The 57,671-nt window shown below is 50.6% G+C and carries 50 protein-coding genes and 1 tRNA gene (2 of these 51 only partly in view); 33 read left to right on the top strand and 18 right to left on the bottom strand.

The annotated features are described in order from the left end of the window. On the top strand, positions 1 to 672 hold the 3' portion of the coding sequence (gene gcvT, locus P8J86_01135) for a glycine cleavage system aminomethyltransferase GcvT (protein MDG2053290.1). The gene continues 504 nt to the left of window position 1, outside the view; only the last 672 of its 1,176 coding nucleotides appear in the window; its start codon lies off the left edge, out of view; the stop codon is at positions 670 to 672. 33 nt (positions 673 to 705) lie between these two features. Here the strand turns inward: gcvT and P8J86_01140 are convergent, their stop codons facing one another. Both P8J86_01140 and P8J86_01145 read right to left on the bottom strand, forming a co-directional pair. Then, on the bottom strand, positions 706 to 1,608 hold the full coding sequence (locus P8J86_01140) for a sigma-70 family RNA polymerase sigma factor (GenBank protein ID MDG2053291.1): 903 nt from the start codon (positions 1,606 to 1,608) through the stop codon (positions 706 to 708). A gap of 3 nt (positions 1,609 to 1,611) precedes the next feature. Continuing rightward, positions 1,612 to 1,770, bottom strand: coding sequence for a hypothetical protein (locus P8J86_01145; protein MDG2053292.1), 159 nt, complete (start codon positions 1,768 to 1,770; stop codon positions 1,612 to 1,614). A 239-nt stretch (positions 1,771 to 2,009) separates the two neighbouring features. On the opposite strand from P8J86_01145, the gene P8J86_01150 reads away from it, so the two are divergent. Then, positions 2,010 to 2,753 carry a UvrB/UvrC motif-containing protein gene (locus tag P8J86_01150; GenBank protein ID MDG2053293.1) on the top strand — a complete coding sequence of 248 codons (744 nt, stop codon included), beginning with the start codon at positions 2,010 to 2,012 and terminating at the stop codon, positions 2,751 to 2,753. Between the two features lie 47 nt (positions 2,754 to 2,800). Here the strand turns inward: P8J86_01150 and P8J86_01155 are convergent, their stop codons facing one another. The 6 genes from P8J86_01155 to P8J86_01180 form a co-directional block, all read right to left on the bottom strand. After that, positions 2,801 to 5,296: a hypothetical protein gene (locus P8J86_01155; GenBank protein MDG2053294.1), complete on the bottom strand. Its 2,496-nt coding sequence runs from the start codon at positions 5,294 to 5,296 to the stop codon at positions 2,801 to 2,803. After that, positions 5,293 to 5,775 carry a biopolymer transporter ExbD gene (locus tag P8J86_01160; GenBank protein ID MDG2053295.1) on the bottom strand — a complete coding sequence of 161 codons (483 nt, stop codon included), beginning with the start codon at positions 5,773 to 5,775 and terminating at the stop codon, positions 5,293 to 5,295. Before P8J86_01160 ends, P8J86_01155 begins: the two co-directional genes overlap by 4 nt. After that, a complete protein-coding gene (locus P8J86_01165) occupies positions 5,772 to 6,227 on the bottom strand; it encodes a biopolymer transporter ExbD (protein MDG2053296.1) in 456 nt (151 codons plus the stop codon). Before P8J86_01165 ends, P8J86_01160 begins: the two co-directional genes overlap by 4 nt. A gap of 46 nt (positions 6,228 to 6,273) precedes the next feature. Then, on the bottom strand, positions 6,274 to 7,095 hold the full coding sequence (locus P8J86_01170; protein MDG2053297.1) for a MotA/TolQ/ExbB proton channel family protein: 822 nt from the start codon (positions 7,093 to 7,095) through the stop codon (positions 6,274 to 6,276). Next, positions 7,095 to 8,150, bottom strand: coding sequence for a hypothetical protein (locus P8J86_01175; protein ID MDG2053298.1), 1,056 nt, complete (start codon positions 8,148 to 8,150; stop codon positions 7,095 to 7,097). The genes P8J86_01170 and P8J86_01175 overlap by 1 nt, the downstream gene beginning before the upstream one ends. A 119-nt stretch (positions 8,151 to 8,269) precedes the next feature. Beyond that, entirely contained in the window at positions 8,270 to 9,028 is a 759-nt protein-coding gene (locus P8J86_01180) for a DoxX family protein (GenBank protein MDG2053299.1), read from the bottom strand. A gap of 105 nt (positions 9,029 to 9,133) precedes the next feature. Between P8J86_01180 and P8J86_01185 the strand changes: the two genes are divergently transcribed. Beyond that, positions 9,134 to 9,215 (top strand) — tRNA-Leu (locus P8J86_01185). Between the two features lie 92 nt (positions 9,216 to 9,307). Further along, a complete protein-coding gene (locus P8J86_01190) occupies positions 9,308 to 10,663 on the top strand; it encodes a 3-deoxy-7-phosphoheptulonate synthase class II (GenBank protein MDG2053300.1) in 1,356 nt (451 codons plus the stop codon). Here P8J86_01190 and P8J86_01195 read toward each other — a convergent pair. Continuing rightward, the gene (locus P8J86_01195; GenBank protein ID MDG2053301.1) at positions 10,660 to 11,463 is read right to left on the bottom strand and encodes a hypothetical protein; all 804 of its coding nucleotides are present in this window, start codon (positions 11,461 to 11,463) and stop codon (positions 10,660 to 10,662) included. The genes P8J86_01190 and P8J86_01195 overlap by 4 nt on opposite strands. A 96-nt stretch (positions 11,464 to 11,559) precedes the next feature. Between P8J86_01195 and P8J86_01200 the strand changes: the two genes are divergently transcribed. The 9 genes from P8J86_01200 (at position 11,560) to P8J86_01240 (ending at position 22,436) form a co-directional block, all read left to right on the top strand. Beyond that, a complete protein-coding gene (locus tag P8J86_01200; protein MDG2053302.1) occupies positions 11,560 to 12,891 on the top strand; it encodes a beta-ketoacyl synthase N-terminal-like domain-containing protein in 1,332 nt (443 codons plus the stop codon). Between the two features lie 3 nt (positions 12,892 to 12,894). After that, complete coding sequence (locus P8J86_01205) at positions 12,895 to 14,214, top strand: beta-ketoacyl-[acyl-carrier-protein] synthase family protein (protein MDG2053303.1); 1,320 nt, start codon at positions 12,895 to 12,897, stop codon at positions 14,212 to 14,214. A gap of 89 nt (positions 14,215 to 14,303) precedes the next feature. Then, entirely contained in the window at positions 14,304 to 15,137 is an 834-nt protein-coding gene (gene panC, locus P8J86_01210) for a pantoate--beta-alanine ligase (GenBank protein ID MDG2053304.1), read from the top strand. A 26-nt stretch (positions 15,138 to 15,163) separates the two neighbouring features. After that, positions 15,164 to 16,537 (top strand): hypothetical protein, encoded by a 1,374-nt coding sequence (locus tag P8J86_01215; protein ID MDG2053305.1) that lies wholly within the window; start codon positions 15,164 to 15,166, stop codon positions 16,535 to 16,537. Then, positions 16,534 to 17,157: a nicotinate (nicotinamide) nucleotide adenylyltransferase gene (nadD, locus tag P8J86_01220; protein MDG2053306.1), complete on the top strand. Its 624-nt coding sequence runs from the start codon at positions 16,534 to 16,536 to the stop codon at positions 17,155 to 17,157. The genes P8J86_01215 and nadD overlap by 4 nt, the downstream gene beginning before the upstream one ends. 74 nt (positions 17,158 to 17,231) lie before the next feature. Then, positions 17,232 to 18,794 (top strand): 30S ribosomal protein S12 methylthiotransferase RimO, encoded by a 1,563-nt coding sequence (gene rimO, locus P8J86_01225; protein MDG2053307.1) that lies wholly within the window; start codon positions 17,232 to 17,234, stop codon positions 18,792 to 18,794. Positions 18,795 to 18,884: 90 nt separating this feature from the next. Next, positions 18,885 to 19,565, top strand: coding sequence for a hypothetical protein (locus P8J86_01230; GenBank protein ID MDG2053308.1), 681 nt, complete (start codon positions 18,885 to 18,887; stop codon positions 19,563 to 19,565). 295 nt (positions 19,566 to 19,860) lie between these two features. Further along, positions 19,861 to 21,666, top strand: a complete 1,806-nt coding sequence (gene lepA, locus P8J86_01235) for a translation elongation factor 4 (protein ID MDG2053309.1) — start codon at positions 19,861 to 19,863, stop codon at positions 21,664 to 21,666. A gap of 2 nt (positions 21,667 to 21,668) precedes the next feature. Then, complete coding sequence (locus P8J86_01240) at positions 21,669 to 22,436, top strand: OmpH family outer membrane protein (protein ID MDG2053310.1); 768 nt, start codon at positions 21,669 to 21,671, stop codon at positions 22,434 to 22,436. 28 nt (positions 22,437 to 22,464) lie between these two features. Here P8J86_01240 and lipB read toward each other — a convergent pair whose 3' ends face one another. After that, positions 22,465 to 23,196 carry a lipoyl(octanoyl) transferase LipB gene (gene lipB / locus P8J86_01245; protein MDG2053311.1) on the bottom strand — a complete coding sequence of 244 codons (732 nt, stop codon included), beginning with the start codon at positions 23,194 to 23,196 and terminating at the stop codon, positions 22,465 to 22,467. Between the two features lie 132 nt (positions 23,197 to 23,328). Here lipB and lpxA point away from each other — a divergent pair, with 132 nt between their 5' ends. Both lpxA and P8J86_01255 read left to right on the top strand, forming a co-directional pair. Further along, entirely contained in the window at positions 23,329 to 24,153 is an 825-nt protein-coding gene (lpxA, locus tag P8J86_01250) for an acyl-ACP--UDP-N-acetylglucosamine O-acyltransferase (protein ID MDG2053312.1), read from the top strand. 27 nt (positions 24,154 to 24,180) lie between these two features. After that, entirely contained in the window at positions 24,181 to 25,011 is an 831-nt protein-coding gene (locus tag P8J86_01255; protein ID MDG2053313.1) for an MBL fold metallo-hydrolase, read from the top strand. On the opposite strand, the gene P8J86_01260 is transcribed toward P8J86_01255, so the two are convergent. Then, positions 25,008 to 25,805 (bottom strand): hypothetical protein, encoded by a 798-nt coding sequence (locus tag P8J86_01260; protein MDG2053314.1) that lies wholly within the window; start codon positions 25,803 to 25,805, stop codon positions 25,008 to 25,010. The genes P8J86_01255 and P8J86_01260 overlap by 4 nt on opposite strands. Before the next feature lie 133 nt (positions 25,806 to 25,938). Between P8J86_01260 and P8J86_01265 the strand changes: the two genes are divergently transcribed. The 3 genes from P8J86_01265 to P8J86_01275 all read left to right on the top strand — a co-directional run bounded on the left by P8J86_01265 (position 25,939) and on the right by P8J86_01275 (position 31,605). Next, positions 25,939 to 28,635, top strand: coding sequence for a DNA translocase FtsK (locus P8J86_01265; protein MDG2053315.1), 2,697 nt, complete (start codon positions 25,939 to 25,941; stop codon positions 28,633 to 28,635). 475 nt (positions 28,636 to 29,110) lie between these two features. Continuing rightward, positions 29,111 to 30,781: an acyl-CoA carboxylase subunit beta gene (locus tag P8J86_01270; GenBank protein MDG2053316.1), complete on the top strand. Its 1,671-nt coding sequence runs from the start codon at positions 29,111 to 29,113 to the stop codon at positions 30,779 to 30,781. A gap of 8 nt (positions 30,782 to 30,789) precedes the next feature. Then, positions 30,790 to 31,605: an SDR family NAD(P)-dependent oxidoreductase gene (locus P8J86_01275; GenBank protein MDG2053317.1), complete on the top strand. Its 816-nt coding sequence runs from the start codon at positions 30,790 to 30,792 to the stop codon at positions 31,603 to 31,605. A 75-nt stretch (positions 31,606 to 31,680) separates the two neighbouring features. On the opposite strand, the gene P8J86_01280 is transcribed toward P8J86_01275, so the two are convergent. From P8J86_01280 to ispF, 3 genes are all read right to left on the bottom strand, one after another. Continuing rightward, complete coding sequence (locus P8J86_01280) at positions 31,681 to 34,395, bottom strand: tetratricopeptide repeat protein (GenBank protein ID MDG2053318.1); 2,715 nt, start codon at positions 34,393 to 34,395, stop codon at positions 31,681 to 31,683. After that, positions 34,392 to 35,270: an outer membrane lipoprotein carrier protein LolA gene (locus P8J86_01285; protein MDG2053319.1), complete on the bottom strand. Its 879-nt coding sequence runs from the start codon at positions 35,268 to 35,270 to the stop codon at positions 34,392 to 34,394. Before P8J86_01285 ends, P8J86_01280 begins: the two co-directional genes overlap by 4 nt. A gap of 113 nt (positions 35,271 to 35,383) precedes the next feature. Continuing rightward, positions 35,384 to 35,905, bottom strand: coding sequence for a 2-C-methyl-D-erythritol 2,4-cyclodiphosphate synthase (ispF, locus tag P8J86_01290; GenBank protein ID MDG2053320.1), 522 nt, complete (start codon positions 35,903 to 35,905; stop codon positions 35,384 to 35,386). 176 nt (positions 35,906 to 36,081) lie between these two features. On the opposite strand from ispF, the gene P8J86_01295 reads away from it, so the two are divergent. The 12 genes from P8J86_01295 (at position 36,082) to P8J86_01350 (ending at position 48,990) form a co-directional block, all read left to right on the top strand. After that, positions 36,082 to 36,603: a hypothetical protein gene (locus P8J86_01295; protein ID MDG2053321.1), complete on the top strand. Its 522-nt coding sequence runs from the start codon at positions 36,082 to 36,084 to the stop codon at positions 36,601 to 36,603. A gap of 101 nt (positions 36,604 to 36,704) precedes the next feature. Beyond that, positions 36,705 to 38,384, top strand: a complete 1,680-nt coding sequence (locus tag P8J86_01300; protein MDG2053322.1) for a methylmalonyl-CoA mutase family protein — start codon at positions 36,705 to 36,707, stop codon at positions 38,382 to 38,384. Between the two features lie 130 nt (positions 38,385 to 38,514). Continuing rightward, positions 38,515 to 38,673 carry a hypothetical protein gene (locus P8J86_01305; GenBank protein MDG2053323.1) on the top strand — a complete coding sequence of 53 codons (159 nt, stop codon included), beginning with the start codon at positions 38,515 to 38,517 and terminating at the stop codon, positions 38,671 to 38,673. A gap of 140 nt (positions 38,674 to 38,813) precedes the next feature. Beyond that, positions 38,814 to 39,389: a hypothetical protein gene (locus P8J86_01310; protein MDG2053324.1), complete on the top strand. Its 576-nt coding sequence runs from the start codon at positions 38,814 to 38,816 to the stop codon at positions 39,387 to 39,389. Between the two features lie 14 nt (positions 39,390 to 39,403). Further along, complete coding sequence (locus tag P8J86_01315) at positions 39,404 to 41,077, top strand: SPFH domain-containing protein (GenBank protein ID MDG2053325.1); 1,674 nt, start codon at positions 39,404 to 39,406, stop codon at positions 41,075 to 41,077. 128 nt (positions 41,078 to 41,205) lie between these two features. Next, positions 41,206 to 42,531, top strand: coding sequence for a histidine--tRNA ligase (gene hisS, locus P8J86_01320; protein ID MDG2053326.1), 1,326 nt, complete (start codon positions 41,206 to 41,208; stop codon positions 42,529 to 42,531). Between the two features lie 20 nt (positions 42,532 to 42,551). Continuing rightward, entirely contained in the window at positions 42,552 to 43,184 is a 633-nt protein-coding gene (mqnB, locus tag P8J86_01325) for a futalosine hydrolase (protein MDG2053327.1), read from the top strand. Between the two features lie 286 nt (positions 43,185 to 43,470). Beyond that, positions 43,471 to 44,715: a pilus assembly protein PilM gene (pilM, locus tag P8J86_01330; GenBank protein MDG2053328.1), complete on the top strand. Its 1,245-nt coding sequence runs from the start codon at positions 43,471 to 43,473 to the stop codon at positions 44,713 to 44,715. An 11-nt stretch (positions 44,716 to 44,726) separates the two neighbouring features. Next, positions 44,727 to 45,512 (top strand): PilN domain-containing protein, encoded by a 786-nt coding sequence (locus P8J86_01335; protein ID MDG2053329.1) that lies wholly within the window; start codon positions 44,727 to 44,729, stop codon positions 45,510 to 45,512. A gap of 2 nt (positions 45,513 to 45,514) precedes the next feature. Continuing rightward, positions 45,515 to 46,075, top strand: a complete 561-nt coding sequence (gene pilO, locus P8J86_01340; protein MDG2053330.1) for a type 4a pilus biogenesis protein PilO — start codon at positions 45,515 to 45,517, stop codon at positions 46,073 to 46,075. Positions 46,076 to 46,105: 30 nt separating this feature from the next. Continuing rightward, positions 46,106 to 46,855, top strand: a complete 750-nt coding sequence (locus P8J86_01345) for a hypothetical protein (GenBank protein ID MDG2053331.1) — start codon at positions 46,106 to 46,108, stop codon at positions 46,853 to 46,855. Between the two features lie 47 nt (positions 46,856 to 46,902). Then, a complete protein-coding gene (locus P8J86_01350; protein ID MDG2053332.1) occupies positions 46,903 to 48,990 on the top strand; it encodes a GspE/PulE family protein in 2,088 nt (695 codons plus the stop codon). Positions 48,991 to 48,997: 7 nt separating this feature from the next. Here P8J86_01350 and P8J86_01355 read toward each other — a convergent pair whose 3' ends face one another. After that, a complete protein-coding gene (locus P8J86_01355) occupies positions 48,998 to 49,576 on the bottom strand; it encodes a DUF456 domain-containing protein (protein MDG2053333.1) in 579 nt (192 codons plus the stop codon). On the opposite strand from P8J86_01355, the gene P8J86_01360 reads away from it, so the two are divergent. Beyond that, entirely contained in the window at positions 49,567 to 51,501 is a 1,935-nt protein-coding gene (locus P8J86_01360) for an SIMPL domain-containing protein (GenBank protein MDG2053334.1), read from the top strand. The two genes, P8J86_01355 and P8J86_01360, sit on opposite strands and share 10 nt — an antisense overlap. Here the strand turns inward: P8J86_01360 and P8J86_01365 are convergent. From P8J86_01365 to der, 3 genes are all read right to left on the bottom strand, one after another. Beyond that, positions 51,491 to 53,227 carry a S26 family signal peptidase gene (locus P8J86_01365; GenBank protein ID MDG2053335.1) on the bottom strand — a complete coding sequence of 579 codons (1,737 nt, stop codon included), beginning with the start codon at positions 53,225 to 53,227 and terminating at the stop codon, positions 51,491 to 51,493. The two genes, P8J86_01360 and P8J86_01365, sit on opposite strands and share 11 nt — an antisense overlap. Positions 53,228 to 53,303: 76 nt before the next feature. Next, positions 53,304 to 54,578 carry a regulatory iron-sulfur-containing complex subunit RicT gene (gene ricT, locus P8J86_01370; protein ID MDG2053336.1) on the bottom strand — a complete coding sequence of 425 codons (1,275 nt, stop codon included), beginning with the start codon at positions 54,576 to 54,578 and terminating at the stop codon, positions 53,304 to 53,306. Between the two features lie 274 nt (positions 54,579 to 54,852). Further along, entirely contained in the window at positions 54,853 to 56,292 is a 1,440-nt protein-coding gene (gene der, locus P8J86_01375) for a ribosome biogenesis GTPase Der (GenBank protein MDG2053337.1), read from the bottom strand. Positions 56,293 to 56,405: 113 nt separating this feature from the next. On the opposite strand from der, the gene gmk reads away from it, so the two are divergent. After that, positions 56,406 to 57,008: a guanylate kinase gene (gene gmk / locus P8J86_01380; GenBank protein MDG2053338.1), complete on the top strand. Its 603-nt coding sequence runs from the start codon at positions 56,406 to 56,408 to the stop codon at positions 57,006 to 57,008. Between the two features lie 5 nt (positions 57,009 to 57,013). Further along, a protein-coding gene (locus tag P8J86_01385; protein MDG2053339.1) for a hypothetical protein crosses the window boundary here: on the top strand, positions 57,014 to 57,671 show its 5' end (the start). Its footprint extends 1,085 nt past the window's final position; only the first 658 of its 1,743 coding nucleotides appear in the window; its start codon is at positions 57,014 to 57,016; its stop codon lies beyond the right edge, outside the window.

Genomic DNA, 57,671 nt, shown 5'->3' on the forward strand with positions numbered 1-57,671 from the left:
GGGCCAAAGGTTATGGATGTGATTGGACAGTTCTCACGAGAAGTGCCCACACTCAAGAGGTATCACTTCACACAAAAGCAGTTGCTCTTGTTCAAGATGCTCTTTTCTCGCACAGGCTACACGGGTGAAGATGGTGTTGAAGTCATTATGCCCGCCAAGATGGCAAGTAAAGCCGTTGATCTGTTGATGATGAAGCTTGGTGGAAAATACGACATTGTGCGGCCCACCGGACTCGGTGCGCGCGACTCTCTTCGACTTGAAGCAGGCATGGCTCTCTATGGCCACGAAATCACTGAGGATATTGATCCTCTCTCGGCAGGACTAAACTTCGCTGTCAAGTTAGATAAGGGTGAGTCTGCTCCAGAAGCGGGTCGTTTCATCGGACAAGACGCTCTTCAGCGTATTGCCGCCGAAGGCCCTTCCCGAAAACTCAAAGGCCTTGTGCTTGAGGGCCGACGCAGTGCTCGCCAAGGCATGAGTGTTCTGCATGATGGGAAAGCTGTCGGAGAAGTCACCAGCGGATGCTTGAGCCCCACACTCGATCAATCCATCGCGATGGCTTACATCCCCGCCAACATCGCCGTCGCAGGCACACACGTTGCTGTTGATTTAGGCCGAGCAACAGTCAACGCCGAAGTCGTCGACCTACCGTTCTATAAGCGACCCAGCTAAGATCCAAGGTGACCTGGGCGACCCGATTTTGCTTTAACCAGCCTTTGAGCGAACGTTAACCATTGCCTCAGCTGCAGGATCAATGAGCTTGCGGAAAAAGCGGCTGGGGCGATCGTCCTGAAGCCGTACTTGCAGTTTCTTCAACGCGTCAACCTCAATCTGGCGAACACGTTCCCGTGTCAGGCCAACCCTCTTGCCGATCTCCTTAAGAGTGAGCGGCTGCTGGCCTTCCAGACCGAAACGCAGTCGTAAGACACGAGCGTCTCGCTCATCAATGCTGTCAATGAGCCTGCGGAGCGTCTCATACTCTTCGGTGCGAGCAATACGCTCATCAGGTGCAATAGAACCACTATCTGGAACAAGTTCTGCAAAGTCCAAGACCTCGCCATTCTCATTGCGCGGCGCCTGACCCTTCGATTGGAATGCCTTCATGGCTCTACAGATGATTTTCGCCTTCTTGAGAGGCAAGTCCATTGCGATGGCCATTTCATTGGTACTCGGCACACGATTAATCTCATCACGAAGTCGAGCAGCCATCATTTTCCACTTTGAGATCAACTCAACCATGTAGGCTGGAATATGAATTGGTTGCACAGCATTAATCAACGTGCGTTTAATTGATTGCTTAATCCACCAAGAACCATACGTGGAGAAGCGAGCACCTTGAGCAGGATCGAAACCCTCAACAGCTCGAATCAAACCAATATTGCCTTCTTCAATAAGATCGGCCAATGGCAAGCCGCGATTTGTGTAGTGCTTTCCAATTGACACAACCAACCTTAGATTCGCCTTGATCATCTGGTCTTTCGCAGCATGGTCATTGTCGTTGATAATTCGCCAGCCAAGGTCCTTCTCTTCTTGTGCCGTGAGCAAATCAACTTCGTTGATCTGCCGCAGGTAGAGTTGTAAATCACTATGCAAAACAGCCTCTCTCATTTTTTAACCTTCCTGTTGGCGGTCGATGACTTGAACGGTCTGAGCATGTGGATTCATGATGGCTAGATCGTTAATCGACCCCATCCCCTTCGCCGGCTCGCATCCATTAGTTGTGTCCGCCGTAATGAACCCTCTGGATCCATCAAAACCTCGGTTATTCATTGAATATCCTTTCGCCAGCCAAGATGGCCAGAAAACCTGACCCTGCATGAACCAGCCCCACCTAGAATCTAGGGCCTAAAATCGCCCTCTCTGCCCCTTCAATCGACGACCACAGGGTGGCTCTTGACCGTGTTTAGGACTTCAGGAACTGCATCAAGGCCGCACTATCGTTGCGATTGGATAAATTCAACTTCCTGAACATCCAATAACAACCGATATCTGATTCTGGAGATCCTGCCATGGCCAATGCTGATATCAGCCATCTCTTAAAAGAATGGATTTTTGAATCCGGGGGCATTAACGCGAGGATTATTTCTGGCAAAAACGGCCTTTCTAAACTTCAGATTCGATTAGAGCTAGGCGTATTACAGTTGGAAATGGAGGGGCGACCCGATGGCAAGACCCCCTCTGGTGCGAGCACCCTTCTTGAACATCACCAGCGTCGGCTCACAAAGGATCCAGATGGCTCAGCCCCACGACTCACCGCGGAGGAGTGTCGCGAACTCAGGGAGGAGGCGGTTCAATTCCACCATCGTTATGTCGCTTTATTCGCCCTTGGTGAGTTTGTGTCCGTGGTAAGAGACACATCCCACAACCTGATGATCTTTGATCTCTGCCTCAAACGAGGTTCCAGTGAACAAGATCGCAGCATGCTCGAGGGCTACCGACCCAATGTTATTACCGTTCGCGCTCGTGCCGCAGCAGAGCTGTGCATGCAGGCCGGCAGTTCTAAAGATGCAATGAGTGCCATCAATGCGGGGCTTCAAGAACTTGCAGAGACCTTTGAACAACAAGGGAGAACAGAGGCCTTCGACCAATCAAACGAAGTGCAACTCTTATTAGGAATGCGAGATCTACTCACTCCAAAGCTACCCGCCAGTCAACGCATTGAGTTGGAGGATAGACTTCAGACGGCATTGGCTAACGAAAACTACGAGCTTGCCGCCATTTTGCGTGATGAAATACGCCAGATGAAGAACTAAGGCGCACAGCGAAAGGCGCTGTTAACGATGAGACCGTGTGTGCCTGATTAGGGTGATGGTGGATACTTGTTGACCAAACGCACAAAAGCCTCCTCGAAAACAAGCGCACCCAATCCGCCATCAATGAGCCGGAGCTGATTGACGCGTGGCGCGATTTGCCCAGTATTTCGACCCGCTCGATCTAGTATTTGCAACGTTCGAAGTTGGCCTAGCCAGAAAAGATCTTCTTGAGATGGTGTCGGAGGACTATTGATCGAAGCACTAATTTGCTTGTAGTACGCCAGTGATGCTGTCAGTTCTTTGACCTGATCTTGACTTAAGTGACTTCCACTAAGTCGCCACAAACTCTCAGCCAGCCCGAACACCAAATCGCGATCCTTTGGAGACGCTTTAACGAGTTCTTGATAGGCCAACACAGCTTGATCAAAGCGGCCTGCGACAAGCAATAGTCTTGCAAGCTGACGTCGCCCCGCTTCTGATAATTCAATGTCCTGCCCAGCCACCTCATACACCGTTTCAACGAGATCTTGATAGGGCACGAGCGGCAGTTCTTCTTCAACAAGTTGCCTAGCATTGAGCCGCTGCCCCTCAGCAGCACTCGATTTCATCTCTCTCAATTGCTCAAGCAAAGCCATCGCAGCGTAAAGATCACCTGCTACCAGCAGCTGCATTGCCTCGTTTGCTTTTGCATGGTCCCCAAGATCGAGATTACCCAAAACAATAAAAGACAACGCCGCACTATCAATTGGCTCAATTTGATGTACCTGATGAAGCGCCTCTTTGGTTCGACCCAGGGCCAGAAGTCGCTCCGCATTGCCGAGCGTCAGCCGACGGCGCCATACGCTCATATCACTCTGATCTGACTCTAGCTGCTCAAGTTCAGCCAGTGCTTCTTCAAGCACTTGATCAACTTGTTCGGCATTAAGAACTCCATTACCAGAACTCGCCAGAATGGCCGAAGCTCGAAGATATGACTGTTCCACCGCATAGTCCTGGCCTGTCATACTTGCTGTGTGCGCCAAAACATCTTCGTTTCTGCCTTCCACGAGTGCCAAACGAGCAGCCTCAACCCGCCAGCGGTTCACTTGAGGAAGCTCCTGATCTTTGATCGCCAGAGAGAGCGCCTTGCGAAAAAGCAGCTGCGCCTGATTGTCCTCTGGCCGCGATGCTGCGTATGTCAGTGCCGATTCCAACGCAAGAGAGAATGCCTGGAGACGAGCCTGATTCCTCGGTTCTTGTTGCGTTCGCTGAAGTAACAGCTCAATCCCCTGCTCAGTCCGATCTTGCGCTAACGCTAAACGACCCAAAATCTCAAGGGCACGAGCATGATCTTCTACGGTCAAATCATCACGTGTCAGCAGTGCTTCCAAATCCAACCTTGCCCCAGTGAATGAAGTTGGATCTTGAGACCGACTGAGCCCTCTTGCTAAAAGAGCCGTCGGGAGCATTGACGCTCTGCCTTGCTCCTTGATGGCCAGCGACTGTTTCATCACTAATCGATTCAAGGCCTGCTCAGCGAGTTCCAAGTGCCCGATGTCAAAAGCTTGATGACGCAACTTTACGTATGCGAGATCAGGATCTCTTCTCTCCGCAACCAAAACACGGTAGATCAGATCAGCCGCCAACAAAGATTCTGCATTGGTTTTCGCTGTTTCAACTGCCTTTACAGCAGATGCACGAGCTTGCGTTAGTTCACCGAGTTCCAGTTGTGCGAGACCCTCAATTAAGAGGCCTCTCAATTGATACTGAATATCTTCTCGCTGCGGCGCCTGACCAAATCTAAGGCCAAGCACCTCCAACGCTTCTCGTGGCCGATCAAGCTCAAGGAGCGCTTGTGCAAGATAGATTCGAGCTTCATCCGCCCAATCTGAGGCAAGAACATCCAGCAGCTCTTCGAGCAAGAGAACTGCCTCCTGAAGAAGTGATTGGCGGTCAGCGGGCTGATTAACAATTGCATGGGCAATTGCAGAAAAACTCCAGATCAACTGAGCCCTTTGATCTCGATGTAATTGGGCGAGCGAACGCCTAAGACGTCGCATGTCAACATCGGAAGCAAATTGGCGATCGCCCTCTAGTTTGATAATGGCGTCATCAATCGCTTGCTTGGCTTGGACCGCAGCGATGTACATCTTGGCTGCGGTTTTTTCTGCTGCTTTTTGCTGAAGCTCTGTTGGCCAGCCAAGCAGCACCGTGTCGCCTGACCTACCAAGATTCCATTCATAGATAAACATATCAAGAGCATGGTCAATTTTCATAACCGCTCGTTTTGATTGCAGCTGCCATTGGTTTTGAGTTGATGGCTGAACCGCATTCTCAATCACAGCTTGCCTAAACGCCATCATCTCTCGGTAGGCTGAGATGCGTTCATCAGCAGATCGATTTGGATCATCAAGTACTTGCTTTGATTCTTTGATGTGCTGGGTGAGCTCATCCCATTGATCAGATTGTGCGTCAACAGACTGCCAAAGACTTAACAGCACCAATAACATGATTGCCGCTAAGACTGGACGAACGCTCCAACATACAATCAACCGTGTGCTCATGAATCGGAACCCTGAAAGCTAATGTTCGTGTATCCAGCAAGCGCTGGCGCGTTAAACACTTCAATAACATGGCCCCACCGCGCTTGCGGTAATGGATCAATGAGAATTGGATGATCAGCCTTGAATAGCCCATAAGGGTTCGCAACGCTAATCTTGCGTTTCTTTAGCATCTCCGCCAGTTCATGCGGATTGACAATCTCTGGGTATGGGCCTTTCAGTTGTATCACCAGATCTTGAGGCTCAGTACCAATAGATCGTACGGTCACAATCAAGGGCATTTCATCTAACTCAAATGGGTCCGGTGCAACAGCACCCTCACGCACTGGCAAATCCAGCTTGTAGATTTCTTCTCCCTCTGTGAAATCCGTTGCCACCATAAAGTAGACCAATAAAAGAAAAACAACATCAATCATTGAGGTCAGGTTTAACCCAAGACGAGCTTTACTTCGATGTTTTCGTCTGGCAGGAGGAATGCTCATGGTGCTTCCTCATTAATGATCACAAGATTTAATCGAACCGGTGCCTCAAGATCATTGCGTTCCATTGCTTCTAAAGCGGACAACAACACTGACACGTATCGATATCGTGTCGATCGATCTGCCCGTAAGCTAATCGCTGCAATTGGTTGGCGAATGAGCTGGCCTCGCACGATTTCGACAAGTTCTCTGGCACCTTGAGGAGATGCATCCACAAACGATGCTTGCATTTTGTAACCAATAGCTGAACCATCGGGACCAGGCACAACATTAATCACAAGCCGAGCTTCATCTTCTGGACGTTCTGTTGCAGCATCTGCAGGACGTGGCAACTCCATTGCCACTGAATCAAAATCAACCAACCGTGACACCAATACAAAAAACACGATCAAGAGAAAGACCACGTCAATCATTGGTGTAAGGTTGGCGTTGATTTCAGCGGGACGACGCCTCATGCCCACGCTCCTGTTATCGAGAAAATAATGTTACCCAGGCCGAACCTCAATCGACTGCTTCCTTACCTGTCTCAGAATTCGTCTCACCGCCAGAACGCAAGACATTGGACTTTCGCGTGCGGGGTCGGAATGTATTAATGACTTCCTCTGCGCGCAGTGTGGCATCGACGGTCAGTTCATCAATACGGTTACGGAGAAATGCATAGCCTGCTAACGCGGGAATCGCGACGACAAGTCCCCAAAACGTTGTGGTGAGGGCGGTGCCAATGCCACCTGCAAGAAGTACTGGATCAGCACTCCCTCCACCGATGACGATGGCCTGGAATGCCAGGATCATTCCATACACAGTTCCGAACAAACCAATCATGGGACTCACCTGGCCAAGCACATTGAGAAATTCCACACGCCTCATTCGTACCGTGGTTAACTCATCTGCCGTCTGTTCAAGACTTCGAATCATCGCAGAAAAGCCACCTGGTGCTTCGCGAAGACCTGCATGTAGTGTTTGGCAGAAAAAGGGCTCTTGTCCACTGAGCTCATTAAGCAGTGATTGATAATCATGATTCTCCACAAGACGACGCGATTGCTTCAGCCACTTGTCTGGAATCAAGAGAGCCCGTCGATTGGCCAGTCCCAAGACAATGATCAAACCAATACTTACGATCGATAGACATAAAAGAAACCAGATAATGACGCTCCCCAATAACTCTATTGAGCCATCAGCATTACGCGATATAAAAAACGCAGCACCAAAGCTCTCAGAAGAAACGTCAATGACTGTGGCATCCTCACCAAACACTGATGATGATCCAATCAGTCCGATTCCGAAACACATCAATACCGAATAGTTCAATAGAAATTTTGTCATCACTGACGGCCCTCCAATTCAGCGGCATCAAGAAATTTGAAGGCACCTGGCCCACCGTGAATATCCGCAATATGTTCGAGCGTATTCAATGGATCTGGGTGCAAGAACTGAATACACATGATCTTTGTGACTCTTTGGTCAGAACCTGGACGGATCGGATTTGCCTCTTCAAGCATTTTCAATAGCACATCACGGTCAACTTCATAAATACTCTCGCCTGTAATATTGTCACTCAGCAAGAAAATCACATCGGGATTTAATGAAATTGCTTTCTGAAGCGCGTCCATTGGATTTGATGATTTACCAGGAAAAACATGAGCATCGATCCATTCAAGTGCCCGTTGTTTATTTTCTGGTGTTGCCGGCACAAGACTATTTCTTGGAGGGACCATGACAGCAGTATCTTCTTGAAAAAAAATGATTCCGAAATTCTGCTCGAAGTCGAGACCCTTAAGCGAACGAGCCAACTCATCAATAACAAGTGAAAAAAGTGAGAGCATTGAGCCTGATGCATCAATCACAAAGGTGACCCGTTTTACATTGGTGCCTCTCAGTCCACCAAAGGAAGCATCCAACTCCGTGGCCTGCTCTATAAAGTCCATTGCGGGCTTTCCGTCAACCGGTACCAAGTCCGTGGTCCTTTCAGGTGACAGTTCCGCAATTGCTTGCTGCTGCAACTGAGCTTTAGATAACCGCTCTTGGTTTGACTGGGGCAGACTTGCGTCCTCTTGTGGCGGCACCCGATCATCTGCCGGCGCTTCGATGAGCGGTATATAGGCTGGCATATCGAATGTGGCATTGATAACGGGTCGAGGCACCTCATCTGGCGTAGCCACCACCGCCCAAGTCACAAAAAATGCGATCAAAATGAGGCCGAGGTGTATCGCAATCGAGATCGTCCAGCCAAACATCGGCGAGTGGGTCTGTTTCGATAGCAACTGATCACTGTCAACGTGCTGTGAACCCACACGATCGGCGTATTCTTGATCGAATTTCGACTGTGAGCCAGATGCTCCGTCTTTGCCCATGCGGTTGCCTTCCATAGCAAGTGCCACGCTGCGGCTTCGTGCCAATGGCAGTCTATCAGCCAATCAACGACACTCTTGCCAACATGGGCCAAGCACTGAATGTGGCAATTCGCCAATAATGCCGCGCTTTACCTAGAGCGATGCAATTATTCGGCTTCTGGCGGTTGGGCCTCAGGTTTGGGTCGGTCCTTTGCAAACAACACTGAGTCCAGGCTCACTGGACCGGCGCCAGTGAAGAAAACACCAATTGCCAGAACGAACAAAGCAGCTTGAGCAAACATTGCGTTGTAGGCATCCATGGCATCAGCCCATTGAAATGGATTACTTAAAAACAGTCCGTTATCGTGAATCGAGACCACATAAAAGGTACCACCAATAATGACCGCCAAACAAAGCGCCCAAAGCCTTGTAATCAACCCCAACAAAATTAACGCACCGCCAACAAGCTCAACCCAGGCCACCACTTTGGCGAGCCAGATTGAAGTCTCGCCCCAACCCGCATCAATCATCTGCAGAGAAAGCAGGTAATAACCCGTTGTCTGATAGTGAGTGCCATCATGCGTCGGTGCTGCAACTGAAATCGTTGGTGGCACTGCTGGCGTACTCTGTGTAGCTGGTGTTTCAGAGGGCGTCACTGGGGGCTTCGCTGGGGGGTCAGCGGCAGGTTCGGTAGTCTCCTGCCAGAATGCCGTTTGATGGATCATTGGCTGCAAAGTCGAAGAAACCTGCTTTGCCTGGCCTGTCTCCACAGGTACGCCATATTGCTCAAGAGCGTCCCGTTGCTCCTGAGTGATATGAATAGTCCCGAAGACATAACCCCATCCAGCACTGAAAAAAGCGCCAAAAAGGACGATTCGGGCAAGTATTGGTAGTAATTTGGTTCCGGCACAAGCACTAAGCGACATAGGAATTCTCCATCCTGGGTTAAGCTCGAATATAAAGATATACCCGATCTTGATTGCCCCGAGCAGTGTACCAGCTGATAATCTTCCCCTCTCGCTTAGACCCCTGCGGGCGTGGCGGAATTGGCAGACGCGCTGGATTTAGGTTCCAGTGGGGAAACCCGTGGAGGTTCGAGTCCTCTCGCCCGCATTTTTCTGGTCATTTTCTTTGGCTCCAAACCTAAAAATTTTCCTTCTTTCTCACTGTGCCCCAATATTTCTCCGGATAGGACGAAAATTCATATGACTGGCTGGAGCCCCAAATCATGGCAGCACAAGCGTGCCCTACAGCAACCAACTTATCCAGACAAGAATCATCTTGATCAGGTCGTTGGACAATTAGCTGAGCTGCCACCACTGGTGAGCTCCTGGGAAATCGAAACGCTTAAAACACAACTGGCCGAAGCAGCCGCCGGTGATCGCTTCCTCCTTCAGGGAGGGGATTGCGCTGAACGTTTTAGAGATTGCCAACCAGAAGTCATTGCTGCAAAATTAAAAGTGCTGCTTCAAATGAGCCTGGTGCTTGTTCACGGAACCAAGCGTCGTGTTATTCGTGTTGGGCGATTTGCCGGACAATATGCAAAACCACGATCAAGCGATACCGAAACAAAAGATGGAATCACGCTCCCAGCCTATCGCGGCGACATCATCAATGAGCATGCATTTGAACAAAACGCGCGTACTCCAAATCCAGATCTTCTCTTGCGTGGTTTCGAGCGAGCAGCGCTGACATTGAACTTTATTCGTGCGCTGATTGATGGTGGTTTTGCGAGCTTGCATCACCCCGAATACTGGGACCTTGACTTTGTCGAGCACTCATCCCAAGGAACTGAATACCAACATGTGGTTGAGTCGATTGGCGAATCACTTCGCTTTATGGAAACACTTTGCGGCGTCCCAATCAGTGACATGAACCGTGTTGATTTCTTTACAAGCCACGAAGCCCTCCACCTTTCATACGAAGAGGCGCTGACTCGAACTGTGCCACGTCGAGAGGGCTGGTACGACCTATCGACCCATTTTCCTTGGCTTGGACTAAGAACATCACAGCTTGATGGCGCTCATATTGAATTTCTACGCGGCATCCGAAACCCACTGGCGATCAAAGTGGGGCCGAATATGGCCCTGGATGAGATTCATCCTTATATCGAAGCACTTTTCAATGTTCTTCACCCAGACAATGAACCTGGCCGAATCACCATTATCCATCGCTACGGTATCGACCAGGTCTCTGAATATTTACCTGTTCTGATTGATGCGGTCCAAAAAACAGGCAAGAGTGTCCTCTACTGCTGTGATCCAATGCATGGCAACACACAAATCTCAAGTGGCGGACTCAAGACACGCCGGTTTGACCACATCCTTGAAGAAGTAGACCGCGCCTTCGAACTGCATAGTGCTGGCGGCTCTCGACTTGGCGGTGTTCATGTTGAATTGACCGGCGACAACGTGACTGAGTGCACTGGTGGCGCAAGAGGCCTTCAAGATGCTGATCTCACACAAGCCTATAAAACACAAGTTGATCCAAGACTTAACTATGAACAAGCGTTCGAATTAGCGCTGCTTGTTGCCCGTCGGGCTTCCCAAGACAACGTCTAATCTCTTGCCTCTATTTGATTATGAGGTGCAGGCCCATTGTTTTTGCTGAGTTCACTCTCATCAAACGGAGGCCTAATCATCATGTCGATCACAATAATGAGAAGAAAGCCCGCAAAGAACATGACCGTTGCTCGTTTTGTATCAGGAACGCTGTGCGCACGAACCAGTAGCTCTTCAGTGACCAAGTAAAGAAGTGCCGCTACTCCGAATGAGGCAACGGCAACAAGCCATCCGCCTGAGAGTCCTGATAAAAACCAGGCGCCCAGAACCGCTGAGCAAACCATGCATAAACCGAGGCCTGCCACAATCAAAATGGTCCGCCGAGAACTCGTACCTGAGGACCGCAAGGCCGTTGCACAGGAGAGCCCAAGGAAGAGAATCTCTAGGGTCAGTGCAATGCTCAGGAGAATGCCAGTGGTGACATTGGCAGAGAATCCGACCCCGATCAGGAACCCATCAACGATCAGGTCTAAAGCGACGGTGGCCAAGAGTGATGTCGTGCTTCCTGAAGACCCTTCTTGATCTCCCTCAATTTTGTCCAAAACCCATTCCAGGGCAAACATGAGGCTGACGCCGAGTCCAAAACCAATGATTACGGGCATGTAATCAGAGCCCTGGATCATGTCTGGGACAAGATCGATCGAAACAGCTGCAATCACGAGGCCGGCTGCTAAGTGCTGAATAGCGCTGGTGGTGACCTGCCCAAACTTCACGGTCGCAGCCAGGATGGCTCCCAATATCACTGAAATAAAGGGTGCTGCCGTGACAATCAGAACCAGTAGTACCGCCTTATCACCCATAAATCTTCTGCCATAACGAAGTCCAGCAGCAGCCTTAAATCGAGCTGAGCCAGTAGTTCAAACTGAGTGGGATCGTCATGGGTACACTATCGGATCATGTCACGTCGCGTGGTCATTACAGGCACCGGTCCCATCTCTGCATGCGGTCTGGGAATTGAACCTCTTTGGGAAGCACTTCTCAAGGGTGATTCTCAGATTCGCCCCATCAGCACTTTTGATGCCTCTGGGTTTTCCAGCAATGCCGCCGCGGCCATCCAACCTGACGCCTTCAATATTCGTGATGTGGTACCCAAGACCTATCGTAAAGCGCTGAAGGTCATGTGCCGTGATGTTGAGTTAGCGATTGGTGCCGCTGCTGCAGCGGTCTCACATGCTGGCATGATTACCAAAGCAGTGGATGCCAATGCAACACCAACCATTGAACCGACGCGACTGGGATGCCAAATTGGCGCCGGTCTGATTGCCGCTGACCTTGATGAGCTCACCGCTGCATTATCCACCAGTCGCAATGAAGATGACCAGTTCGATCTCTCAACCTGGGGGCAACCGGGAATGGGTAATCTGACACCCTTGTGGTTGCTTAAGTACCTGCCCAACATGCTTGCATGCCATGTCACCATCGTCCACGACTGCCGTGGACCCAGTAACACGATCACTTGCTGCGAGGCCAGTGGGCTCCTTTCGATTGGTGAATCACTGCGCGTCATCGAGCGCAACTCTGCAGAAGCATGCCTCACTGGTGGCGTAGAATCGAAACTTAATCCCATGGCTCTCTTACGACAGCACTTCGCAAAGCGCGTTGCACCAACGCCTGCGGACGAAGATCCAAAAACTATTTTAGCGCCCTTCGCCCCTGATGCTAGTGGAACGATTCTTGGCGAAGGTGGCGCACTTATTGTTGTGGAAGCGCTTGACTCAGCTCTTGCACGACAAGCAACAGTCCGAGCGGAAATCAGTGGTTTTGCTGCCACCCAATCACATGCCGCCGAACGCATTGGCCTCGGCACCAACCCATCACATCAGGAAGTTGCCGATGCAATGGCCGCAGCATTAACTTCCGCAGGGCGAAAGCCCGATGAGATTGATGCAGTGTTTCCACTGGGTTCTGGTATTCGTGGTGTCGATGAAGCAGAAGCGGCTTCAATCGAAACAATTTTTGGTGCACGAAGTAAGACGCTGCCAGTTATTCCATTGACAACCGTGACCGGCAACTGCGGTGCTGGACACAGCGCGCTTGTCGTGGCAGTTGCAACTGCGGCATTAGAATCACAAAAACTTCCAGCTCGCATCAACACTGTAGATTCAGATGGCATCAACGCCAAGATTGCTCCAGCTTGCGACCATAAACTCAACCATGTTCTTGTTACGACGTGTAGCCAGGGCGGGCAAAACGCCGCCATTGTGCTTTCTCGTCCGGAGATAGCCTAGATCATGTCAACATCCTCTCGCGTTGTCATTACTGGGATGGGTTGGATTACGCCATTGGGCCACGACCTCAATACTGTCTGGTCGAATCTCACCAAAGGGGTATCAGGCGTCAGACCAATCGAGCGATTTGATGCAAAGACTTTTAGCACCAATTTTGCCGCCCAAGTTCAAGACTACGACTTCAGCAAGTATGTCACTGATGCGAAGCGACACGAACACGCTGGCACACACACGCGATTTGCTCTTGGTGCTGCCCGACAAGCATGGTCACATGCCAAACTTGATGAAGCATCACTTGATATGCGCCGCGTTGGGACCTATCTAGGTGCGGGTGAGGGTGTACTCGATTTCAATAACTATGCTTTTGCCAACCTGACCGCTTGGAATGAAGAAAAGAATGCTATTGATGGAAAAGTCTGGGCCCAAGCCGCCCAAGATCGAATGCACCGCTTCGACGAGATTGAACAAGAACCAATCATGCCGGCAGCCCATCTTGCAATGGAATTTGGTGTTCGAGGTCCAGTCTATAACTGCTTGACAGCCTGCGCAGCGAGCACGCAGGCGATCGGCGAAGCAGTCAATATTCTCCAACGCGGTGATGCAGACATCATGATTTCAGGTGGCGCTCACACCATGATTCATGAGCTTGGGCTCACTGGTTTTATCCGACTCACCGCACTCAGCAGCCGAACCGACAATATTGAAGGCGCGTCGAGACCATTTAGTCGATCACGTGACGGCTTTGTGATGGGCGAGGGTGCAGGCATCGTCATCTTAGAAACGCTTGAACATGCGCGGAAACGTGGCGTGACACCAATCGTAGAAGTGATTGGTTATGGCTCAAGTGCAGATGCTTACCGAATTACAGACATTCAACCTGAAGGCAATGGCCCCGCCGCATCGATGGGCGAGGCACTGAATCAAGCGGGACTTGATCCCAACGGTGTTGATTCTGATGGCCGCCCCTTGGTGCACTACATTTCAGCCCATGGCACTGGCACCAAAGAAAATGACTCCATCGAAACAAGGGCTGTTAAAAAAGTGTTTGGGGAAAATGCTCCAGCAATTCCTATGAGTTCAATCAAGTCCATGATGGGACATCTCATCGCTGCCGCTGGTGCTGTCGAACTTATTACATGTGCGATGGCAATTCAGCATCAGACCCTACCACCAACCATTAATTTGACTGACCCTGACCCTGATCTGGATCTCGATTATGTACCCAATGAGGCACGCTCCACCAAGGTTGAGACCTGCTTATCCAATTCATTCGGTTTTGGTGGGCAAAACGACACGCTGATTATTCAGCGATTTACTGAATAAGCGATCTGCATTGAGGCGTTCGTAAATCAACGCGACTCAACAAGCAGACTCTGCATGACCGAATAGTGGAAACGTGTGGAAAGTTTTCTATGCAGATTGTGCAAGATTCTGGCCAACTTTCGAATTGGAAGGGGTGCGCCCTGATCCCAACAATGGGAGCGCTCCATGAAGGACACTTGTCGCTTGTGCGAGCTGCTGCCCGTGAATGGTCGGGCCCGATCGTTGTCACTATCTTTGTGAATCCCACCCAGTTCGGCAATCAAAACGATCTTCTCAATTATCCCCGGACGCTTGAACACGACCTTGAACAGCTAAGACCACTCGGGATTGCTGCTGCCTTTACCCCCTCCGTCGAGATGGTCTACCCCACAGATCATCAAATCTGGCAGCCACCGCTCCCGCCAGTTGCCATGACACCGCAACTTGAAGATCTTCACAGACCAGAACACTTTGCTGGTGTTGCCCAAGTGGTCGCCCGCCTGGTTGACCTCTGTCAACCTCAGCGCCTGCTGTTGGGCGAGAAAGACTATCAACAACTACGCGTGATCACCGAGATGGTTGAACGAGAATCAAAACGCTGGCCGGGTTTAGTCGTTGAAGGCCACCCAACCATTCGAGAGCCTGACGGTCTCGCCATGAGTAGCCGCAACCAACTACTAACTACATCAGAACGTCCCCGTGCACTTGGGCTCGTGACTGCACTTCAAGCTGCAAGTGCTGCTGAGACGGCTGCAGAAGCTGAATCGCGAATGACTCAAATCCTCCTAGAACATGCACTCCATATCGATTACGCCGTGGTTCGCGATGCAACCACGCTACAACCAATCACCAGCCACCAACAACCAAGTCGTGCGCTCGTCGCAGCTCATCTTGGACATGTACGACTCATCGACAATCTGGCGACAGACTTCGGTTCGGCCTGATAATTTGATCCCCACTTAGGAGTCATATGTTGAACCTTCTTCGAGCTCACTCCCATCCATTGGCCTTCATGATTTTGGGCACGCTCACCTTCGCCATGGCTGGCTGCATGACCCATCGCGTGGCCTCTGAACAACGCCTGACGAATGCGCCTGGGAAGTACGAGCCTAATGAAACAATCTGGCCCACGCGCTATACCGCTATGAATCGGCAGATTGCTGATGCCATGAACCGTTCTGCTGTTATCAAAATTAAGCCAAATGACGCCCTCACCACCATACTGCTCGGTGAAACACACGATGCACTAGAACATGACCATGCTTTGGAATACAGCAACGCCGTTCCTGCTGGACAAGGCGTGATTCGGATGACGACTTGGACACCAAGCGACATCGTCAACGGCACGCGAATGGAATTTCATGAATGGTTAGGCGAAGCTGATGCACAAGCCTCACTTCAAATATGGCAAGACTTTGCAGATGGAAAAATTGAGGCAATCGATACTGACGAAATACTGGTGCCCTCGCTTTACTTACTCGATCCGCCACCAGACAAACCGAGTCTTGGCTTAGCTATCTTTCTTAATGGCTATGGTGCCACGCGACACTTTATTGGTGGCGCTGAGGCGCTAAGAGAACGTGGATGGCACGTCTTGATCGTCCCAAGTATCAGCCTGGGCATCGCACTGGCAAATATGCCTACACCAGTTGTTGAGAGATATGATTTTGAAGACGGCCCAGCTTGGTTTGCAACTGAGTTTGAAAATAAAAACAGATCGACATACCGCCAGATTCAGCTCGACGAAATTGGGGCGCTCGTTGCACGCGCCCATGATGACCGCCTCGCTGTCACGGCTTATGCGGTCGAAGCTGCGCTCGCGTATCTGGCAGAGTACAGGCCGGATGTACCGCAGCATCCACGCATCTTGCTGGCCATTAGCCTCGGCGCACTCATGGCCCCACCTATGGTCGCTAGAATTGGTGGCGTTGATGCCGCGGTCATCGTTACGGGGGGCGCCAATTTGTTTGGTTTGATTAAAGAGAGTCAATATGAACTCGCCACTCTATTAATGGGCAATATCACCCGCATTGAGTATCCAGATTCTGTTGAAAATGACTACCTCATTGAATCCCATCTCGATCCATGGAGGACTTCCCAAGTTCTCCGAGAGACGCCCTTGCTCGTCATCCAGTCTTCAAACGATGATGCGGTCCCCTCAGAATACGGCGAGCTTCTATGGGAACTACTCGGCCGCCCCGATCGATTAGAGAGTAATCTCAACCATGTCGGCGTACTGGCTTCTCTTGGTTGGCATATCGATTGGATTGTTGACTGGATAGAGACCCAGGTCCCTTTATCAAGCCGAAGCCCTAAACAATCCATGGACTCAAATTTCCAATGAAGCGAACAGTTATTGTCTTTGGTGGTACGTTCGACCCGCCTCACCGTGCCCACACACAGTTGCCGCCCTTGATTGCAGAGTCAGTTGAGGCCGAGACTATCTTGTACGTTATTGCAGCGTTGAGTCCATTCAAAAGCGAAACGCCCCCGACACCGGCCCACCATCGATTAGCGATGCTTCGTTTAGCAACTGCGGATATTCCAAAAGCTGAGATTTGTGAAATTGAACTTTCCCGCGAGGGCCCAAGCTTCACGATCAACACGCTTGAAGCACTTCGTCATCACTACGCAGGTGATGTTGATCTGAGGCTTCTGATTGGTGCCGATCAAGCCATGGCTTTTAATCACTGGCGTGACTGGCGGCAGATCTTAGAAATTGCCCCACCGCTCATCATGCTTCGCCCTCCACACTCAAGGGATGCCTTACTCGACGCGATTTCCAAATTTTCCACTCCAGAGGAGCTCTCAACATGGCGTTCCTGGATTATCCCCCTGGATCTCATTGACCTCAGTGCCACTGAACTTCGTGATGAGCATGAGAGGGCCACACTTCCCCCAGATTCGCTTACCCCAGAGGTTCGCCAATACATCGATGCACACGGCCTCTATGCTGATAAATAGGGCCTGATTAGGGCCTCCAAAGCCCAAATGAAATCAAGCCAACGGTAGCGGGCGGTGTATGATGCATGGTCCTCATGACCATGCCCACACTAAAACCGCGCTCGATTGCCTTTGTGAGCCTTGGCTGCCCAAAGAATACGATCGACTCTGAGCAGATGCTCGGCACGCTGACTGAAGCTGGCTTTGAGCTCGTCGATGCAGAAGCAAATGCTGATGCGGTCATCATCAACACGTGTGGATTTCTTGAAGCTTCCAAGCAAGAATCGCTTGACGTCATTAACCAGGCCATCGAACGAAAAAAAGAAGGCAAGATCCAGCGCGTGGTCGTAACAGGCTGCCTGGTACAACGACATCGAGCTCGGTTACTGGAGTGGGCGCCAGACATTGATGCGTTGCTCGGTGTGTTCGATCGAGATCACATTCTAGAAGCTGTCACAGCACCGGACACGGAGAGAGAAACGCTCACTGAACAAGAGCCGCCCTACTGGATTGCAGGCAACGCATTACAAGCCGCAAAGGCACGCGGAATGTCCACTGTCGGCCTCACTGTGCACGGCAAAGATGGAAAAGGCATTGGCTATTTCGAAGATGAATCTCAACGCCGTCGACTCACACCACGCCACTGGGCCTATCTTCGAATTAGCGAAGGCTGCAACCAAGGCTGCGCGTTTTGTACGATTCCATCGATCCGTGGCAAAATGAGATCGAAACCACTTAACAGAATTGCCGATGAAGCTCGCCGTCTCATGCAAGATGGCGCCTTTGAGCTCAATCTAATTGGCCAAGATACCACCAGCTATGGCATGGATATTGGATACGACAACCTCGATCACCCCCAAGCTGAGGGCCTGATTGGTCTTCTTCGCACGCTTGACGAAGTGGCAACTGAATTTGGCGGCGGCTGGATGCGCCTGATGTATGCGTACCCCAGTTTCTTTACCGATAGCATGATTGATGCAATCGCGCACTTCCCAAACATTGTTAAGTACATTGATATACCTCTCCAACATTCAACTGATTCAATGCTGACTGCGATGCGGAGGCGTATTTCTGCCGATGATCAACTGACATTGATGAACAAGCTGCGCGAACGCATTGATGGCTTAGCTATTCGCACGACACTAATCACTGGCTTCCCCGGTGAAACAGAAGCCGACCATGAATCGCTCTGTGATTTCGTGCGTGAGTTCCAGTTCGATATGCTCGGCGTTTTTAAGTACTCGCGTGAACCAGGAACGCCTGCAGGGACCATGGATCTTGATCCAAAGCTCCATGTGCCTGATGAAATCAAAGAGGCGCGAGAAGCAGAGTTAATGCTCATTCAGCAAGAGATTGCATTTGAAAATGCTGAATTTCTGGCACAGGAAGAATGCCAGTTTGATGTACTCATTGATACGCCAAGCCAAGCAATTGAACTCGATGGACAAAAAGCGGCGGCCGACCCTCAGTTCATGAGCACTGGGCGATGCTATCACCAAGCTCCACAGGTTGATTCTTCCACTTGCGTCCTCTCCCGAGAAGAATTACCCGCCGGGTCACTCGTACGAGCGACAATTGTCGGCTCAGATGGGTACGATCTCATCGCACGGCCTACTGATGATCTCAGCCCGGACATTGCACTGCCGCTTCTCAGCTGAAAGATCAATCCATCAGCAAGCTCCAGACATATTCAGAATCATTTTGCACCTTATATTCGTCTTAACCACTATTCGTGGGTTAAATAGATCATGCAAAACTTTCCATTAAGCTGCTGTCTCTTGCTTGCGGGATCTCTCTTCGCATTTTCACTGATTGGTTGTCAGACAACACCACCCACTGACTACGCACCGGAACTGACACTCGATCCAACCCATGAAGTGCCATTAATTGGCTGGTGGTATAACGGCACTCAAGTACTTCGACTCGAAGACAATTCTCAATATCAATTGTTTGCTGACACAAATAGATACGCGAGACCACTGTCTAATGGCCGTTGGTCGCAAAAGACATACGCAACGCTTTTTCTTTCTCCCTACAACACCCCGACAAGCATGCGACAGCGAATTACCATTGCTCGTGACGGAGAAAATGTAACATTAAAAATCCCCGACTATGCAACGTTCTCGCGTTGGGATCCACAAAACGCGGCTGGCATAAAAGAACTTGCGACTCAGTGGAGAAGTGCTGCTGGAACCCTCGATCTTCGTAGCGATCAGAGATATGTCTATCGGCCAGTTCCAAATTCGAGCCAAGCCATGAGCGAGGTTGGGCACGGAGGTGTTTGGACACTTGAAGATGGTGTTGTGAATCTCTTCCCAGACCCACAAGGCGTAGACGAATTGTCATTTGAGATACGTCAGCAATCAGATTCTGATGACACGATTGAGCTTTGGTCAGAATCAGTCATCTATTTTCCCGCCTCAGAATAAGGCCCTGCCCACCTCAAGCGATGTTGTTTTCACGATCAACAGCTTCACCATCATTCTTCTCACGACAGCGCTCATTACAGATGTAAAAGAGGCCGGAGAGACGGAGAAGAAACTCCATAGAGTGAGGTCTCCTGTATGATTAATGACCATTCGCCTGACAAGTAGCGCTCCTTGACGGACAGAACCTTATATTACTGTGCTGCTTCGATGCGTAGCGACCCAATCAGGTCGCTACACTCTGCTGCTCGTACAAATTGACTGACACTCCTGAAACCCTCTTCCAAACTGTGATCGCGTGCCAATACGTAACTTTTCCATCATCGCCCACATCGACCACGGCAAAAGCACCCTTGCCGATCGTCTTCTCCAGGCCACGAGTGCTATTTCACAACGCCAGGCACGTGCCCAGATGCTCGACACCATGGATTTGGAAAGAGAGCGTGGAATCACCATCAAAGCATCGGCCGTCACCGTTCATCACGTGGTTGATGGTGAAGAGTATGAGCTCAACTTTATTGATACACCAGGCCATGTTGACTTTACCTATGAGGTATCGCGAGCGCTGACTGCTTGCGAAGGCGCGATTCTTGTCGTTGATTCAACCCAAGGCGTTGAGGCGCAGACGGTGGCAAATGCCTTCTTGGCCGTTGAAAGTGATGTCGACCTCATTCCAGTCATTAACAAAATAGATCTACCAGCTGCAGACCCTACTCGGGTCGCAATGGAGATTGAACATGTTCTCGGGCTGCCGGCTGAAGACTGTCTTTTGTGCTCAGCTAAGTCAGGTCAGGGAATTGAAGATCTTCTTAAAGCGATCTGCTTGCGTGTACCCAAGCCTCGAGATGAGGCGGTCAAGCAAACACGAGCGCTCATCTTTGATTGCCATTACGACGACTATCGCGGCGTGGTTGTCTACTTCCGCGTATTCGATGGATCGCTCAAGATTGGTGATCGAATTCGAATGATTGGTACCGGTCGGACTTACAACATCACCGAACTTGGGCGATACACGCCTGAACCAACAAAAGTCAAAGAACTGAAGCATGGCCAAGTTGGCTACATGGTTGCTGCCATTAAGACCATCGCTGATGTTCGCATTGGTGACACGATTACCATTGAAAGCGATCCCGCTCCAGAACCATTGCCAGGCTATGAAGAGCCAAAGCAAATGGTCTTTTGTGACTTTTACCCTGCCACCAGTGGCGCTGAATCCGGAAAAAAGGGTGACTACGAAACCCTCCGTGACGCGATCGAGCGATTACATATCAATGATGTCAGCTTTACGTATGCTGCCCAGCACTCCGAAGCCCTCGGATTCGGCTTTCGGTGCGGCTTTCTTGGCTTGCTTCACATGGAAATTGTTCAAGAAAGACTTGAACGCGAGGGCGGCGTCGAGATTGTGCAAACCGCACCAACCGTTGGCTATGAAGTGCTCAGCACAACCGGTGAGTTGATAGAGATTCATAACCCAGCTGAATTACCCGATCCCTCTCAAATTGCGGAGATTCGGGAACCAATCGTCAAACTAGAAATCATTTGTCCAAATGAGAATATTGGCGATCTTATGAAACTGTGTGACACACGCAGGGGTTTATTCAAATCACAAACCTATCTTTCCGACACGCGCCAAATCCTTGATTATGAATTGCCGTTGGCAGAAATCATTTACGACTTCTATGACAAACTAAAGTCGATCACCCGCGGCTATGGAACCATGGACTATGAGATTGTTGATTTTCGCGCTGAGAGGCTCGTCAAAGTCCACATCATCGTCAATGACCAAATCGTTGAAGCACTGAGCTTTATTTCACACCGCTCGAATGCAGAAGCTCGCAGCCGCAACATTCTCATTAAGCTTAAAAAGCAAATTTCTCGCCATCAATTTGAGATCCCCTTACAAGCCGGCATTGGTGGCAAGATCATCGCTCGAGAAACTATTAAATCCGTCCGAAAGAATGTCACTGCCAAGTGCTATGGTGGAGACATTTCACGAAAACGAAAATTATTAGAAAAGCAGAAGCGAGGAAAGAGGCGAATGAAAACTGTTGGCTCAGTTGACATCCCTCAGGAAGCTTTTCTTTCCGTACTCGAACAAGAATAGAGATGAACCAGCTTCGCCTGCCGCAGCGAACTGGGACCGGAGACAACATGAAGACAAAAGCCTATGCGCTCCTTTTCTTTCTACTAGGGGCTTCGGTCGCTGGCAACGCTATTCTCCTGGCGGCCACGTCAAAGCAAGAAGATTCCCCCGCGAAACAAGCGCCCTCACTTGGTCCTGCATCGAGCCTGACACTCGTCAACGATGACAAGGAAGTCGTTCTTTCAAGCCTTGACGATCGACTGTCCTGGGGCACAAACATCTATCAGAAGGCGTATAGCGTTGGCTTCATTAATGTTGGCCGCGTGCTGAACCCGCTTCTGTCATCTACGCAGTTCCAGGAAGAACGTGAACAGTTCCAAGATGAAATTAAAGAGGGCGAAGCTGAGTATCAAGAGCAGCTCGAATCACTGGCTGAACAGATAGATGGCGTTGATCCAGAGAGTCCTGAAGGACGGGAGATCATGACCCAAGGAAGAGCGAAGAACCAAGAACGGCAAGAGTGGTTACGACTCATGATGGCCAAACGCAACCAATTGGAATCCGGCCATTTGTCCACGGCTTATCAAGAACTCATTAGCGCTGTGCAAATCGTCGCAGAACGCAAAAAAATCGATATCGTTCTTCGCACCATCCCACCTGAAGACGAAATTCTTGGCAAGGATATTGATGCCACCATGCTACAGATTCGACTGCGAAGCGCGCTGGTCTACCCTGAAGATCTAGAGATCACCGAAGATGTCATGAATGAACTAGGCATTGATCAGGACTGAGGTTGACCGCGTGGAACATTTTGGTTTTTTACTGGCTACCAACCTCAGCCTTTCGAATCTCGTACGCCTCTAAAAAACACTTCACGAATTCATTCTTCACTTGATCAATCGTGGGACATGAATCACCCAACTGTTGCTTTAACGACGTCACTGGCCGACCTGCAAGCCCACAAGGCACGATAAAATCAAAGTGACTCAGATCAGTTGTTACGTTGAGTGCCAAGCCATGCATTGATACCCAACGTGATACTCGAACACCCATGGCACATATCTTGGCATCAGGCCCGTCTTGCTGATTTGGAATCCATACACCAGTCGCGCATGTATCTCGCTGACCAGCAATGCCATACGTCTTGAGTGTGGCGATCACAATTGATTCCAGCCATCGCATGTATGAGTCAATTCTGAATTTCAACAGGTTCAGATCAATAATGACATAGCCAACCAGCTGGCCGGGTCCGTGATAGGTAATATCACCGCCACGATTCGTCTCAACAACTTCGACACCAGCGGACGCCAGTTGCTGTGGCAATGCGGTGAGATGATCCGCCACGCCGGGACGGCGGGTCATTGTGATCACTGGCGGATTGTGCTCCACAAGGAATAGTGTGGGCTGACTCACTGCACTCGTGCCCCTGGCCTCAATAACCTGAGCCTGAGCTTCTTGCTGTCTCTTAAATGCGGCGGCGTAGGACATCTGTCCAAGATCCTGGACCTGCACCTGTTTGGCCATCGGCTGATTGAAATCATTATTTGGCACTGACAAGCTCTCTAATGGCGTTTTCTAAGCATTCAGTTCAGTTCGTGAGGATCGAATGATCGTTCAAGACTATATTCTCTGATCAATACTGTAGCTCTCTCAGCTCTCAGCCAGGCGATTTGGGATTCGATCATGACCAATATCCATACAAGCTCGATCATCGAAGGCGATGTCCAATTCGCTGATGACGTAACGGTAGGCCCCTTCTGCCATCTGATCGGACCAATCACCATTGGCGCCGGCACCAAGCTGATCAGTGGAGTTCATATCCATGGGCCGTGCACGATTGGCAAAAACAACCTGATCTATCCGGGGGTGTGCTTAGGCTTTGCACCACAAGACTACAGTTTTGACTGTGCAGAACTCGGTAGTGGTCTTGTTATTGGTGACAGTAATACGTTCCGTGAACACGTTTCAATTCATCGCGCCACTGATTCTGAGCATCCGTCCACAGTCGGAAACCATAACTACCTCATGGAGCAAGCTCACATCGCTCATGATGTGAGATTAGGTAACCACATCACAATCGCTGGCTCTGCTCATCTTGCTGGTCATTGCTGGGTAGATGACAAGGCGGTTCTGGGTGGACTCATTGGCATTCATCAGTTCTGCCGTATCGGGCGCGGCTCGATGGTCGGCGCGTGCCTCAGCTTCAGCCAAGATCTCCCGCCTTTCTTTAGCAGTAATGTGCCCCGCGTCATTACAGGAATCAATCGCATTGGTATGCGTCGAATGGGCATGTCAGTCCAAGACATTCGCGTCGTCCGTGAGGTATTCAACATTCTTTATCGACAAAAATTGTCAAAGACGAATGTTGTCAAGACACTTAAAGAACGCGATGAACATCCGATCGTTACGGAGTACATTGAATTCATTGAAACTTCTCGACGTGGTTATGCACCAATGGTCGATAAGCGAAAGGGTTCACGGTACGAACCCACTGAATCGCCAGATTAAACGCCTGGCCAGAGATCGGAGACAAGGATGTCGATTCATCTCAGTGTGCTTGGAAGCGGATCCGCAGGCAATTCCACGCTTGTATCAATATCAAATCAGGACAACGGCCAACCAGACCGACGGCCATTTAATTTGCTCATTGACCTAGGACTATCCCTTAAACAAACACGTTTGCGTTTAGAAGGTCACGGGGTGAGCATCGATCAAATTGATGCCGTCATTCTCACCCACCTCGACCAAGATCACCTGCGTCCAGTCTGGCGGAACACGCTTCAGGCTCACCAGATTCCTGTACACATCCATCAGATCCATGCAAGCGCCGCATCACGGATCCTTGCCGCAGAAACGATTGTCTCTTATGAAGAAGAGATCAAATTAGAGTCAATAATCAAGATCAGGCCAGTACAACTCGCTCACGATACGACAGGTACTATTGGATTTGTCATCGAAGCCCACAGCAAAAGATTGGGCTTTGCCACAGATCTTGGCCATGTTCCTAATGAGTTACTCGAGCACTTTGTTGATCTCGACGCGATCGCCCTTGAATCGAACTACGATCCCGACATGCAGCGTGCAGCCGATCGCCCTGCTTTCGTTAAGCAGCGTGTGATGAGTGGCCATGGCCACTTGTCTAATGCAGAAGCGCTTGATGCAATTACACGTATCGCCGCCCGCTCAAACTTAGATCATGTGGTACTGATTCACTTGAGTAGGCAATGCAACTGCCCCGAGGTGGTGAGTAGATTATGGCAACAACAGGCGCCCGATCTTCATGCCCGGCTTACTATTGCTGACCAGCACGCGCCGACTGAATTGCTTCAGCTCGGCCCACCAGTGGCCATGGCAGAGCTTTTTTAATTGCCATTGGCTGAGGCCGGGCCCACCTCTTCTGAGCACTGCACAGGAATGTCGCCCCCCATGCCCTGAGCCTGCTGCGCATGCCACTGCTCAGCATCCAATGGGAAATGCCCTATTGGCTCTCCCCAACCCAGTAACGGAACAATAAGTGGGAATGCTGAAGGACTTGGAGATTCAAGGTCAAGGACCTGATCCCCGAGCACCGCACCATCAGCATCGAAACTGCGATAGACCTGATGAGGACGTCGGCCTGTCATAACCATGCAACCTTTCAGCAAGCCACAAAGATAAGACTCTTCACGGTCAATCCACCATGCCACTGGCTCTCCCGGTAGCACGATGGTGCCAGGTGCCATGACCGCAACACAACCAACATCACATGGTGCTGCAATAAATGAAAGGTCGATTGCTGGAATGATGTATCGATCAGGCCCTGGCCACCAAAGCTCTACCAGTCCTGCATACTGCGAATCTACCAATGCCGTTTCAGCCGAATCTACGATGCTACGAACAGAATCTGGAGCAGCCTGATCAATCGACCCCCAAACCGCTTCGACCAAATCAAGTGACTCATCGATCAACATTGCTGCACGGTCACGAGCAACTGGCCTTTCCTCAACAGGAAGATCTCCCAACTCATTAAGGGCGAAGGTCACCGCTTGCAATGTGATCAGTGGCGCCATGCTGCGACGCCAGGCCGGGCCATCATGCTCCTCTGGGATTGCCAGTGATGCCTGGGCAGCCTGCGTCCACTGTGCAAGCAGGCCAGTCCAGGTAAGAGCGCGTTGGTTCATTTCCATATCAATCAGACTCCACTATCAAATCAAGGCCCGATAATCACCATAGCAGCTGTTATTCGATAGAGAGCTGCTTTGTGCCACGCATTTCCTGCGATTGGTTGAGTGAGGATGCCGATACCACCTTCCCATGACCACTAAACGTGCAACAGCTAAAGGCCGCAACGGGAAGAAGGCTCAGAACGCTTCTGAGGTACTTCCACCAACGATTGGCAGCCGAATTGTATGGATTGTGACTGCAGCAATCTGGACGTTCTTCTTTGTCTCCCTTGCGAGCTTTAATCCCGCCGACCCTCCGAGCCATACGGTCGCCGTTCATAGCCTAGAAATTACCAATCTTTGCGGCCCAATTGGTGCCTATGTGGCCTATTGGAGTTACTACCTGCTTGGCATTGGTGTATGGGTCATCCTGCTGGCAACAGGCACCTGGCTTGGCATCTGTGTATCGGGAAGGACCCTTGACCACATCGCACTTCGTGGCCTGGGCGTCGCATTAACGGCTATTACGGTCTCATGTTTTCACCAATTACTCTTCCCAGAAACCGGTCCCATGGCTGGTTCTCCTGCGGGCCTTGTCCCCTACTTCATCGTTTCTGAACTCGCTCCGCGTTTTAGTCGCTTCGGTAGTGGACTCATCATTCTGGTGGCGCTGGCCGTCGGTTTACTGATCGCCGCTGACCAAGTGGTTTTCCGATTGATGAGTTTGATGGGCAGAGGCTTTCGAGCCGCAAGTCAATTACGTGAACTCGAGCGACCTGGATGGATGCAGCGTACTGACCAAAAACCCAAGAAAAAGAAGGCCAAGGCACGCAAGCCGCGTCCTTCCGAGGACAGTTTGCTGGAACGTCTGTTCGCATGGTTCCCGTACCGTATTGCCCGCGTAGATCAACTTGAAATCGCCGGTGTTGGGCGACATTCCGGAGTAGAACTCGAAGACGGCGAGGAAATCGAATACGTCGACGAATATGAAGACGGTGATGAAGAAGAAGGCGAAGAAGGCGAAGAAGAGTACGAATACGAAGACGAATATGAAGATGGCGATGCCGAAGAAGGTGAAGAAGGCGAAGAAGAGTACGAATACGAGGAAGAAGAAGAAGAAGAAGAAGAAGAAGAAGAAGACTCCACACCGGCTCGTCGCCGTCTCACTGCTGCTCAACTTCGCGAAAAAATCTCAAAACTGCCATTGCGAATTGGCTCTTCAGCCAAGACCGTAGTGAAAGACAAAGATATCCCACGAGAAGAGAACTTCGAAGGTTATAAATTCCCTGAACTCAAGCTTTTAGAAGAAGCCGAAACTGGTTATTCCAAAAAGCAGGAAACACTCGTCCGCAAACAGGCTCAGCAACTTGAAGAAGCGCTTCGTACCTACAACATTGATGGTGAGGTCGTTGGCATTGAGTCTGGACCCTCAGTTTCGCTCTATTCTGTTCAGCTCGCTCCAGGCACGAAGGTACGGAAGCTCAGTGAGGTCTCAAGCGACCTGGCTCGTAGTGTTCGAGCGCAGAATATCCGCATTGTTGCAAATATGGTCGGCAAGACGACTGTTGGAATTGAAGTGCCCAATCTCAAACGCGAGAAGGTGCGCCTCAAAGAACTGATGAATAGTAAGGCCGCTGAGGGCATGAATTTACCCATGTTCTTAGGGAAGGATGCGGCTGGCGATGCACTCGTCGCCGATCTGACCCAGATGCCCCATATGCTCATCGCTGGCACCACCGGATCAGGCAAGAGTGTGTGCATGAACTCAATCTTAATGAGCTGGCTTTACACCAAACGCCCAGATGAATTGAAGCTCATTCTTGTCGATCCAAAGATGGTTGAGCTCAGCCAATTTAGTGATATCCCCCACCTCATGTGCCCGGTTGTCACCGAGATGTCTCGAGCAGCTGGCATTGTTGAATGGGCCGTCAAGAAGATGGAGGAGCGATACGATCTCTTCCGGAAGACCAAAGTGCGTGACCTCGCAGGTTACAACAAGCTCACCGACGAAGAGCTCTACGAAGCGATGGAACCCGCAAACGATAAAGAACGGGCGCTCATACCTAAAAAGCTACCCTTCATTGTGTTTGTCATTGACGAGCTTGCAGATCTCATCTTGACCCATAAAGAAGTCGAACAGGCCATTGTCCGTATTGCACAAAAAGCCAGAGCTGTTGGCATCCATCTGATCTTGGCAACACAGCGACCTCAAGCCAATGTGGTCACTGGTTTGATCAAATCCAACATGCCATGCCGAGTCAGCTTTAAAGTCTCAAGTAATCAAGACTCACGCATTGTCCTTGACCAAAAGGGCGCCGAACTCCTATTAGGGCAGGGTGATATGCTCTTCGTTACGCCACAGTCGACAGAGCTGCGCCGCGCTCAAGCAACACTCGTTGATGACGCCGAAATCCGAAAAGTCACAAAGTTTGTTAAGTCAGTCGCCACGCCAAACTTTGAACGAAGCCTGATTGCAATCAAGCCTGGCCAAGCTGATGTTGAAACAACCGGCATTGATCATCGCGATGGTTTGTTCGATGAAGCTGTCCAAATCATTATTGAATCAGGCCGCGGATCAGTCTCCTTACTACAACGACGCCTTGCGATTGGATACAGCCGCGCTTCTCGACTCGTCGACCAAATGGGCCAGGCAGGCATCCTTAGTGATCACAAGGGATCGAAAGCGCGTGAGGTACTCATCACTATGGACGAGTGGCAACACATGCAGGCCATCGAAGCGGGTCACACCGAAGAAGAGGATGACTTGGGACCATGCTTTGGTGAAGGCGATGATGAGGCCGCCATGGCCACTGTGCCTGATGAATATGCGGATGAGTTCAGAGGCTAGGCTCTAGACCAGCCAACGACGCAGAATCCTGTACTTCAAAAAATTTTGTTGCCAGTGGCTCATTCATAGCGATACTGAATAGGTCAGCTTCGCTACTGACAACAAGTCCGGCTATGCGAAAACCGCATAAAAGGCTTGAGGCTCAAGCGACGACCAGGCCTCCAAAAAAGATGGGCCTGGGCGATGTGCCCCTTGGGACGCCGAGGGGAAAAGGAGCTCGGCGGCGCCTGTGGCAGTTTTTGTCGCAAGCGTGACGGCTGAGGAGACTTCTTTTTTGAAAGGAGGTGATTCAGTGAATCTAGAGTCTGAATGTACAAGGAGGTTGCACAGGTAACGGTGCATCCCGACGGGGCATGCCGTTGTGCAACCCCCTTATGAAACAGCAGCCCTGACTTCACGTCAGGGCTGCCTTTTTTTTGGTGCCAGGGGCCCTCATGCCGCACATGCCGAGGGGGGGTGTATGCTGGTGGTTCCTATGAGCCAACCTACAGACCAACCTTCCAGTGACTCCACCTCTCCAGCCACCTCCCTCGAAGCAGCAACCGAAGCACACGTGGCTACTGCTCAAGAGATCTATCAAGGCGGCGGCACCCGAGGAATCGACCGTCAACATAAACATGGCCGCATGACCGCTCGTGAGAGATTAGAGCAGCTGATCGATGCCGGGCTCCCTCGCTATGAATGTGGCCTCTATTCGGCTTGGAAGATGTATCAGGAATTTGGTGGTGTGCCTGCTGCAGGCGTGATCACGGTCATTGCACCTGTTGGTGGCCGCCTCTGCATGATTGTGGCCAATGATGCCACGGTGAAGGCGGGCGCCTTCTTCCCAATGACCTGTAAAAAGATTATCCGTGCTCAGTCTATTGCTGAAATGGCACGCTTACCACTTCTATACCTCGTTGATTCAGCTGGCGTTTTTTTACCGCTTCAAGAAGATGTGTTCCCAGATACGGATGACTTCGGTCGCATTTTCCGTAACAACGCGGTGATCTCAGCGCAAGGGATTCCTCAACTCGCCGCAATTATGGGCAACTGCGTTGCAGGTGGCGGGTATCTACCGGTCTTATGCGACACCCTTCTTATGACAAAAGGCAGCGGCCTCTATCTTGCTGGTCCAGCACTCGTCAAGGCGGCCATTGGGCAGGAAGTTGGCAGCGAAGAGCTCGGTGGCGCATCGATGCATGCGGAGATTTCAGGGACGATCGATTTTGAAGAGCCGGATGATGAAGCCTGCCTCAAAAGACTTCGTAGCCTTGTCCATGCCGATCTCTCAACACCTCCACTTGGCGATCCGCTTTTTGAACCAGTTGCTCCTAAACGAAGCGCCAAAGATGTCTACAAGATCTTTAAATCTGAGTCACACGAACAATATGACGTTCGCGATATTCTCGAGTGCATTGTCGATGATGAAAGCTTCGATGAATACAAGGTTAACTTTGGTGCCTCTATGGTCTGCGGATACACCCGTATCGGCGGACGCCCTTGTGGCATTGTGGCCAACCAAAGAAAATTAACAACAAAGAAAATGCCGGGTGGTGCGTCAGGTCCTTCAACCTCTGTCAACATGCCTGCCGTGATCTACACCGAATCTGCTGACAAAGCAGCTCGCTTCATTATGGATTGCAATCAAAAACGGATTCCAATCATCTTCATTCATGACACCACCGGCTTTATGGTGGGGCGAGACTCTGAACAGGCTGGCATCATTCGTTCAGGAGCCAAACTTGTCAATGCAATGAGTAACTGTGTTGTTCCTAAAATCTCTTTGATTACCGGCGCGAGTTACGGCGCTGGCAATTACGCCATGTGTGGGCGTGCCTTTGACCCACTACTTTCTATGGCCTGGCCTGGCACGCGGTGCGCTGTCATGGGCGCTAGCCAGGCAGCTCACACGCTGCTGCAGATCGATCTTTCGGCGCGTGAACGTCGTGGTGAGGAAATTGACCATGAGATGCGACAGACTTTGCTTGATGGCATTACCGCCTCTTACACTGAACAGCAAGACATTCGCTATGGTGCTGCGCGCGGCTGGATTGATCGAATCATTGAACCACATCACACACGAGATGAATTGGAATTTGCGCTCGCAGTATCAGTAGGATGTGATACTTCCAAACCATTTCGAACAGGCGTATTACAAACGTAGACAAAGCCATGAGCATATCGCTAACTGATAAGGCTATTATTATCACTGGTGCAAGCTCAGGAATAGGCGCTGCCACTGCACTTGCATGCGCGAGCGCAGGCATGCCAGTGCTACTCAACGGCCGCCATGAAGTGCGACTGGAGAATGTTGCCAAGCAAATCCGATCACTTGGTCAACGCGCAGAGATTGTGGTTGGTGACGTCACTGACAGCAATTTTTCAGAGCAACTTCTTGATACTGCGGAACATTCTTTTGATGGGTTCTACGCCGTCTTTGCCAATGCCGGAATTGGGCTCGATCAACCACTCAACAGCATGAGTACTGAAGAAATCCGCAGACACTTTGAAATCAACTTCTTCTCTTCAGTAGATCTCAACATTCAGGCAGCCAAGCGACTCATTGCCGACAACAAATCAGGACACCTGATCACAAACTCGAGTTGCTTAGCTAAATTCACAATTCCTGGGCATGGTGCCTATTCCGCCGCAAAGTCCGCCCAAAATCATTTCAGCCGTGCGATGGGCATGGAACTCAAAAGCCACAACATCTACGTTTCAAGCGTGTTGCCTATTACCACAGCCACCTCTTTTTTTTCAACCGCCGCTACGAAGCGTGGTTTGGATGGTCCTCAGCACATGCTGCCGACTCATACGCCAAAAATTTTTATTCAAAAGCCAGAGCGTGTTGCTCGAGCCATCGTTAAATGTTTACGCTCACCGCGACCAGAAGTCTGGACGAGCTTTACTGTTCGTTTGACGGCGGCAATGTTCACGCTCAGCCCCCGTCTCGCAGATTTTATTTTATCCAGAAGCGGCACGCGCTAAATACAAGACGCCAGATTGCTTCTGAAATGACCAAACATGGAGCTTCTCCGCTGGTCAATCACAATCCATTTTCTCTTACTTTTCCAAGAGTGCATCAATAGCTTCAAGCCGTTTTTTATGTAAAGGCCGGCCTGGCTCTAGGATTGTCAAAGCAACAATATGGCGATGCGCTTGAGAGAGCGCCTCTGCCTCAACTGCAATCGCTGCTGCAAGCTCACGATATGGTGCATGATATGGATGAATTTCTACCGCCCGGGTCATTTTTGAAAGCGCACGATCAAGATCGCCTGATTGCCGGTAACTCTCCGCCAGCTGCACCGCATAGACCGGCGAATTTGCTTCGACATGATCAAGAAATTCAAGATGTAATCGAGCTTGCTCATCGAGACCGTCAGCCCCCAACAACTTAATCAAGCGACGTCTCGGTGCTGGATCAATCGGACGCAAAGCAACATATCTCTCAAGCCACTCGATGCGCTGCTCATCGGTGACTTCTTCTCGCTCCAGAAGACGCAGCATCTTCATCTCAACTAAATCGGGATGTGTTGGATGAGTCCCAATCCAATCATCTAACCATTCATCACTGATTGGGATCATGCCTGTCGGTGGGGCTGGCCATTGACGCGCTTCGATTGGCTCGCGCCCAGGACTACCGGGGCGACCCACTTCACCGGCGACCATTCGAGCAATTTGGTTCAGGCGCTCCTGTGACTGAGCTTGCGCGATTTTAGAGAGTTTCGGATCGCGATCGATCGCTTGATCCACAAGTGACTGTATGCTTGGCTCTGCCGCTAAGCCCCATGCCTCGACCTCACCCTGAGCCCACATGACAAAGCGCTCAAAAAAGGTTTCCTGGCTCATGCCCAGCGCGCCCAAGAAGGCGGCTTCTGGCCGATCCCCTTTTTGCATCCGATCGAGCAAGTCAACGAGCACAGGCATACCCCATTGCTTGATGATGAACTCGACCATCCAGTTACCTTGGGAGTATGCCTGCCCAATATCACTTGGTTTTTTTGGTCGAATAAAAGCCCAGTCAATCTCATCCATCTTAAACAGATCGCCTGTTTGCAACGCATTGGCCAACATGACATTTCGTTCGTATGTACGCCCAGCGCCCTCCATATGCACTGCAGCGCCCTCCGTCAGCCAGCGTGGCACACGATTATTCGACTGCGCCAAATTGACCGTATGCGTAAACTCATGCTGAAGGACGCGTGGCCAATCAAAGGTGCCACGGTGTTGCGAAGGTCGGCCTGAACGAGGCACTTCCATTGCAATAACAGGTCCCGTGCAAGCCGCAATCGTGTGCACATCTGGCATACCAACCACCCGGACAGAAAACCGCTGGTGGTCTGGCATGACCTCTAGGTATGTCTTACCACGCGGTTCAAAATCAAATGGCTTGGTGACATTCTCATAAATCTGCTCCATGACCTCTGGCATCATTGCCACCAATACTTCATCGACGCCCGGCTTATAACGTATGACAAAGTGCTCGGTTTCAATCGTTTCATATTCCGCGAGCTCTTCGAGTAAGAAGCGATAGTTCGCCGCCGCAACATGAAACGGGTCGAGCCGGGTCGCTTGCTCCAAAATAACCAACGCCTCATCAGCTCGACCGGTCTGGAGCGCGATGCGTGACAACTCAATGACTGGCGCTGCCCAGTTTGGGCGACGCTTCCGAGCTTCAGCTAGATACGCCACTGCCGCTTCATATTGATGGTTCCTAAGCAGATGCCGCCCTACCTCAAAGAATGCCTGGGGACTTCCCGGCGCCATCGCATCGGCAATGGCAAGCTCTTGATCTGCAGCATCTCGATCGTACAGAAGTGCGTAGGCTGCCGCAGTTTGAATACGCGGCTCCATGAGATCGGGCCAAAGCTCGCTCATTGACTTGGCCATCTGGAGCGCACCTTCAGGATCATCTCTTCGCAAACTTGTCTCAGTCCGAAGTATCATCGCTTTAGGATGCCCGGGTTCAATAGCGTCAAGAATATCTGCCGCATGCTGCGCTTCATCGAACAACATGTTTTCCAGCGCAACCAGGCCCAATAAATACCATGCCTCTGAACTACGGGGATTCAATGCAATCACCTCATGCAGTGCGGCGATTGATTCTTGAACCTTACCTTTCTCAAATAGAATTTCTGCTTCTACAAGTTTTGCTGGCCAATAGAGTCGATCCACTTGTTGGTGGACTTGACCAATTCGCTTCATCATGGATTGGAATCGGTTTGTCGGCTCATCGTTAATACGCTGAAGCAAACGAGACGCTCGCACATGTTCGGTCAGATCCTGAGCGGTCGGATGATCCATTTCATTAACTTGTGCAACGGCAGCCTCTGCTTGTTCTCTAGCAAGATTAAATTTACCAAGGCGCTCATGGGCCTCTGCACTTTGCCGCAGCGCCGTAACAGAATTTGAACCAACCAAAACTGATAGGGCGGCCTTAGGATCACCGCGATAAAGATGTGCCTCTGCGCGCAACTCCTTGCTCGCGCGCGGATCTTTGAACAACGGGTCGTCTAGTTTCCAGAGCATGAGCGCTGCAAACGCACGATCTTCTGCTGTCACAAGATCTCGCTCATCCCATACACCATGAAAGAGACGCATTTGACGTTGCTCTGGCTCTGTCAGCCATGGTTGCTCCATAGCAGTAGCAACAACTGGCGACAACAAAGGTGTGGTGGGCACCAGCGATGACTGTTGAGCGAATGTCACCTGAACCCAACAGAAGGCACTTAGCAATAGAGTGGTTCTAAAACTCTCTGTTAACCACCGACAATTCATGCGTCACCTTTCCAAGGTCGAACATCAATTGACCATTCAGAAGAATCAGGCGTTTCAATTTGTAGCTTTGCTCGCTGTTGGTCATCGAAATCTGGATTAGCGATTAACTCAGTGAGTCGCACCGTCTTTGTGTCACCATTGCTAGCGACCATATAAATACCATGCGGTAGCCCTGTCTTCAGATCGTAGAAGAGATCGATATATGTAAAGTCTTCTGCTTCAGGTGTGTGGGGCTTTGAAGTGAGACGAAGACCAGTCAGCGCTTTCTCATTTGCCAATGATAGAAGTGGCCCTTCTGTAGGCAACGGAATGCGCTGCACCTGAAAACGCCTTAAGACATCCTCACGACGCTGGCCTATTGGAAGTGGAATGGGACCTTCACCAATCCGTAATGGATCAAGCGTCTGTCCCGGAGCAACAATTTGTTGTTTGATGAATTGTTTGTTCGCATGATCCACTTCGGCAAGCCACTGGCCATCAAAAACATAATGGCGGAGCTGATTTTCTTTACGACGATTAATAATGACCGTGTCAAACAAAATAGCGAACTGGCGGTTGTCCCCATCCTTCATATACAGAACTTCGCCACGTCGAATCTCCCGCCGACCAAGTAACTCGTCCTCTTTTGCATAAGTGACATCGGCCGTAAAGCCGTTGAGCTGTGCGCCTTTGGCCTCCAACGTATTAAGAATGTCAATGACACCATCTTCATGACTTGTGTCAGTCGTTGTTTCAACTGCGGGCTGCGATGTCGGTGGATGAAGTTCATCAGATTCAGTGATGGGCGCACTGGTTTGGACCACATCAGAGAATGGCTCAAGCGGCGCTCGCCAGAGAGAGAAGAACAATAAGATGATGATAATCATGTGAAGCATGATGATTCTCGCCTAGCCAAACCAGTCACTTTCTGACAAGCCCTCCTAAGAAGCCTAGCACGATAAAAAGACACACGGCCAGGAAAGACCTGCACTTGTTTTTAATGAAAAAGTCAGCTTTCTTGGGGCAACAAGATGGTCACGACATGGACCTCAATTGCACGCCCCTCACCCACAGCATCAACTTCCTCATGGGTCTTCCCTTTGAGATTCACCTGCCCCTCCTGGCAGCCCAGTAATCTGGTGATCTGAGAGGTCATCTGAGCCTTGTACTTTGATATTCGTGGCCGCTGGCAAATCACGGTGATATCTATATTGCCGATATCGAAGCCGGCTGAGTGCATGAGAGAAATAGCCTCCGTTAAGAAGACATCAGAGGCCATGCTCTCAAATTTAGGATCATTGTTCGGGAAGAGCTCGCCAATGTCTGGTTTCCCAAGAGCCCCAAGAATTGCATCCGTCACTGCATGAAGCACTGCATCACCATCAGAGTGGCTAATTGGTCCTCGATCGTGGTCTATCTTGCAACCAGCCAAGATCAGGGATCTCCCCATGCCTGATGGAGGGAGTGGCTCAAGACGGTGTAGGTCATAACCGTGGCCAACCCTTGGGAATGATTTTTGATGCCCATTCATGGCTGTACTGTACCTCCCTACGGCTCATCACCGCAGATCAACCGCTGACAAACTTCGAACCAGCGTTTCCTGTGGCCTATACCCCACCTTTGACCGATAAGGCCAGTGAATACATGCACTGATACGGCCCTCATCGGTCTTGAGGATAACCGTACTGATGCCCAGGAGCCGCTCCCATGCGAAAGATCTCTGCCCTAAGTCCTCTGATGACCCTCATATTTGGTCTCATGGCAGCACTCACTATGTCAGGCTGCTATACCCCAGCAGGTGGCATCCTCCCATGGAGTGGTGGACCAGCAACCTACTACTCGACATCCATGATGCCGATGAACGTGACCCTGGTTGATGTCAGAACTGAGGAAGTAGTCTTCCGTGTGGACATCCCTGTTGGCAAACAGCTCACACTGCAATTCTTCTCTAATCAAGGCAGTGATACTGTGCATCGCCCCGACCTGATGCGTTACGAGATCTTCGATATTGGCACCAAATTCGGACATTTGAGCAACTCGATCACCATTCCAAATCAGTGGTCACGACGTCTCGATGTGTCAATGCGAGATGGGCCTGAATACGCCGAGCATCCGCCCTATTCTGAACTTCGCACCGATGAAGTCCTCTCGATTCCACCTGATTGGACACCGCAAGGTGGCCCTCCGCCAAAAGATATCCCAGGGCTCGAAAACTACGACGATCAGTAGGCTTTGGGCCTCCAGAGCCACTATTTCCGCGAAGCTGACCGGCATCCCCTAAAATGTCACAGTTCAGGTGTCGCACACCTACTTTTTACGAGGGATGGAAAATGAGCAAGCTTCGTGGGCCAGAAGAAAAATCCGATACCGACGCCGTCAGTCAGGGATTGAATCCTGAGACAATCACCATGTCAGGCTATATCGTCGACCCTGTCTACGGCCCCGATGGCGTGCGCACCACCAGCCCTGAATCTGATCAGGTCCCTGACCCTCGCATTGGCAACTCAGGAGCGTTCCCTTACACGCGCGGCATTCATCCAGAAATGTATCGCAAGCGACTATGGACCATGCGTCAGTTTGCAGGGTTTGGGTCAGCCGACGATACCAATGCTCGCTTCAAATATCTGTTAGCCAATGCCAAAGGTACGAAAGCAAACACCGGCCTGTCTACTGCTTTTGATCTACCCACATTGATGGGTCGTGATAGTGATGATCCGCTTTCTGCTGGTGAAGTGGGGCGATGTGGTGTTGCAATCGACACGCTCGAAGACATGCACCGTCTCTATGCAGATATTCCGATCGATGAAGTGACCGTCAGCCAGACAATCAATGGCCCGGCCTGCGTCATCTGGGCACTCTATCTTGCCATGGCTCGGCAACGGAATATGGACTGGAAGAAGCTCGGTGGCACACTTCAAAATGACATCCTTAAGGAATTTCATTCACAGAATGAATTCATCTACCCACCTGAAGCATCTGTCAAACTCGTCGTCGACACAATCGAATATGCCGCCCTGCATCTACCTCGCTGGAACTCTGTTTCTATTAGCGGTTATCACATTCGAGAGGCCGGTTCAACGGCGACGCAAGAGCTTGCATTTACATTGCGAGACGGCATGGAATATGTGCAGGCTTGCATTGACCGGGGGCTTGATGTCGATGTATTTGCCCCTCGGCTTTCATTTTTCTTCAATAGTCATAGCGAGTTCTTTGAAGAAATCTGCAAACTCCGTGCAGCCCGGCGCATTTGGGCCACCACCATGCGAGATCGCTTTGGCGCTAAAAATAGTCGCTCTCTCCTGATGCGAACACATGTCCAGACTGCTGGATGCTCCCTGACCGAACAGCAGCCGATGAATAATATCGTGCGCGTTGCTTATCAAGCCATGGCTGGGGTTCTTGGTGGTTGTCAGAGCCTCCATACAGATTCCATGGATGAGACACTCGGCCTTCCAACCGAAACAGCTGTTCGGGTTGCACTACGCACACAACAGATATTGGCCCATGAAACTGGTGTCCATCGCACCGTGGATCCACTCGGCGGAAGTTGGTTTGTTGAAGCACTCACTGATCGAATGGAAGAGGATGCCAATGAGATCATCAGTGAAATTGATGGCATGGGTGGTTGCGTTGAAGGCATCCATCGCGGCTATTTCCGACGTGCAATTGCTGAAGCAAGCTACCGATTTGGACAGGAGATGGAGGCTGGAGACAGAGTCATCGTTGGCGTCAATGCCTATCCAGAGGGGAACGACGAACACCAGGTTGATATCTTAGAGATTGGCCATGACGTTGAAGTCAACCAATGCGAGCGGTTAGCCGCTCATAAGAAAAATCGAGATGACGAACTCGTGCTCAAGTCACTGGATGAAATCCGCCAAACGGCTCGTGACGACAAAAACGTCATGGATGCGCTGGTCGAAGCATCACTTGTTGGCTGCACCCTAGGTGAGATGGTTCAGGCAATGGCTGATATCTATGGCCGCTATATGGGTGGCCCTGAGTGGTAAAAACGCGCGGGTCGATTCCCACTGAACATTCTTGATCCAGTGGTGAAATACCCCGAAGACTTGAACGACGACAGCATCGTCGGAGGCGGAGACCTTGGGCTGCTGTTGACCACTTATGGCGACGGCTAGCTTGAATCGAAATGCCACGACCTCAACCTGTGCCGGGCAAAGGCCTCAGTGGATGGTGATTGTTGCGCCAACCCTCCCTCAGGGCCCCATCTGGTTGGTGCGACCACCGGTGGTGATGGTTGTCGAAGATCTCGGTATGCTCTGTGTAGAGGATGAGTAGCACAAAGATGCCTCGATGGAACCAGTCCACATTGCTGCCGAGATGACCGGGGATGTACCAGAGCACCCGACTTAGGACGTGCACGGAACCCACCATCTTCGAAGATGAGTCCATCGAATGACGCATGAAGGAATGAACCAATGATCGATATCTTCTTCGGTAACGACGCAATCTGGTTTTCTGCCTTCGCTTTCGCCGGCACCGCCATCTTTGTCCTCAGACTGCTGCTCATGTTGGTTGGAGTCGGAGACCTTGATGGCGGAGACGTCGATTTTGCAACAGAAGGCGACCCCTCGATCGGCCTACTGTCTATCAACGGTATTGCTGGAATCCTGATGGGCTTCGGCTACGGCGCACTCATTTCCTACCGTTCAATCGGCTGGGAGTTCTTTCCTTCGATCGTAGTCGGTCTCGCATGCGGCCTCGCAGTTGGATGGATGATCGCAATGATGTTTCATTCGATGAAGAAGCTTGAAACCAGTGGGAACATCGATTCGAAAGATGCTGTCGGTAAGAGCGCAGCGGTGTACACCAAGATCCCTGACGACCCCAACTCAAGAGGTCGAGTCAGAGTGATCATTGACGGCCGGATGCGCTATTTCTCAGCCCGAAGTAAAACTGGCAGCTTTGCAAGAGGATCTCAGGTCTACATCAGTTCAATGGATGACGACCGAACGGTGCTTGTTGAATCGCAGCAATCAGACAGCACGAAATAAAGGATGTAGGTCACATGTCATACCTGAGCAATCTCACTCTCTCCACGATTTCAAGTTCAGACCCGTCAAAATGGGTCCCACTGATCGTAGGGATTTTCGCGCTATTGCTTGTGGTGCTCTTTGCACTGATCTTCTTCTTGAAGCAGTATCGGAGATGCCCCTCCAACCGAATCCTGGTTGTCTACGGCAGAGTCAGTGGTAAACGAGCTGCAAAATGCCTCCACGGTGGCGGAACATTCGTATGGCCAGTCATTCAAAGCTACGCCTACATCGGTTTGGAACCACTGGTCATCGACATCCCTCTCCAGGGTGCCCTTTCGCTGAACAACATTCGCGTGAACGTACCCTCGACCTTCACCGTTGGTATCTCGACCGATTCCATCCTGATGCAGAACGCGGCGGAACGCCTACTGATGATGAGCGAGGACTCAATCAGAGAACAGGCCCAAGACATCATCCTCGGACAGCTCCGACTGGTCATCGCAACCCTTTCGATTGAAGAGATCAATAAGGACCGTGAGAAGTTCATGGCGTTGATCAATGAGAACGTCGCGGAAGAGATCAACAAGATCGGCCTCGAACTGATCAACGTGAACATAAGGGACATCACAGACGAGAGCGACTACATCGAGGCGATTGGCAAGAGAGCCGCTGCCGAAGCAATCAACCGCGCCAAGGTCGAGGTCGCACAGCAGGAGCGTGACGGTTCGATCGGGGAAGCCGAGGCGTTGAGGGAACGCGATGTCCGTGTGGCTGAAGAACAATCCAAATCCGAACAGGGTCGCAAGGAGGCCGAGCGTGCGCAACGAATAACCATTGCAGAACTCGAATCCAAGGCGATCACCGGCGAAGTCGAATCGAAGCGAGACTACGAGATCGCTTCCGCCGAGCGAAACTCCGAAACAATTGCCGCAAGTAAGGAAGCCGAACAGGAACAACGTATCCAAGTGGCGAAGGCCGAATCCCTCGCCATCGAGGGCGAGAACACGTCGAATGCAGAGATCGCCGAGTCCAACGCACGCCTGGCCGAAGTACGCGCCCATGCTCAGCAACGCTCAGAAATTGCATCCGCCGAAGCCCAACGCGCGATTCTCGATAAGGAACGCGATGAAGAGATTGCCCGGCTCAACAAGGAGATCATCGCGCCTCAGGAGATCGCAAAGAGGCAGATCGAGATCGCCGCGGAAGCCGAGGCCGAGAAGGTACGTCGAGAAGCCCTGGGTGAAGCTGATGCAATCCTGGCTCGTTACAAGGCGGAAGCAGAAGGCATCCAAAAGGTGCTCGAAGCAAAGGCAAAGGGGTATGCAGAACTGGTGGAGAGCTGTGGAGGGAACCCCCAACTCGCTCCGACACTGCTGCTGGTCGAGAAGCTCCCGGAACTAGTGAAGGAGCAGGTCCGGGCGATCAGCAATCTGAAGATCGAAAAGATCACCGTATGGGAAGGTGGTCGTGGCGAGAACGGTCGAAATGCCACGAGCAACTTCCTCTCGGGGATGATCGGCTCCCTGCCTCAGATCCACGAGCTTGCCGAACAGGCCGGGATCGAACTTCCCGACGTGCTCGGTTCAGTCGGAAGCAAGAATCAGAAAGTCCAGCCAGACCAGACTGTCCAGATGGGCAAGCCTCTCTCGGATCTCCAAACCGAAGAAGAACCGAAGAAGACTCCCCCACCTCATCCCACGGAGTAAACCTTGCCCTCGGCGCGGCCTCAATTCAGCAGCGAGACCATGACAATCAGCCACCATCACCCCAGTGGCCACAGCACCAGCTGGGTCGGGCAATAGCTGACCAAGACCTGAGGTACACTTCTAGCACCATGGGCTCTCGCAACAAAAAAGCCAACCATCGCTACCAAGCCCCTAAGGGCACTCGGGACTTCGACCCAGATGTCATGGCTGTACGTCGACATATAGAGAGCGCCTGGCAGCAGGCCTCTATCGATCACGGTTTTGATCAAGTTGATGGGCCTACCTTTGAACATCTTGATCTCTACACAGTCAAGTCCGGCGATGAGATTGTCTCAGAGTTGTTTAGTTTTAGGCGCGCTGGCGGAGATGTTGACTACGCACTGCGGCCTGAGTTCACACCCACCCTGGCACGAATGATTGCCGCCCGTGGTGCTGCACTACCAATACCCGTCAAGTGGTTCTCAATTCCAACACTCTTCCGAGCCGAACGCCCCCAACGTGGTCGCTTACGTGAGCATGTACAGTGGAACGTTGATGTGGTTGGCAGTGGTGGCCCTGCATTTGATGCGGAAGTTATTACCACCGCCATTGATGGATTGGCGCGGCTTGGCCTCACGCCAGCACAAGTACAAGTAAAAATAAGTCATCGACAAGTCGTTGCTGCACTACTGAGTTCGCTTGGCGTCGCTGACACTGATATCCCTCAGGCCTTCACGCTGATTGATCATCGTGATCGCATGCCAAATGAAGTTTTCAGTGAGAAAGCTGCTGCGATTGGTCTCACTGCTCCCCAGTTAGCACAATACGAACAAGTTGTTGCAGCAGCTCAAGCCATTGGTCATGGCGGCCAGAAAATTCCTGAGATTGAAGGCCTGCCTTCAGATGCACTCGGCGCTTTTGAGGAGTTAAGAGATGAGCTGACTGCCCGTGATGCAGATGCCTGGTGTCACTTTGACCTGGGTATTGTGCGTGGCCTCGCTTACTACACCGGGTTGGTCTTTGAAATCCATGAAACCAGCGGCGCGGAACGTGCGGTTGCTGGCGGCGGGCGATATGACAAGTTGGTTGAGCTCTTTGGCGGACCAGCGATGCCGGCCTGTGGCTTTGGCATGGGTGATGTTGTGCTCGGGCTGGTTCTCGAAGACAACGGTTTAATCGAACCCGCAAAGCTCAAGCCCAGGCCAGATCTCTTTCTGATCTCTGATGGTTCAGAAATTGCTGAAACCACGCTTGTTTCTTTGGCTGCACGACTGCGCCGTGAGGGCCTCCATGTCAGACATTCGTATAAAGCAACTCGTAACGTTGGCAAGTTACTTGGCGAGGCAGGAAAGGTTGGCGCCCGAAAAGCCGCTATTCTTGGTCGTGAGTTAGAACACGGCCATGTCACTGTCAAGGATCTTGATGCTGGAACTCAAAGTGAGGTCAGCTTAGACGATCTCGCTTCCACCCTGTAATAGATATAAAGAAGAAGGCTATGAGCATTCTCATTGTCACTGCAGTTGAGCAAGAAGCCCAGGCCGTTAGTGGTTTGCCTGAGGTACATGTAGTTACAGGTGGCGTTGGCAGATCAAACGCCGCTGCCGCAACAACTCAAGCCGTGCTCGAAGAGGGACCTTTTGAATTGGTCATTAGCTGTGGTATCGCTGGCGCCTTACCGGAAAGCAGTTTAGAAACTGGTGACATCTTATTGGCAAGCTGTTGCATCTATGCAGAAGAAGGCATCGTGACACCTGATGGATTTGACACCATGCAACGCCTCGGCATCACACTCGGTGACTTTGAAGGCAACGTTGTACCTGTTGCAGATTATGCAATGCAGGCTTTGGAGGGCCTCTTTGAAGAGGGGCCGATCGCAACCGTCGCAACCTGCTCGGGCACAGATCATCAAGCGGCGATGATTGCCGCTCGTACTGGTGCGAGAGCAGAAGCGATGGAAGGTGCAGCTGTTGTCCACGCTGCTCGGCGACTGGGCATTCCTGGGCTTGAAATACGCTCTATCAGCAACCAAACTGGCAACCGCCAGGGCCAGCAATGGAACATCCCTGCTGCGCTCGAAACACTTCGTATGGCCGTTCCCCGCCTCATCGAGACCCTGATGTCAGCCTGATCATCATCATCTTGCTGCCCTTATGACAATCGATTTGCTGAAAAAGAGAGCAGCCCTCATGAATTCTAGGGCCCGGTAATCTGAAGCTAGCCCCGATGATTCCTACGCCAGCGTGGTTATAGGACTCTGGAGTCGGGCATTTCGTCGCCGAATGCCGTAATCCACATCTACCCACTCAGATCCGGTCATCTCCCCTCAACCGGGGCCCTCCAAGGGACGATGAAGTAAGCGAGCAAGCCCAATCGGGCTCGTCGTAGTGTTCTTCATGACTGGAGGCAGGCACCCTATGGGCCTTGGTATGTTCTCTGCACAACCTTCGCCAATTGCAATTGACTTCGGCTCATCAAGCCTGAAGTTGCTGCAAGTCTCTAGCGCTGAGCAACCTGATTTGCTCGCTGCTGTTGAGATTCCTATTCCCTCGCAAATACGTGGCGATCTCGACAAGCAGATGGAGTTCTATGCAAGCGAACTTCCACCGGCCCTCAAGAAGGGCCAGTTCAAGGGCAAGCGTTGCATTCTCTCTATCCCTTGCCAGCAGAGCATCATCCAGCATCTGCAGCTCTCCGGCGTCACTGAGTCAAACATGGAAGATTTGGTGCAATCCAATCTACAGATTCAACTCAACTGCATGCCTGGAAGCCTCGTCTCCCGATCTTTCCCTGTCGCCAGTGTCTACCGTGACGATCAACCAGCGACAGAGATCATCACCCTGGCGATTCGACGTGAGTTGGTGATGCGTTATGTTTCGATGCTCAAGAAGTGCAAACTCACCGCCGTGGGTGTGCACTCCGAACTCATGGCGATGATCCACGCTTTTGATCATTTGAATCGCCGTGATTCTGATCAAAATACAAGCACACTCTATGTTGACTTTGGATGGAGCGCCACTCGCGTTGCCATCGCACATGGCAGTAATCTCGTTTTCGCCAGAGCGATCGCACTTGGTGGTCGTGATCTAGACTTACACATTTCTGACAAACATCATTGTGATATCTCAGCAGCTCACAGCCAGCGACTCTCGCTGATGAACCAAACAGAAGTAGCACACACAAGTCATTCTCCTGAAGGCATGGCCATCTTCAAAGCTGGCCTTGCTCAAGGCAAAGCGCAAGAAGCCGCTATGAGTAATCAAGGTGGTGTCGCTGTTCAGACGGATCGGCGTATTGGTCAGATTGCACCAGCTCTACGCCACGACATAGGCGGAGCAGATACACATTCCCCGATTGAGGAGCTCTCCCTAAAAGAAGTCATAGATACAATGACTGATGAACTATCGATGTGTGTTCGTTATCACGATGGCCTTTTCCCTGGACGTCAAATTGATCGTGTTGTCATGGTCGGTGGTGAAGCACGTCAGAACTGGCTCTGTCGAACACTTGTAAAATCTTTGCGTCTTCCCGGCCAGTTGGGTGATCCACTCGCTCGTCTCGCCTATTCCAGTAATTCAAACGTGACAGGTCTGACTTTCGGCCAGCCACAGCCCGGCTGGGCTGTGCCCTGTGGCCTGACAGCCTGCTCGATCGATCTTTAGGAGCCCTTCACATGCCTAGCAAGAGCTTCCTTCCTGATGATTATGTAGAAGAACGACTTGATCTCCGCGCCAACATTATGAGTGGCGTGCTCTTCGTAATCGTGATGCTTGGTGTTATTGGCGCCTTCTTTGTTACCAATCAAAAGTGGCAGACCATCAGAACTGCTCAGGCAAAGGTCGCCCAGAAGTACGAAGAGGCTGGCCGACAAATCTACGAGCTCACAGAATTAGAAGAGCAAAAGAAGTCAATGCTCTCCAAAGCCGAAATGGCATCAAGCCTTGTTGAACGTGTGCCTCGATCGATCTTATTGGCTGAAGTAATCAATCGTATGCCTGATCAACTCAGCATTCTCGAATTTGATCTCACTTCTGAGAAGGTACGACAACTCACAACAGATCCTTCGACCGGTTCGAATCGTCCTACGCGAGGAAAAACACGCTCAGACGTTGCAAAGGAACTTGATCAACAACCAGCACCCAAATTCCGAGTGAAATTACAAATCACTGGGCTCGCTGTCACAGATCTTGAAGTCTCACAATTTATTCACGCTTTGAAGAACTTTGAGCTTCTCGAAACAGTGTCACTGGAATACTCCGAAGGCAAAGAGATTATGGATGAGGAATATCGTGAGTTTCGTATCCATGTCACGCTCAATGAGACCGCAGATATCAGCAACATCACACCGTTACAGATCCCTCGAGGCCCCGGCGGACAAGTCGCCCGTGCTGTTATCCCTGAAACAGATTCACCAGTAAGAAGCCACACCCTTGCTCATGAACAATTGAGGAACCAATAGCCATGCATATTGGAGCACGACAATGGATCTTCTTTATCTTGTTAGCCACCGTCCCACTGGCTGCGTACTTCTACGTTTTTGAACCTCGCAACAGTGAGATCAGCCAGATTCAAGATAAACTACGTGTCAAACAGGCACGCCTTACACGCTTAGCTGAGATGGAGCGCACCATCTCTGATCTCGGTTCCATGATTGACCAAGGCCGTGACGCAATCGATCAGCTTGAACTCAAGCTACCATCGAAACAACATGTTGATGTCATTCTTGCTCAGGTATGGACCATTGCCAGCCGCAATGGCTTGGAGCCACAGTCATTTAAGACACAAGCAGAGAGACAGGTTGGTTCCTCAGACTATCGCGAAGCGCCCCATCGCATCGAGATTGAAGGGTCATTCGATGGCTTCTATCAGTTTTTATTGGAGCTCGAAGCGTTGCCTCGAATCACCCGTGTTCATTCTTTATCGATCCGTCACTCAGGTGGCCCTTTAGGACCACGCAGTGCAGATCGTGACACAGGCCTCATCAACGCTGACTTCATTCTGAGTATTTACTACGAAGGCTAGGAATGGTCTTTTTTCGTCCGGAGCATGATCATGAATTTAAATGATCCAAACCAAACAAGTGAGGGACAGGAGTTCGAGGGCAATAGCCTTGACCCTGTCTTTGATGAAACCCTTGATGCGATGAATTCCGGAGGCAACACCGGGCGTGGTTCACGTGCCCGCCGCCTGCGAACAGGGGCACTGCTCTTGTCCGGTGCCATCGTCCTTGCATGTGGATCACTGTTTTTCTTAGGGAAGTCTGTACGAAACGCGGCTGCCACGACTGTCAATCCCGTGTTTGAGCAGGTTGACACCTTCATCACCACCTTGACCGGCGGGAACGAAGAAATGCCCGTCAACATTTTGGCAGTTGCTGCAGAAACGGATCGAGCTATTCTTGAGGTACTGAGCGAACCATATACAGCTCGCCAGGTGCTACTCCAAGATGTTCAGCGGAATCCATTTGTGCTATTGACCGCATCTGTCTCAATGCCGGATCCGAACGATGACCTAAACTCAATCGGACGGCACTCAGAAGCTCGTTGGTTGTCGGATCAAAAATCCAGACGCAGTGATATTCTCAAAGCGGCCGAAGAGCTGAAGGTCAAATCAATCATTATGGGCGCTGTCGCTCTTGCGAACGTCAATGGTTCCATTGTCCGAATCAATGACTCTATTATGACAGATGCAGGTATTGAATTCAGAATTAAGGCGATTGGAAACACTGCGGTGACTGCATCTGCACGTGCGCCTGAACTTGATTTAGAAGTCGAAGTTGTTATTCCCCTGAAGCGGAACTAATCCGCTCTCACAAATGGGGACAGACTCAAGTTTATGGAGTATCGACGGTGGGTAAGTTCGATCTAGATGACGTTTTAAAAGAACTTGGTGGTATTGAAGCAGGTCTTGAACACGACGGCACCGATAAAGCCAGTGCTGACAATCGTGCTGCTGATTCCAAAGAACCAGCTGTAGGCACGGAGACAGACCACCATGACCTCGACCGAGTCATCGGTGCGCCTTCAGTTAACTCCGACTCCACAAATAGCGGCGTGCCGATCTTCGTGCGCAATGATCCAAGCGAAACGCCACGCCCTCCAGATCTTACTGGTCGAGGCCTTGGCGAAGAAGCAACCACATCTATGGCAGCTGACGACGCCAATCCAAACCGCATCAGACCAACCGATGCGCTACGGGAAATTTACTCACCAGAAGAAGATGGCATAAGCCAAGAACAAATAGATCTGGGCAGCTGCCTCGTTGAAAGAGAAGTGATCACGGCCGAATTACTAACGAGTGCTCAGCGGGTCATTAAACAATCACCTGGTAAGCCACTTGCAGATACGCTCATCGAAATGGGCGCTTTTGAAGCAGACATCCAAGCCATTGTCGCAGAAATCAATCGCCTCTCTTTCGAACGACTGGACCTTGACCAAGAAGACGCCGTTGATCTGAAATTACTCAATCGTCTTGGAGCAGATTTCTGTCGACAAGCTTTTATACTTCCGCTTCGAAAAGAGGGCACACGCCTTGTCGTTGGAACAGCAAGTCCGGATGATGTATTTCTGCTGGATGATGTCAAACGCCGACTCAAGGTTAGTTCAGTAAAACACGTACTCCTCACCCGCGCTGATATTCGAGCGGTACTTGATACTGCCACCGATACCGAAGCGGAAGAGTACAACATTGATGAACTGTTGAGCGATGTTGAAGAAGACGATGTCGAAGTACTTCGTGCCTCTGATGAAGATAAGTCTGTCGATGATGAAGCTGACAGCTCCCCAGTTGTTCGTTATGTCAATCATATTATTCAAACAGCACTCAAAGAAGGTGCATCAGATATTCATATTGAGCCTGAAGAAAAAGCACTCAAGGTTCGATTCCGAATCGATGGTGTTCTTTATGAAGTCCTGACACCGCCAAAGAAACTATTCGCAGCAATTACATCACGTATAAAAATCATGGCAAACTTGGATATTGCCGAACGCCGACTTCCACAAGATGGTCGGATCCGCGCCAATGTTCATGGCCGCAAAGTTGATCTACGTGTGTCGACCGTACCAACTGCTCGGGGCGAAAAGACTGTACTTCGTATCCTCGACAATCGCGCCATTCAGGTTCCATTGGAAGACTTAGGCTTCTCGACGGAACATTTGACTCACTGGAAGCACCAAATCACACAACCGCACGGGATCATCTTGGTGACGGGACCAACTGGCTCTGGTAAAACGACCACCCTTTATTCATCACTGCAGCAGATGGACTTACGTAAGCTCAACGTGGCTACGGTGGAAGATCCCGTGGAGTATCAAATCGGGAACATCACACAGATCCAAACCCATGAACGCATTGGATTGACTTTTTCTAGTTCCCTTCGCTCCCTGATGCGTCAGGACCCAGATGTCATCATGATTGGCGAAATTCGTGATCAAGAGACTGCAACAATCGCAATTCAGGCATCACTTACTGGACACTTGGTTCTCTCAACATTGCATACCAATGATGCGCCATCCTCGTTGACACGTTTAATTAACATTGGCATTGAGCCATTCTTGATTTCATCCGCCGTCAGCACTGTGCTGGCTCAGCGATTAGTCCGTTGCAATTGCTCACACTGCCTGACAACATCAGAGCTTCCTAAAGAGCTCGAAGATCTGGTACGCGATTCTGGCGTCAATGCCAATAATATTAAACAAAGCACTGGCTGTGAACGATGCCGAAATACTGGCTATCAAGGTCGAGTTGGCCTTTATGAACTACTGCATATCGATGACACCATCCGCGATTCTATCGTTGCAAGCCCCAACGTCACAGAGCTACGAAATCTGTGCGTCCAACGCGGCATGATCACCTTACGCCAAGATGGTTTTTCAAAGGTTGATCGCGGAATTACCACCATTGATGAAGTACTACGCGTCACTGAAGATAGTCGTTAAAGAAACATTACGGCCAGAATGCCGTGACGACTAACACCGCAAAGATAACGACACCGATCAGGAACTTACCCATTGTTCCTAACAGTCGACCAATCGTGGCACCGATTGCTGCCTTAGCCATCGTCCCACCGCCAACTTGATTGCGACCAGTCATCTCACCAATCAATGCGCCCACGAATGTTCCTATCAATGCGCCAATAAGAGTACCGAGAATTGGTATCGGAATGAATGGCGTCAACGCAATAGCGCCGACAATCCCACCAATAATAGCTCCGATCATTCCTCGCTTCGTACCACCTCCTTTACGAGTACCAACGGCACCGGCGATGGCTTCTAAGACCTCACCGAGAACTGCTAGAACGACGCAAACACCAATCCATATCCAACCGAACGTCTCTTTGTCTTCACTGCCAATCCACATGGTGTCAATCAACTCAACCCCAACAGCCAAGATCAACATAAGCCATGTGCCAGGCAAACCCAACAAGACAAGGATGAGGCATCCGGCCGCCAAAAAGGTGAATATCAGAGCAACAAGATATGAGATTATGAGCATGACGCCTGTATCATGATGTAATGACATCATGTCCGTCAACATCCCTCAATATTGTTGCCCTTGCTGTCTTGCTCACAACACTTGCTGCTGAGCCTCTTCGGGGACAAGATTTCAAGCCAGATAACGCCGCATACTGGTACCAGCAAGCAAGTAATGAGATTATGGCACTTCCTGAGGAAGATCTCAACGCCATCTATCTCTACCTTGAAAACCCAATAAGGACTCCCAATCAGCGAGTGGTCAGTGCAATGGAGCGATGCAAAGGCGCCATCGCCCTACTCCACAAAGGTGCCCATCGGCAATACTGTGATCACCACTTAGATTACTCACAAGGCGTCAGCTTACTTGTGCCTCATCTTAGCCCACTTCGAACTGCATCAAAAATTTTGGCTGCCGATGCTAAATTGAATTTAGCACAAGGCAACACCAACAAGGCTGTTGAGAGTCTCAATGCGGGCTATCGCATATCTGATCATACCTCCAGTGATTCACTATTTATAAGCTCTTTGGTTTCGGTCGCTAACTTTACAAGTGTGGACCAGCAAGTGCAGCAAGCTCTTGATCGAGCAGAGCTTGAACCCAGTAACTGTGATCGTTTACTCAGCGCCACGAAGCAACTTAGAGAGAAGGATTTTAATTTCCTTGAGTCCATGGCTATGGAACAAGTAATGATGAGCAATTGGGCGATTCGTGAATTCGAGTCTCCCGGGAGTACTGACTTATCTTTCGAGGAACTTCAAATAGATCCACTGCTGATAACACAGCGCTCACTTGACGAAAATATAAGAGAGTATGACCAAGCCATGGACGAGTTTATGGTCATCTTTCAAGAAGAAGATCTCTTAGAGCAAGAACGAAAACTCTTAGAGTGGAGCAACTTTGTTGAGGGCGGAGGCTATGGCCAACTGGCTGCTCAATTGACGCCCGCATTTGACAAGGTCGCTCAACAGATCACTGCCACGAATTTACAACTCGATCAACGCATCGCCACGCTGGAAAAGATTGCCAGCGGCAATTTAAAACCCGCAGAAAAAGTCAATGCGGCAATCATCTACCAAAACGCTTTTACCCGGTACAAAGAAATACCAGACGAACAGAAGCTTGCTTTGTTAGCAATTGACCCTGGGGCTCCATACCAAACCGGTCCAACAATCAATCAGGAAGACATCACCGCTGCCTTAGCACTGTTTGCCGAAGCAGCAATGCTGGAACAGTGCGATTTTTCAGTACTGCTTCCTGAACCAAGTGCACCACTTGGCCCCTGGTACACCGCTCACATGAGAAACGGGATTCGAGCGATCTTGTTACGAGCTGCTTACCATCTCGCCAACAATCGATTTGAAGATGCCACCGCTGATTTAAATTCTGCCTACCGCATGATCCACCATCTAAGTGAAGACCACCGTCTCTTAAGTGCAATGGTAGCCCAACAAAGCATACGTGAAGCAAATAGAATTCTCGCCCGAATCATCGCTGAGAAACCACAAGATCCGATAGGCAAAGACTTACGACAAACGGTCACCAACCTGTCTGTTTCTGATCCATTTGGGTACATTCAGGCAATTGAAAACGACACGGCTGACATTCGTTTTTGGACGACCTCTCATAAGCACATAGCGCCGTCCATGTCCAGTGCTGACCTGCTCACGCTTATGGCAATCATTGATACGCTTGCCCAGGCTGGAACCGATCGTAACAACATCAGATGGACCGAGGTTGAATTGATGCCTCGCATCATTGACTTAGAAGCGCTCGAACAAGCTCGACAACGTGCGCCGCAAATGGCTTACCTCTTGAAGAGCAAAGAAGTTCAGATGATTATTGATTCTGGTTTGCCAGATATTGCTTCTCTCACACAACGAAAACAAGATGCTCGTTCTGATATACGGCAAGTCTGGCGATTACTAGACAAAAAAGAGATCGGAAACAAGAGCTCTCCGTCTGTCAGCGAATGAATCTCAGTCGACTAAAGTTGGGCACAATTCCTGCCCCACCTTTTGATAGAGGAAGCGGGGCTGGGAAGTAAACAAAGAACGCTTTACCAATCAACAAACGACGGTCCACTAAGTACGGGCTATCGTCGATCTGCGCCGCAATAACTGGAGCTGGGTTTCCCCATAAACGAGAGTCGAGTGAAAGCATACTGTTATCGCCAAGCATGTAGAACTGATCCGGCCCGAGCTCTGCAAATCGTCCAGGGCGGGTTCCGTAACCTGGCATTCCCAAGCCCACCAAATGCTCCTTGCCTGGTGGCGTTGGGTTCCGATCGACAGTCGCCGACTTTGTCATGACTGGCCGATAGTACAAATCACGACTGACCTCAAGATGCGTCAGTGTCATTGGTGACCCCGAGAATTCCAGAGCAAGGCTCGTCTCCGGTATAGAGGTCAAATACAATTTAGAATCAGTCTCTGCTACATCGATTTGGCCCGTCGCAAAACGAAGTCTATCAACCGGCGACCATTGATAAAGCAATGGCTCGACGGCCGCTGACCCATTGATGAATAGGTACATTGCTTGGTCAACCCGCCAACACTCAATACTGATTGATTTACCCGGCTCAGGCCAAGCAAAGGGTGCGGAAGATTCTGTCCACACACTTCCATCACTATCAAGCCGCATGCGAACAATGGCTTCGTCCTTTGTCAGCACAAATTGGAAGACATGGCTCTGAGCAACAATCTGCACGATGGCTTCACCGTCTGGCTCTTGAGCAACAATATCAAATGCGATTCTCAAATCGCTGACATTAATAGTCGGCTGTGGAGAGGAAAGCATGTTGTATGGGAGCCAATCATCAAGTCGCATCCTCTTGTTATCCCAGACAAGTCGACTGATCCCCATTCCATCACTTTTATAAGATCGGCTCTGTCGAACATCCCAGGCTTCCGGTGGATCACTTTGCCAAGGTGGTCCTGAAAAAGAACTAAGGCTTGAATCACCAGGAGGCAATCGCACTGCCCCTCCTCGATCACTCCGTTCTACACCAGGATTACGTCGCAAAAACTGCTGACGCGCTTGCGTATCGGCGACATACCAAAGTTCATCTGGTTCAATCGGAATATAATCACTTCCATACACCAGTTGCCAAACATCACGTTGGATATCTTGCGGCTTACGTTGAATTGCAAAGTCAGGACGATTCTCTGTTTTTGTAAAAACATCTCCGTCAGCAAGCCACAGTGTTTCATCTGGTAGTCCCACCAGCCGCTTAATGTAGTTGGCAGAGGGGCCAAGAGGATCGGTCGGATTTTTGAATACGACGACATCCCAACGGCTCGGGTTCAGCAAGGCATATAAGCACTTCAGAACAAGAATGCGGTCGCCCATACGAGGTCTTGGGAGTGGCTCCATTGGCTTCTGCACTCTGATATCACGTCCTAGCATTGGTGAAACAAGGACACCACCAAATGCGGCCCGCGTCGCATCCCAGCCAACCGAAAATGCATAGGACGTCTGTGAATCATAAACCTGTTCATGTTGACCTAAGAGGGTCGGCGCCATTGAGCCGGTTGGTATAACAAATCCCTCGACAACAAAACCTCGGAATGTCATTGCCAATACAAATGCAACAATCAGCGTCTGGATGGTGTCCATCGCTGTGTTACCACTGGTGACCTCTGAAGATTCGCTTGTGCGACTTCCAGACTGACTCGATCTGTGATCAGAATGCGGGGGCATATCAGGCATTCTAGCAGGCTACGGCCAAGACGAAGAGACACTCTTGGAATAAGCAATGCACTAGGAGAGCTACTTTCTACGCATTTCCCTCAGAGGGCTTATTGCTCCCACCACCTGGACGTCGCCTTCTACGACGCTTGCGTTTACGCTTCGGCTTCGCACTCGACTCCGTCGACGAGCTCTTGGTTGATCCTTGTGCTGCTTGGTCTTCCGCAGCTGGCCCCTTGTGTTTCTTAGGTGGATTGGAACCATCGCCCTGCTTGCCGGCGCTGCCGCGATTGCCACGACCGCGACGCTTCTGTCCTGGCTCACGCCCAGATCGTTTGGAGGCTTCTTCCTCACTTAGACCACGAAGTGGATCATCGGGTTTGGCTGCTCCAGGTTTGGGGCAAGCGTCTGGATCCATCAAAGCCTCGACGGGTACCGCAACTTGGCGTCGGTCCTCTTCTAATTCAACCAGGACGAGTTGCACGAGCACTTTAGAATCCAAGACAATTCCAGGTCCCTCTGGTGTGCCTACTCGTGTTTTACGATGTGGTAATTTCGACTTCAGTTCTTTGTAGGTTTGATCCTCATATCGAAGACAACACATCAAACGCCCACAACGTCCAGAAATCTTAAGTGGATCCAGCGTTGCTTTCTGCACCTTGGCTGATCGCATTGATACTGGCTTCAGCACTTTAAGAAAGTTCTGACAACAACAGTGCTGACCACATCGTTCATAGTCAGCAACGAGCCTTGCCTCATCACGAGCACCAACTTGACGCATCTCAACACGAGCCTTTACTTGAGAAGCAAGACCCCGTACTAACTCTCTAAAGTCAACCCGATCTTCCGACATGTAATAGAAAGTCATGATCTCTTGGCCGAGTATTGGCTCCACATCAACGATCTTCATATCCAGATTAAATTTCTTTACGTCAGCTCGACATGTGCTCAATAAGGCTGCTTTATTGCCATTAAGCTTCGACTGTTGATTGAGATCCTCAACTGTGGCGACCCGCAGGACTTTACCCTTGGTGTAAAAAGGGTAATCCTTACCGCCACTTTGATCGATGTACTTCAACATTTCTTTGCGTGTGAGGGATTTTCCGCAACCCGCATTTGAGCATGTCGTGGTGAGCATCTCCACCAGTTCTGTGCCGCGATGTGTACGAGCAACAAGCTTGGTCCCACAACCTGGCGAAAGATCGCCTTCATAGGCATATTCACCAACCCATCGGAGTGCTCCAAAACGCACCACTAAGGTCTCTGGAGGTGACAATTGAGCATGCTGCTCTTCGATCGTCAATCCATCACGATGCTTGGCGTCAGCATCTGCTTCAAAGACTGGTAAGGGGACAATTGACATATATTGATCCAATGCGTTACGAAACAAGTTGCAAAATAAGACGAGCCTTCATGACTCAAATTGAACACAGGTGAACCTGTGCCGCTCCGTCAAGGAAGATTTTGCAGCTTAGAATGTCATCAGGATGGTTTTTTATACACCCAGACAGACCTGACACTGCCTGGGTTCCAAACGCATTGAAGGCTTAAGTATACCAGGACCATCACCAAAAACGCAGCGAAATATGCCGAGAGATCCTACCCAAAGCACCCCTCAATCATGCCGCGGCAAGGTTTTACTGCTCCAGGTCCATCTCGCCAGACAGCAGGGCATGTAGGGTTTTGCGCGTTCGCTTCGAGAACATGAGACGAATGGGAACCTCGCTAAATGGAAGCTCTTCACGCAAACGATTCATAAGGTATCGCTCGTAGCGGCCACGAAACAGCTTGGGACGATTGACAACCAACGCCAAGGTTGGGGGATTGGTACTCACCTGAGAAGCAAAGTACAACTTTGCTTGTGTACCCAAGCGAGATGACGGCCCTCGCTTATCCATAATGGCCCCAACTACAGTATTGATCTTCGCGGTACTTTCACGATGCGATGCTTGCTCATGAAGATTACAAGCAAGGCTCAGTAAATCTCCCAATCCATCACCCTCAAGAGCACTCACAAAGATAATTGGCGCAAAGTCCAATCCGCGCAACTGACTCGTCAGATATTCTAAGAATTGATCAGGTGTCACCGTCTTTTCATCAACCTGATCCCACTTATTCATCACCATGACCGTGGGCTTGAGTTGCCGCTGTAACTCCTGCGCTAACTTTTGATCGACCGTTGAAATTGGTTTTGTCGCATCAATCAATAGCAAAACAACATCTGCCCGTCGGATTGCTTGGAGCATACGGTGATACGCATAGTATTCAATCGAGTCTGCCAGACTTTTTTTCCGTCGTAAACCCGCTGTATCAATTGCTATAAAATCACGCCCGTCAAATTCAATTTTGACATCAATCGCATCGCGTGTTGTGCCTGCAATTTCTGAAACAATCACCCGATCTGTGCCTGCTAGCGCATTGACGAGCGTTGATTTACCTGCATTTCTCTTCCCAACAATTGCAACCTTTAGTGGGCCTGCCTCATCTTCCTCTTCACTAGGAGGCATGCCATCTACGCGTGTCCACATCAAATCCAATAGTGTGCCCATGCCAAAACCATTCATCGCAGACACACACGCTGGCTCACCCATTCCCATTGCAGCTGCTTCAAGCGCCGATGGAACCCATGAGTCACCATCAGTCTTGTTCGCTACGATCGCCACACGATCGACGCATCCCCATTTTCTTAGTAAAGATGCCACCGTCTTATCCAGACTTGTAGGACCAGCCTGGCCATCGATGACAAATAAGATTAAAGCAGCGTCCTCAATTGCCGTTCGAATTTGATGCTCAATCAGTCCTGTCAGTTGCGACAGATCTTCGCCAGCATCTGTAAATCGCTTGCCGTCGGCCGAATAAACACCCCACCCTCCGGTATCGATCAACTCGATATCTTTAGGCTTCGATCCCGATGGAGCCTCAAGGGGCGAGTCAACTTCAATCACAGCGCTGACACGATCCCGCGTCACACCTGGCGTCGGGTCGACGATAGAAATTCGCTGCCGCGTCAACCAGTTCAAAAGACTCGACTTGCCCACATTCGGGCGACCGACAATAGCAACCTTCGGATAGACCATTCGGGCGATTGTACTGCCTGAAAGGCTGCCTCGGTCGGATCTTTGCCACTCAATTTACAGAGGCTTGCCCTCCAGACCCTCGGCACTCGCCATGCTCCCGGTACACTGCCACTATGGCCGAAACGCCTCTATCCAATACCACGCGTTCCAGCGGATTGCTTTTGGTCTTTTCTGGGCCATCAGGGGTGGGCAAGACGTCTATTGCGCATGAGATCATGCAGCGTCTCAATGGCCATTTCAGTATTTCAGCGACGACCCGCTCTCGAGGAAAAGAAGAAATTGATGGACGGGACTACCGCTTTCTGTCCCATGAAGATTTTCAACTGATGATCGATAATGATGCATTTCTTGAATATGCCGAGGTCTTCGGAAGAGATCTGTATGGAACCCCTCGCGATGAAGTTGAGACACACCTAGAGAATGGCGACTTGGTCATTCTTGATATTGATGTGCAAGGTGCTCTACAAGTCCGAACACATCAACCGGATGCCCTGATGATTTTTATCTTGCCTCCAAGTGAGCAAGAGCTGGTTCGCCGCCTCACCTCCCGTGGCAGAGACGATGAAGACGCCATGAAAGCCAGACTTGCAGCGGCCATGAAAGAGATTGAGCTGGCACATTCAAGCGGTGCCTACGATGCCTTTGTCGTCAACAAGAACTTTGATAGCGCCGTACAAGAGACCATCGATCTCATTATTGCCCGCAAATGCAGCTAAACACCATGGCTCTCCATACTTCATATTCCATACCAGCTTTCTTAGTCATTTTACATCTGACTTTGTTAACGAGTAACGCCGATTCGATCAACACAACTTTGTTGAATCCCATTGCACCACGCGGTGGTGTCATGGCCATTCCACTCCGCGCACCAAGCAAGACCACATGGCCGCAGCTTATCGACATCACACTCAGCAACGGCGAATTAGTTTCTGGACACGTTGTCTGGATGGAACCGACTCCGAGATCCCGTATCACGTGGACCTCAAAACCAGCGCCACTTTCTGTTCGACTCATTCGATCAGACGACGATGCATCAGAGAGCCCCGGGCAAGCGCTACTCCTGGCACCGCTTCCTAAGGATGGCGACGGCCCAATCATGCTGCTCGGTCAGACACTACAACCAGTGTGGCGCGATATTCCGGAAATTTCCGCTCTCTATCCTGTACCAGCAGGCCTTAACTCAAAAGGCCGCCCGCCATTACTTCGACATTCAGGGGCAGGCCGTCCCTTGCCCGAAGATCCATTATCTCAGTGGCGATGGTGGCTCCTGGCCGCTCGATTAGAAAGATCTCCTCCACCATTTCTCAATAAAGCACATATCGATCAACTCACCGCTACCCACTACATCAACTTATGGTCGATTGGATTAGGAAGACTCG

The sequence above is a fragment of the Phycisphaerales bacterium genome, assembly GCA_029268515.1.
Classification (GTDB): Bacteria; Planctomycetota; Phycisphaerae; order Phycisphaerales; family SM1A02; genus JAQWNP01.

Coding starts and splice junctions, on each gene's coding strand:
- P8J86_01140 (MDG2053291.1), bottom strand. CDS start 1,608: ATGAGAGAGGCTGTTTTGCATAGTGATTTACAACTCTACCTGCGGCAG.
- P8J86_01145 (MDG2053292.1), bottom strand. CDS start 1,770: ATGAATAACCGAGGTTTTGATGGATCCAGAGGGTTCATTACGGCGGAC.
- P8J86_01150 (MDG2053293.1), top strand. CDS start 2,010: ATGGCCAATGCTGATATCAGCCATCTCTTAAAAGAATGGATTTTTGAA.
- P8J86_01155 (MDG2053294.1), bottom strand. CDS start 5,296: ATGAGCACACGGTTGATTGTATGTTGGAGCGTTCGTCCAGTCTTAGCG.
- P8J86_01160 (MDG2053295.1), bottom strand. CDS start 5,775: ATGAGCATTCCTCCTGCCAGACGAAAACATCGAAGTAAAGCTCGTCTT.
- P8J86_01165 (MDG2053296.1), bottom strand. CDS start 6,227: ATGAGGCGTCGTCCCGCTGAAATCAACGCCAACCTTACACCAATGATT.
- P8J86_01170 (MDG2053297.1), bottom strand. CDS start 7,095: ATGACAAAATTTCTATTGAACTATTCGGTATTGATGTGTTTCGGAATC.
- P8J86_01180 (MDG2053299.1), bottom strand. CDS start 9,028: ATGTCGCTTAGTGCTTGTGCCGGAACCAAATTACTACCAATACTTGCC.
- P8J86_01190 (MDG2053300.1), top strand. CDS start 9,308: ATGACTGGCTGGAGCCCCAAATCATGGCAGCACAAGCGTGCCCTACAG.
- P8J86_01195 (MDG2053301.1), bottom strand. CDS start 11,463: ATGGGTGATAAGGCGGTACTACTGGTTCTGATTGTCACGGCAGCACCC.
- P8J86_01200 (MDG2053302.1), top strand. CDS start 11,560: ATGTCACGTCGCGTGGTCATTACAGGCACCGGTCCCATCTCTGCATGC.
- P8J86_01205 (MDG2053303.1), top strand. CDS start 12,895: ATGTCAACATCCTCTCGCGTTGTCATTACTGGGATGGGTTGGATTACG.
- panC (MDG2053304.1), top strand. CDS start 14,304: ATGCAGATTGTGCAAGATTCTGGCCAACTTTCGAATTGGAAGGGGTGC.
- P8J86_01215 (MDG2053305.1), top strand. CDS start 15,164: ATGTTGAACCTTCTTCGAGCTCACTCCCATCCATTGGCCTTCATGATT.
- nadD (MDG2053306.1), top strand. CDS start 16,534: ATGAAGCGAACAGTTATTGTCTTTGGTGGTACGTTCGACCCGCCTCAC.
- rimO (MDG2053307.1), top strand. CDS start 17,232: ATGACCATGCCCACACTAAAACCGCGCTCGATTGCCTTTGTGAGCCTT.
- P8J86_01230 (MDG2053308.1), top strand. CDS start 18,885: ATGCAAAACTTTCCATTAAGCTGCTGTCTCTTGCTTGCGGGATCTCTC.
- P8J86_01240 (MDG2053310.1), top strand. CDS start 21,669: ATGAACCAGCTTCGCCTGCCGCAGCGAACTGGGACCGGAGACAACATG.
- lpxA (MDG2053312.1), top strand. CDS start 23,329: ATGACCAATATCCATACAAGCTCGATCATCGAAGGCGATGTCCAATTC.
- P8J86_01255 (MDG2053313.1), top strand. CDS start 24,181: ATGTCGATTCATCTCAGTGTGCTTGGAAGCGGATCCGCAGGCAATTCC.
- P8J86_01260 (MDG2053314.1), bottom strand. CDS start 25,805: ATGAACCAACGCGCTCTTACCTGGACTGGCCTGCTTGCACAGTGGACG.
- P8J86_01265 (MDG2053315.1), top strand. CDS start 25,939: ATGACCACTAAACGTGCAACAGCTAAAGGCCGCAACGGGAAGAAGGCT.
- P8J86_01270 (MDG2053316.1), top strand. CDS start 29,111: ATGAGCCAACCTACAGACCAACCTTCCAGTGACTCCACCTCTCCAGCC.
- P8J86_01275 (MDG2053317.1), top strand. CDS start 30,790: ATGAGCATATCGCTAACTGATAAGGCTATTATTATCACTGGTGCAAGC.
- P8J86_01280 (MDG2053318.1), bottom strand. CDS start 34,395: ATGAATTGTCGGTGGTTAACAGAGAGTTTTAGAACCACTCTATTGCTA.
- P8J86_01285 (MDG2053319.1), bottom strand. CDS start 35,270: ATGCTTCACATGATTATCATCATCTTATTGTTCTTCTCTCTCTGGCGA.
- ispF (MDG2053320.1), bottom strand. CDS start 35,905: ATGAATGGGCATCAAAAATCATTCCCAAGGGTTGGCCACGGTTATGAC.
- P8J86_01295 (MDG2053321.1), top strand. CDS start 36,082: ATGCGAAAGATCTCTGCCCTAAGTCCTCTGATGACCCTCATATTTGGT.
- P8J86_01300 (MDG2053322.1), top strand. CDS start 36,705: ATGAGCAAGCTTCGTGGGCCAGAAGAAAAATCCGATACCGACGCCGTC.
- P8J86_01310 (MDG2053324.1), top strand. CDS start 38,814: ATGATCGATATCTTCTTCGGTAACGACGCAATCTGGTTTTCTGCCTTC.
- P8J86_01315 (MDG2053325.1), top strand. CDS start 39,404: ATGTCATACCTGAGCAATCTCACTCTCTCCACGATTTCAAGTTCAGAC.
- hisS (MDG2053326.1), top strand. CDS start 41,206: ATGGGCTCTCGCAACAAAAAAGCCAACCATCGCTACCAAGCCCCTAAG.
- mqnB (MDG2053327.1), top strand. CDS start 42,552: ATGAGCATTCTCATTGTCACTGCAGTTGAGCAAGAAGCCCAGGCCGTT.
- pilM (MDG2053328.1), top strand. CDS start 43,471: ATGGGCCTTGGTATGTTCTCTGCACAACCTTCGCCAATTGCAATTGAC.
- P8J86_01335 (MDG2053329.1), top strand. CDS start 44,727: ATGCCTAGCAAGAGCTTCCTTCCTGATGATTATGTAGAAGAACGACTT.
- pilO (MDG2053330.1), top strand. CDS start 45,515: ATGCATATTGGAGCACGACAATGGATCTTCTTTATCTTGTTAGCCACC.
- P8J86_01345 (MDG2053331.1), top strand. CDS start 46,106: ATGAATTTAAATGATCCAAACCAAACAAGTGAGGGACAGGAGTTCGAG.
- P8J86_01360 (MDG2053334.1), top strand. CDS start 49,567: ATGACATCATGTCCGTCAACATCCCTCAATATTGTTGCCCTTGCTGTC.
- P8J86_01355 (MDG2053333.1), bottom strand. CDS start 49,576: ATGATGTCATTACATCATGATACAGGCGTCATGCTCATAATCTCATAT.
- P8J86_01365 (MDG2053335.1), bottom strand. CDS start 53,227: ATGCCCCCGCATTCTGATCACAGATCGAGTCAGTCTGGAAGTCGCACA.
- ricT (MDG2053336.1), bottom strand. CDS start 54,578: ATGTCAATTGTCCCCTTACCAGTCTTTGAAGCAGATGCTGACGCCAAG.
- der (MDG2053337.1), bottom strand. CDS start 56,292: ATGGTCTATCCGAAGGTTGCTATTGTCGGTCGCCCGAATGTGGGCAAG.
- gmk (MDG2053338.1), top strand. CDS start 56,406: ATGGCCGAAACGCCTCTATCCAATACCACGCGTTCCAGCGGATTGCTT.